This is a genomic window from Dyadobacter sp. 3J3 (assembly GCF_009801115.1).
Classification (GTDB): domain Bacteria; phylum Bacteroidota; class Bacteroidia; order Cytophagales; family Spirosomataceae; genus Dyadobacter.
On the sequence record NZ_VTOL01000001.1, the window covers coordinates 692,057 to 749,727 of the forward strand.

Consider the following 57,671-nt stretch of genomic DNA (forward strand, 5'->3'; position numbering starts at 1 on the left):
AGAGGAATTTGCTACTTATTTTGTAAAAACGGCGGAAGACTTTTTGAACTTTGTTCGTAATACACGCGGAGCTCAGCTGATGGAAACAGGAGAACCTGTATTGCAGGAGCTTTCATTTGGAAAGGATAGCTAGGCTGTTGGCTTTTAGGCGTTAGCTTTTAGCTGCGGCTCGAATTAAGATTATATATATTGAAAGAAGTCAACTTTTGAAAGTTGACTTCTTTCATCTCACTTCATTTCTATTTCAGCAGACTGAATTTTTATGCTGAAAATTCTCTTACAGCAACCCACTGACAGCTGATCGCCGAAAGCCGACAGCTATTTCCCTATGAAACTTACATTAATCGGTGCCGGTCCCGGCGATCCTGACCTGATCACTTTGAAAGGTATTAAAGCATTACAAACTGCCAAAGTTGTGCTTTATGACGCCCTTGTGCATCCTGCCATTTTAGATCATTGTCCCGAAGAATGTTTGAAAATTCATGTTGGAAAACGTTTTGGAAAAGTAAGCTGCGGACAGGATGAAATTAACAAACTGATTGTTGCCTCTGCCAGTGAGTATGGAGAAGTAGTACGTTTGAAGGGTGGCGATTCATTTATTTTCGGTCGCGGTTATGAAGAAATTGAATATGCTGCCCAACACGGTATTGAATCCGAAGTTATTCCTGGTATTTCCAGTACTTATGCAGTTCCGGCTTTGGCAGGAATTCCATTGACTTCCCGTGGTGTGAGCGAAAGCTTCTGGGTTGTAACCGGAACTACAAAATCACATGAATTATCGGCCGATCTTCCCTGGGCAGCACGTTCTTCTGCAACGGTTGTGATCCTTATGGGAACACACAAACTCGACGAAATAATTAATATCTACACCGATCTGGATAAATTTGACGAGCCAATTGCAATCATTCAAAACGGTTCACTTCCGGAACAAAAAATTGTTTTGGGAACGATTGGAAATATCTTACTACTGGCAAAAGAAGCAGACATAAAATCTCCCGCAGTCATCGTGATTGGAAAAGTTGCAGCGCTTCCGGGATTGACCTTCCAGAAAATTGAAGAAATGGTTAACAAACAGCTTTAGGGAATATGCTGATAACAGAAATGCTACTTTTAAAGAATAAAAAAGTAAATAATCCCTGCTAGTACAAGATAACTAACGAACAGCCACTTCTTTTTATATTCATAGGCTTCCCGATTGTGAACATAATCAAAAACCATGGAAGCAGAGAAACCTATAACCATCAGCACAACAGAAAATACTCCACAATCCATTCTGTAATGCTTGTAGGTATGAAGTGCAGGCGCACCCAATGCCAAATACATGAGCCACATACCGAATCCCATTCGATACAGATATACGCTGAGGCGACGATCATTCTTTATGTCAAATAAGCTTTCTAACACAGTTTGATACGTATTGATTTGATAGTGAAGCTAACCAAATTTAAAAAGAAATGCTAATTTTTTATACACATACGTTATATGTAATATTGTAAAAAAGTATTTATGAATAAAATCGTTGCCAAAATTTCAATTTTCTTTCTTAATTCTATTGCGCATCTCTCATGGAATAACATATTCAGAGTATCCACTGCGCTGAGCTGGTTGCTATTTGGTATCGTTGGATATCGCAAAAAGGTAATTTTCGAAAATTTACGCAATAGCTTTCCTGAAAAAACGGAGGGAGAAATTAAAGTTATTTCCCGCAATTTTTATATTCATTTCACCGATATTATTCTGGAAACTTTAAAGTTCAGGACCGCTTCTCCGGAAGTTATTCGTGAACGACTTGAAGGTGATCTTACGATTGTAAATAACTTATACAAACAAAATAAAAGTGCTGTTTTCCTCATGGGCCATCGCGGCAACTGGGAGCTGGCCAATTTATTTTCATCTCTTCAATTTTCGCACGACTGCATCGTAGTGTATCGCCCGTTGCAAAATAAAGTTTTTGATAAATGGTTTCTGGATTATAGGACTCGTTTTGGGGCGAAACTTGTCCCGATGGACAAAATATTTAAGGAGTTGCTGACACCAAGAACCAAACCTTTTGTAGTTGTTTTGGCCAATGACCAATCTGCAAATCCGAAGACTGCTTTCTGGACAAAATTCCTACATCAGGACACCGGTGTTTTCCGGGGCGTGGAAGCCATAGCACGAAAATTAAATCTTACTGTACTATACGCAGAATTCAGCAAAGTCGAGAACAAAAGGGGCTTTTATCATGTTGACATTACAACAATAACCGACACGCCTAAGGAAGTTCCGGTCAATGGAATTTTGGAAAAGCAGATTCAGATATTAGAGCAGGATATTCGCCTTCAGCCGCACAACTGGCTTTGGAGCCACCGACGCTGGAAACATGAAAAACCTGAATCTCTAAAACCAGAACAATTGCTGAGTTTAGTGCCACGATAATAGTTTCAGGCCATTTCCATATCCCTTCTGAAAACGGTACGGTTATTTTTCACCAGTACTCCCACTTTTAGAAAGTCTTGTATGGAAAATTTCCTTACCCGTATTGTCATAAAATTATTATCTACGATTTCGCATCTTTCATGGAAAACATTATACCGTTTTTCCGACCTGCTGCGGTTTATTATTTTTGATATTTTCCACTATCGACAGAAAGTAATTCTTACCAATCTTAAAAACAGTTTCCCGAGCCTTCCCAAGGCTACGATCCGAAAAATTGCCCGGAAATATTATCAGAATTTTACAGATATTATTTTTGAAACAATCAAATTAAGAAGCATTTCAAAGTCTGATTTATTAAAACGGTTTGAAGCAGAATCGGATATTCTGGATCTTTATTATGCTCAAAAGAAAAACCTGGTTGTCGTAGCCGGGCATCTTGGAAATTGGGAAATGCTTAATTTGTTTGCTTCGGTCAGATTCCGTTATCAGATGGTCGTAGTATATCACCAGCTCGCGAATCAAACCTTTGACAACTGGTTCAAAGATGTCAGAACCCAGTTCGGGACCGAAATGGTACCTATGCAGAAAGCTTTTCAGAGTGCTGTAAGTCCGCGTGACAAACCTTTTCTCTTTATCCTCATCAACGATCAATCTCCTTCACCCGAACGTGCTTACTGGACAACTTTCCTAAATCAGGATACGGGTGTTTTCAGAGGTGTTGAACTGATCGCCCGGAAGCTAAATGCTCCTGTACTTTATATGGGTGTGTTAAGAAATAATTTTAAGCGGGGATTCTACAAATTTTATTTTAAATTGATCACCGAAACGCCAAAACAAGAGCCGACGAATTATATTCTTCAGAAGCAAATTTCGTTTTTAGAAGAAGATATTATCCGGCAGCCAGACAATTGGTTATGGAGCCATAAACGCTGGAAACATAAACGTCCGCAAGTACTGCACCGGGATCAAACATTGGAAGTAAAAGAAAAATCGTGAACAAACCTGTTAAATTTTTAATCCTACGCTTTTCATCAATTGGTGATATTGTACTGACGACTCCCGTAATACGCTGCCTGAAACAGCAATATCCAGATGCGGAGGTTCATTATTTTACTAAAAGCAAATTTGGCTTCCTTCTTGAAGATAATCCCTACGTCGATAAAATCTGGTTGCTGGATGGAAGTCTGAGTAAAATGATCAAAGAACTGCGTGCGGAAAAGTTTGATTACATAATTGATCTGCATACCAATTTACGAACGCTTCATATCAAACTGGCGCTTTTCACACAGTCGTATAGTTTCCAAAAACTGAACGCCCAAAAATGGCTGCAAACCCAGTTTAAAATAAATTATCTTCCCGACATTCATATCGTTGACCGGTATCTGGAAACCCTGGTTCCCTTAGGTGTAATAAATGACGATTTGGGTCTGGATTATTTTATTCCCTATAAAGATAAAGTTGAACGGAACTGGATTCCGGAAACGCATCAGGATAATTTTGTGGCTTACGCTATTGGCGGACAGCATACTACCAAAAAGCTGCCCGTTCATCGCATGATCGAACTTTGCCGAAAAATAAATTATCCGATTATTCTCCTTGGCGGAAAAGAAGATTTCGAAGCGGGAGAAGAAATTGTAAAAGCACTGGGCGAAAAAATGATTTTCAACGGTTCCGGGAAATATAATTTTAATCAATCTGCTTCTCTCATTGAACAATCGCTGATTGTTTTTTCTCATGACACCGGATTGATGCATGTAGCAGCTGCATTCAAGAAAAAAGTATATTCGATATGGGGAAATACGGTTCCGGCGTTTGGCATGTATCCTTACAAAACGGCTTTTGAAGTCATTGAAAATAATGATCTGGATTGCAGGCCATGTTCTAAAATCGGATACAAGGAATGCCCGAAGAAACATTTCAAATGCATGAATGAAGTATCTTTCAATTTCGAAATTAAAGAACTTCCTCTTAGTAAATAACGTTACAAACTGGTGTTAAAACGCCCACCGAAATTTTAATTTAATTGTTGGATGAATAAGAAAGTAAATATCGGAATCGTTCAGATGAGCTGTTCCGCTGATGTTGATGCTAACTTCGAAAAAGCTAAAACTAAAATAAGAGAAGCCGCTGCCAAAGGTGCTCAGATCGTTTGTCTGCAGGAGCTTTTCAAATCCTTGTATTTCTGTGATGTTGAAGATCATAAAAACTTTGAACTGGCAGAACCAATTCCTGGTCCTTCAACGGAATCTTTAAGCAGTCTGGCAAAAGAATTAGGCGTTGTTATCATAGCTTCCTTGTTCGAAAAACGAGCACAAGGACTGTATCATAATACAACTGCGGTACTGGATGCAGACGGTACCTATTTAGGAAAATATCGTAAAATGCACATTCCGGATGACCCGGGATATTATGAGAAATTCTATTTTACACCTGGAGATGCATCTTTGGAGGAATCAAATTCGCACGGTTACAGGACTTTTGATACAAAATTTGCCAAAATCGGCGTATTAATATGTTGGGATCAGTGGTATCCGGAAGCAGCAAGAATTACCAGCTTAATGGGTGCCGAAATATTGTTTTATCCTACGGCAATTGGCTGGGATACGAATGAGACCGATCCTATCATCAATGATGAACAATACGGTGCGTGGCAAACCATTCAGCGGGGACATGCTGTTGCTAATGGCATTTACGTAGTTTCTGTGAACCGCGTTGGACGCGAGGCGGATCAGCAATTCTGGGGCGGTTCTTTTATAGCAAATCCTCAGGGACGCCTGCTATATCTGGCCCCACATATAGAAGAAATTGTACATGTCGAAGAAATCGATTTGCAAAAACTTGACCATTACAGAACAACCTGGCCGTTCCTGAGAGATAGAAGAGTGGATTCTTACAAACCAATTCTTAGTCGCTACATTGATTAACAACATTATCTTAAAAATATAACTATTCCAATAAAGCCAGAATTTCCATAAATTATGGTCATTCTGGCTTTATTGGAATTATCTATTGTCAAAATAAAATATGAAAGCTACTATAAAGATAAGTCACTGCTATTCAAATATATAAAAACAAAAAAAGTCAAAAAGTTTCTCCCCGGCATTTTTCAGCTTCTCAGGCATTTAAGAAATATCAAAGGAATTGTAAGTCTACATATTTTATAGATTGGATTAAAACTTGATAATTTTAATAAATTATCAATATAGTGCTATAATATTCTACCACTTTCGGGTTAAACCAATTTTTATTGCAAAAAGTAACAAGTATTAGATTTATTCTCTTGCATTTATCCACTTTGTCAGTATATTTGAAATGTCATTAAACGAATGACTAGACTTTCAAACTGCCAGATATATTCCAGCCGCACATGAATATATCTGAATGTAAGAAGTACGAACACGATCCTCTTTGATTGCTTATGCTCAGGCATAGCTACAAAGAAGTTCTGCTTTTTTACAATATAATTTTGTCAATTGTTAACCTGACTACGTGGACAAACATTGTCAGCACCTGAATTTTTTACGTTTATTCGGTGTCCGGCTAAACTGTTTGTCCTCGATTAAGAGGGTATTGCTTTCCGGAAAAGCAGTTTTACAAGATTATGGCTGTTGGAAATGTCTATGTGAACGTGTGTGCGGCGCACAGAAACGTGGACACCACAGCCATAACTTTTTTACTGTTGACCGATATAAATTTCTTACAATCGCTACATCAGCGTAACAGAAGTTTAAAGCTTGCCTGGATCTATATTATAAAAAATTAGTGCATGACCGAATTACTATAAACCTCTGTAACAGCAAAATAGGGAATTATAAAAAGTTTGTTTAAATTTATCTTATCAATCACTCCAATTACTATTACTTAACTTTTACAGGAAAATGAATCAGAAAATCGACCGTCGCAATTTGTTGAAGTCAGGCTTAATGGCCATTGGTGGTATGACGCTAGCCCCTCATTTGAGTTTCGGCGGCGCATTCTCAGATATGCCATTATCCCTTGACCCGGAAAACCGAATCTATCGCAGCCCAATGGTTCGCGAGCATTTTCTTGACAAAAAGCCAGATCTTTCTAAAATGGTACGTCTTGGCGCCAATGAAAACCCATATGGACCACCTAAAACAGCTCAGAAAGCAGTTTGTGACTCCGTAGTAGGAGGAAATCGTTACGCATGGAAAGAAATGTCTGACCTTGTTGAAAAAATCGCGAAAAAAGAAGGCGTTTCCACAGATTATATTATGATGGGACCTGGTTCTTCTGATCTTCTGGAAAAAGTAGCATTGGTACTTTTTATGAACGGCGGAAATATCGTTTCTGCTGATCCTTGCTATATGTCTCTAATTCAGGTTGCTAAATCTGTTGGCGCTACTTGGAAAGCTGTTCCTGTTACGGCAGACCATTCTCACGACTTGAAAGCGATGGAAGCAGCTGTTGACAAAGACACAAAACTTGTCTACATATGCAATCCAAACAATCCTACCGGTGCTATTACATCTGGTAAGGATCTGTTAGATTTCTGTTCACGCGTTTCTGAAAAAGTGCCTATTTTCGTTGATGAAGCTTATATTGAACTAGCTGTTGGCGCTGATACACAAAGTATGGTATCATTGCTTCAAAAAAATAAAAATGTAATCATCGCACGTACATTCTCAAAAATCATGGGAATGGCTGGAATCCGGGTTGGATACATGGCTGCGCAACCTGCATTTATCAAACAAATTGAAAAAATCACTCGTGGTGGAATGGGAATTTCTTACACGTCAATCGCTGCCGCTTCTGCTGCAATGGATGATAGTGAATTCCAGGGCATGACCCGTAAATTGAACCATGAAGCGAAAACATATCTTTACGCGAATCTGGATAAAATGGGTTACAAATACATCCCTTCTTATACCAACTTCGTAATCTTCCCTGTAAATATGTCGGGCAAAGATCTGTTGTCCAAAATGGCTGCCAAAAACATTTCAGTCCGTGCTTTTGACATCCAGAACAAACCATGGTGCCGCGTTAGTCTCGGTACAATGGACGAAATGAAAACTTTCGTTAGCGCACTTGGAACAATCAGCTAATTTGCTGTAATCTGACTGATGGCTGGTTTTTCGGTACATGTATCCAAACCGGATAAGACCCCGAATAACCAGCCTGTCTTTTTTTGATTTTTATTCATTTCACCGGACATATTCTTGTCGGGTAGCTAGTCAATAAAAAAGTATTTATTATGAGTGATGCCTTACAAAAAACCATCACCTTACTTTTATTAATCGGCCTCGGACTTCTATTAAGAGGGAAGTTTAAAAGTAAGGATCAAACCAACGGTATTAAAGAAATAATTCTTTCTGTTGCTTTGCCATCAACGATCTTTATCTCCTTAATGAAAATTGACATTGATTCGTCGATGATCATTATTCCTCTGGTGACTCTGGTTTTCAACTTTTTAATGTTCTTTTCGGCACCTCTTGCTTTTGCGATTTTTGGTATCGAAAAAAATAGTCCGACAGGCCGTACACTGATGATGTTAATTCCATCCTTAGCTCCGGGTTTATCCTGTTTTCCCTTTATTGCCGAATTTCTAGGCGAAAAAAGCTTGGCGATCGCGGCACTCGCAGATGTTGGAAATAAGTTTTTCGTGCTTATTTCGCTTTACATTCTGGCGATGAATATGTTCCTAAAAAACAGTCACGACACCGAAACCAAAATGGGCGGAAAGCTTAAAAGTCTTTTTGGTAATATGTTTCAGGAACCAATCAATGTTTTGATCATTCTGGCATTGGTGCTTCTGGGTTTGGGTATCAATTACAAAACATTACCCTTTTTTCTTACCGAGATTTTTGACAAAACCAGTGCAATGATGACGCCGCTTGTACTTCTTTTTATAGGTCTTGCGGTACAGTTGAAAGAAGGAAAAAAAGCAATTGTAGCAAGTATTCTGCTTTTCAGAGCAGGGAGCACCATGCTTATTAGTGCGGGTATGATCTACGTTTTAAATCTGACGGATCAATCCATGATTTTACTTGCCATTGTTATTCCTTTGAGCGCAGCGAGTTTCTGGCCGCTAGCCCATATTTCTGCGTTCAATTTGCGTGAAGATGCTATGGGACTCGCCAAAGAAAAGAGAACTTTCGATATGGAACTGGCTGTATTACTTCTTGCATTTTCACTACCATTTTCGACAATTCTTATCTTAGGTATTTTGTCAACCGGTGCTTTATTTACACATTTGACAACGCTGATAATCGCTGGTGTCGTCATGATTGCTTTGGGCGGATTACCTAATTTGTTCAGCAAAGTTTTTGTAAGAGTGTCAAAAGCTTGATTCGTCTCTTTTATGCGTAAAAAAATAATTATTCCGTTTCTTTCTTTATTGTCTTTTGCTGCATTAGCACATTCAGAAAAAAATAATAATAAACCCGAAAAAACAGAATTAGCGAACAGAACTGCTTCAAAAGAAAAGAAGCATGACAAATATTTTTGCCCGAATGCGAGTGTAACCATGGCAGACGGAACCCTCAAGCCTATACGTGACGTGAAAGTTGGAGAAAAAGTCAGGACATGCCATAAAGGAAAAAGTATTACAACAAAAGTGAAAGGCGTTGAGGTTTTTTATAATCCCGATGCAGCATTGACAGCCGTTTACCTTCGTCCGGCAAATGAAACACTGGCCCGGAACGAAAATTGGCCACTTGTTCCAGCTCTACTTTTGGAAGCCACGCCACACCATCAGGTACAAACTGACAAAGGAAATAAGGCAATGAAGCAGCTTTCAAAAAATGATATACTTTATCATTTTGAACCCAAAACCGGCGAAGTATCCAGCTGGAAAGTGGGTGTAGTGCAGGTAAACGCCAGAAAACTTGAAATGGCTTACAATCTTACCACTGAAGAAGGCTCCTATTTAATTGAAAATGTAATTGTATCCGACAAATAAAAGTTATTTCTTTACCAACGTTTTGAAGAAAGTCCAAAGCCCGCACCAAAGCGGCGTCTTTGGATTTTTCATTTTATCAACAAGGCTCATATCCTACTTTCTTTACTTCCCCAATCATTTTTCTGGAAAACCTTTCCGACCTTTACAAGGTCAATAAGATTTCTTTTAATTACATATCAATATTACCGTGTCAGAATTTCATTTGTCGTCCACACCCAAAGCATCAGGATTTACTTTTCCAGCCGAATGGCACCCGCATCGCGCTACCTGGTTAACATTTCCCCACAATGACGCTTCCTGGCAAGGCGACAGACTTTCGAAAATGTATCCGCAATATCTGGCTTTTATTAAAGCGATCAGCCAGGGCGAAAATGTTGGTATTATTGCCAATGATGAAAATCTTAAACACTTCATCATTGATGAACTGGAAAAAATCCAGGTTGATTTATCCAAAATTGAATTTGTTGTAAAACCTACCAACGACGCCTGGTGCCGGGATCATGGACCAGCGTTTCTGATCAATCCGGAAACAAAACAAAAAATGATTATTGACTGGGGACATAATGCCTGGGGAGGAAAATATCCGCCTTATGATGACGATAACCGGACGCCGCAAGCGATTGCTGATTATCTAAGTCTTCCATTTCTTACGCCAGGAATTATTATGGAAGGTGGTTCGGTAGAATTTAACGGAGCCGGAAGTTTGCTAACCAGCAAATCCTGTTTATTAAACCAAAACCGAAATTCTCACCTCAATCAAAGTCAGATCGAAGAATTTCTTTCCGATTATTATGGAATTGATCAGGTTTTATGGGTTGAAGCCGGAATTGCCGGAGACGACACAGACGGACATATTGACGATACTACCCGTTTTATCAGTGAGGATACTGTGATCGCTGCTGTCGAAAATGATCCAAACGATGAGAATTACGAGATTCTTCAAACAAACCTTAAAATGATGAAGGATATGCGTTTGCTGAATGGGAAGCAACTGAATATAATTGAAATTCCAATGCCGAAAGCTGTGATCATTGACGATTTCCGCACACCGGGTTCCTATGTAAATTTCCTGATGTGCAATGCAGGTGTTATCGTCCCGGTTTTCAATAATCCAAACGATCAGATTGCGATCGACATTTTAGAAAAAGCGATGCCTGACAGAAAAATTATCCCATTGGAGGCTACTGAAATAATCTGGGGACAAGGGAGTTTTCATTGTTTGAGTCAGCAGGAACCGGCTGTATAAATTTTAAATTAAAACTCCCGTCTTTAAAAGATACTTTAACATAAATAAAAACGGGAGTTTTATTGATTAAGGTTTTTTACGGCTGATGCTTACAGATTCAATTACATATTTCCTGTCGTCATAATTATTTTCATCAAATCGAAAACTAATTTGAGGGTGTGCAGGATTTGCATATGACAACGGGTTACCCAAAAGCAGAGGGTGATCTTTTACTAAAATATTGCCAACTGTTTTAAATATTGTCAGGTTGTAGGAGCTCTTATTCATGTCGAGTGTCAAGATAATCGTGTGAATTGTACCTGGCGGAATATTTCCTATCAATTCTGCTGGTGTTCCCGCCAAGCTCCTATCCAGTTCAACATTTCCGTTGTTCCTGAAATACATCCTGGCAATCAAACCAGCCGATCCGTCCGCAATATCTATCATAAGATCACTACCTGTACCAGATAATGTCCCTATGAAAGAAAACCATAATGGCTCCGTAAAATCCGAGGATACTCCCCGGAAAGACAGAAACTGATTGTGTGCATCAAGTCCTGGTGCAGGAGCCTGCGAAAAAGTCAGAGCTTTTTGTCCGGCACTGTTATTGGAAGTAGTAATACGAAGCCTTGGATTCAGTACCGCTTCATATACAACTTCGTCCCCCACGGGACTTCCCGGAATATTCTTAATGGGCATAGTGCCCATCACATCACTTTCAAAAGTGTCCGTTAAAATGGCACTTGTTTTACAAGAAGTTACCGTCAAGGCCAGCAATAAAAAAGCGTACAGGTGAGTGTTTTTCATTTTTGATTAAGTTTAATTTTAATCAAAGGTATTGTGGTTGCTTTCAGGTTTTAAGCGTAAAATTACCTAGATGAGTGAGCGGTAAGTTTATCTATTTTTGGGATTGAGCCAATCATCCGCTTTGTCATAAATCAGCTGATAAAGACTTCGTCTGGCTATGACAAATGCAGCGTGAAAGCTTAGTCCTTTGCTTAGAGAAACGGCATAGCCATTTTTTAACCTGACCTGTTTTTGTAATAAAACACATTTAACTTTAAATACCGGAAGATCATTTATAACGGTAAAATCATGCGCTATATCCGTGACTTCACCTTTTATCATTCCCCATTCATTATAATTAAACGCATCAATCCTTAACAAAACATTTTGTCCCTTTTTGATCAAACCTATATTTTGTGGTGAAACGTAACATTCGGCGATCAGTAATGAATCATCCGGTGAAATGATACCCAGTGTTTCTCCCGCCTGAATAAAACTTCCAATATATTTGCCAGAAATCTGCTGAACGGTGCCTGTAACCGGAGCTTTAATCGTAAAATTTTTCCGCTGCTCTTCCAGTTGTTTTGCTTCGGCTAATAATTGTTGCAGTGCTGTATGCTGGCTTGTCAAGTCTGATTGCCATTGACCCAATTGCTGACGAAATGTGGATTCATATTGAGCAACCAACTGCGTATGCTCAAACTCTTTTGCATCGAACTCCCGCATAGCAATTGCTTTTTCCTTAAAGAGCTTCCGATCAGCATCCAGCTCCTTTTTTATCTTTTGCTGGTGAAACAAGTTTTCCTGCATTTTGGATTGAAATGAAAAAAACTGCTGCGCGTAAAGCGATGTACCGAAGGTGTGATTGTAGTGTAGAGAAACTTTGTTCAGACGAATCAACTTTTCCAGATCATCAGTAAAAGAAATTCTTTCAGCTTGTTGGTCGGTATTTAACTGAGATTTAGCGGATAATTCCTGTGAGTTAATTTCATACAAAATCTCTCCTTTTTTTACCGACTGATTTTCATTTACAAAGGCATTTTGTATGACACCATTTACAAGAGACCGAAGCTCTGTCTTTTCATTTTTTGTCCTCAAATTACCAGTACTGGGTACAGAAATATCAATATAAAGAAATGGAAGAGAAAATATAGTGAGCACAACTGCCAGGATGGTAATTGTATAAATCCATTGACTTTTTACAGCAACCTGCGGTAAATAACCTTCTACACTATTTTCAAGAACCTCGGTTGGAAAGAGTTGCTGTTTCACAATATAAAAAATCAGACTAAATGATTAGAAGATTGCGGGACTCTTCCGCTTTGCTGTTGCCATAACATTTCGTATTGGCCTTTTTGGGTCAGTAATTCCAAATGTCTTCCACTTTCAATGACCTTTCCTTTGTGTACAACCATGATTTCATCCGCATCCCGAATGGTTGACAAACGATGCGCAATCAGTATAATCGTTTTTCCTTCGGCGCACAAGGTTCTGATTGTCTGCTGGACGTATTGCTCTGAAATAGTATCCAGAGACGAAGTGGCTTCATCAAATATGATGATTTCGGGTTCGCGATACAACGCTCTCAAAATGGCCAGCCGCTGCCGCTGACCGCCGGAAAGGTTATTACCATTTTCTGTCAATTCCGTGGCATACCCGTTGGGCAGTTCTTCTATAAACTCATGAATCCCCAACTGTTTTGCATAATACAGTATTTTCTTAATATCAGGCTCAAATTCACCTAAGGCCACATTTTCCAGAACCGTTGTTGCAAATAAGTGTATTTGCTGTGGTACTACACTGACCAACTGCCTCAAACTAGCATTATCGAGATGCTGAATATCATAATCACCAATTCGTACACGACCGGTTTTTAAAGGATACAGGTTTTGCAAAAGAGAAATTAAGGTAGATTTGCCCGAACCACTCTCTCCTACAATGGCTGTTATTTTTCCTTTTTTAATACTTAGATTTAAGTTCTCAAAAATAACAGCCCGGGTTCCATACCTGAAAGTGACGTTTTCCAAATGGATATCACCGATCATATCCGGCGTAAGTTCAATCTTGTTTTCCGTTTTTTCCCGTTCAAGATCCATAATTTCAAAGAGCCTGTCGGCAGCAATAAGGGCATCCTGAATCGTTCGGTTTGCGCTGATCAATTTCCCGGCAGGTCCGGTAAAATAGCCGATTAAAGCGTAGAAAGAAAATAGTTCTCCGGCAGTAAGCTCATTGGTAATCACAAAGGAAGTACCGACCCAAAGCAGAATAATTGTAAAAAGCTGTGACACCACCCCACTTGCCGTGCCAACGGACAAAGATGCCATGAAAGAACGGGAAACAGTCCGGATCAGCTTTATAAACCGGGTTTCCGTTTTATAATTGGCATAACTTTCCATACCAAAACGCTTGATGGTAGCTGCCGCATTAAGCGATTCAACAAGCTGGGCTTCCAGATCCGCAGAATTTTCCATCAGTTCTCTTTGCAACCGCTTGTTCATGCGATTGGACAGCCAATAGAACATTACATAAAACGGTATAACAGCGAGCATGATCAACGCCAGCTTCCAGTAATACGTAAACATCAGCGCAAAAGAGAAAAGCACGATAAATACATTTACGACCAGGTCGAGCACCGTTTCATTGATAAAAGAGCGGATTTTAACGGCATCATTCACTCTGGAAATAATCTCGCCGACCCGCATCGTATCAAAAAATTGCTGCGGAAGTTTCAGCAAATGTTTGTAATAACCCAGAATTAACTGCGCATCAATTTGCTGTCCGGTTTTGAATACAAACACGGTCTTAATTGTACCGACAACGGTTTGTAACAACAAAATAAACAACATACCGACACTCAATAAACGTAACAGGTTCATATTGCCGGATGGCAGCACATGGTCTGTTATTTTTTGAATATAAATGGAGGTGGATAAACCCAGCAAGGTGGCAACAGCCGCCCCAAAGAGCGCCTGGATCATCACACTTTTGTGTGGATTGACGAGTGCCCAGAAGCGGCGTGTCAAGGATATGCCTTGATCGCCAGCTTTGAATTCTTCGGAAGGAAGTAGAATCATCAGTACGCCTGACCACAATTGTTTGAATTCCTCAATGGTTTTGGAATGAAATTTACCATCTCCAGGATCCATGTAGGTGACTTTATTTTCGCTAATCTGATAAAGAACAACATAGTGCTGAAGGCCTCCTTTTAGAACGACATGAGCAATGGCAGGAATTGGAATTTTTGCAAGGCTTTCAACAGCACCTTTTACACCTTTGGCCTGAAATCCCATTTTTTGAGCCGCTTCAATTAGACCAAGCATGTTGGTACCCTTCTGATCTGTACCGGCATATTGGCGGATACGGGCAATGGGAATCCTTAATTTATAATGGGCTGCAATGGAGGCAAGACAGGCTGCGCCGCAGTCGGTGAAGTCGTGTTGTTTGATATGTGTGTGTGGTCAAGATTATATTACTTATTTTTACAGTCATTTTATACGTGATTATTTTAATTCAAGATACTTAATCATCGATCAGAGTAACCGAATTATAAGCAGCATGAAGTAAAACAGTAGACCAAAATGCGGACATATTTTGTTTATAAAATAACAAGTAAAAAGCGGCATATAAGGCTCCAGCTATAATGGCATTAAAAAGGTAACTGATATTATAATTATGTATTACTCCAAAGCTAGCTGCTGAAAAAATTATAAAAGTCAATATGAATGACATTGTTATATTTTTAAAACAAAAAAGTAAAAAAGTAAATGGCAAGTAGAAAAAAACAAATGTTTCAAATATTGGTGCAAAAAAAACAACTCCCAATACTTTATAGTAAATGTTTAAATCTTCCTGAACATTAGGATTTGTAAAATTTAATTTGACAAACTGCGATATTAAAATAGTTGTACTTTTTCTAAGCCCTATGAATACAAATATTGAAACTATCAATATTATTAATTTTCTTTGTATAAGCATATGAAAAATTAATAATGTTTATAAAAAATTAACTGTCAGATATTTAATTTAAACATTAGAATACTATCTAGCTGTATGACTCATTATTATGTATTAAGAGAACGGAATAATCAAAAAGATTACCCCGTTCTCTGTTTCATTTAACCTTGTGCAGCATGCATCGATTTAGATGCCGCACTTTGTTGATAATTAGGTAGATCATATAAAATCCAATTCATAAAATTGTAACCTACATCTTTAAACCAACTATCTCCCCCAATAATAAACATCGACTCATCGTCAGAAAGTAAACTAAAATCTAATTCGTTAAAGTCAGATAATTGCTTTTTGTTAATATCTTGTTAGTTAAAAATTTAAATTTATCTGGATTTTCTCCATTCGCCATTTTGATAATCTTTATATGCTTCTTGCATACCCGTTGTAAAGTCGTAAAGAGCAGCACCAAGATATCCCACCCCCAATGCAAGCCATAGATTACCTCCATCAATTAACACCATTTCCTCAGAACTCATTTCTACAAGTCCCAAGTTTTCAACTTGCGATTTTTTCATTGTTATCTATTTATTTAGGTGATAAACAAATTATAGCAATCATCAATCCACTACGTTGGCCAACAATATCCAGACGATGACACTGCAATAATAATTCCTCTCACTGAACTATTATTGCAGTGTCATATTTTTTGTAAAATATTTTCAAAAAATATTACTTTTTCATTAAAACCCTTCAAACAGTCGATTTTAAGACTTTTCTTTCTCTGCGCTATAAATTATACGACTGCATTTTCGGCAGGTATAAACGATACTTTCGGCCTAAGTTAGCTAAGTGATGATAGTCATTGTGCACTTACCCAAACCAAGAAATAATATAGTTTTTAATGACGGGATAAGTCTTTGATACAATGGGCCCTATCACCAATCCGAATATGAACCAGATAAGAATTTGAAGCTTTTTTTTTGATCTTATGTTCATGTTTTTGTTTAAAAAAGTGACTGGATTTAAGATATTTTGTCCATTTTTCTTAATTCCCTGCGGAAAGATGACAAATGTATGAACATAAAAATAACTGTGAATTTAAACATGTCATTGTCTTTCAGATACCCTAATGCTTTTTCTATACTGACTTTGCCATGTGTGACAAATAGATTGGAAAGGGAAAAAACAACGACAACGAGCAACGTAGCAAAAAACATCTGAAAAAAACAACGGTATCTTAGTCTTTCGATTTCATCAGTTTCATTTTTCTCCTTAGAAATAGTAACCAGTATCAAACCGCATAGGCCTAACCATTTTATGCCCCCGACCCAAATCTCCGTGAATGGTAGGAAGAAGACATAATTTAACATGATTAATAAAAACATGACCAACGACAGGATAACAATCCAGTATCCGATCTTTTTGAAATAAAATGATAGTATCATTAGTGATGTTTAAAAGTGGTAGTCAAAAATAAAATATCCTCCGATCATAAGGCTGTTGAACAAGGCATGCAACAATACATCATACCAAAAACCATAAATAATTCGGATATAACCCAGCATTAACCCTCCAAAAAGTTGGCCCGTAGTAATGAATGGAATAAAGAGATAATGTGTATCATTAAACTGATAATTAAAAATATGAATAAACCCAAAAAGTAGGGCTGAGATATAATACAACCATTTAAAAAGGTAACAGCGCACACTCAATCCTTTCCTGAAAGTATTTCCATTTATAATTTCTCTCATTAGAATCAACAGTTGACTCTATTAACAAAATTGCACCGCTCCATTTTTGTTCAAATTCGTAAAGTGTATCGTTTTGCCATCCCCTTTGTGTATGGTACCATTCTACGTTATCGCCGGAAACTTTACGAATTGGTGCAAAAAAACCTCCTTCAATACTAAGAAATACTAACGAAGGCAATGTCATAAAGGATAATTTTTCAATTGAGCCTCTGGCAGCAACTGTTTTTATTTTAAAAACAGTAAGTACGTCCTTAATAGAAGCCAGACTAGGAAAATTTGGGTGTTTTTGTAACTCCTCTGTCAAGGTTTTTTTTGTAATTTTTATATTTGCCAACTTAACCAATTGGGTTAATGCTTCTACGGCGTTGTGCTCAAATGGATTCATGCTCGCTTATCAATTCGGTGAGTGTGTGTAGTATGAAATCTGCCGGATATTTATCTGTCAAATCCCGATTGAACCTTTCAATATTATTCTTGAATGTCCTATCTTCAAGAAGCTTCATAATTTTATCCGCAATTGCATTGGGTTTATCCTGATTAAACACGCCCCGCAACCCCAAACCATGGTGTTCGACTTTAAGGCCATTTCCATTTTGATCATAAACAAGGTCCAAAGGGTATATAAGCATTGGTACTTCGTAATAAATGCTCTCCTTTATAGAACCTAAACCTCCATGGGTAATATGCAAATCAGTGTTTTCCAGCACTTGGAGTTGGGGTACTTTTGCAAAAAAGTGAACATTCGAAGCCAACTGTCTCTGATAAAGCAACGTTTGTTTAATCTGCGATTTTATCGAAAATATGAATTCAACAGGAAAGGCAAGGCTTGAAAATGCAATTAGCAAATTGTTCAGAAACTGTAAAACCATTGGGTTTGAGTCTTCATAAAACGTACCAAAACTACAATAGATAATTCTGGCACCTTCTCTCCTTCTATTCAAAATGTATCGGAATTTTTCATCAAAGGTTTTATCAATGCCTATGTCCTCCCGACTCTTATTTAAACAAAGCCCCAAATAATACTGTCCAGGCAATTTGACATCAGGAGACAATTCCAGTTCCTGAGGAGCAAGCAAAATTTCCGGTATGTTATCAAAAAGTATAGTATAGGTTGCGTTTTTAACAATTTTATTTTTTTCTCCTAATTTGGAGCGTCTTAAGAGCGTTTTTAACTGATTTGCATAAACCAATCTAAATAATGCGCCTATCCATGTATTCCATCCCTGAAAGACCTGGCCTCTTTGGTGTATTTTAAAGTCCTTTGTATTAGCAGTTGACCAGGATTTTTCGGAAACAGTTGGAATTCCATCGATCTTATACGTAGAAAGCATAGGATTAAAGCAGATCAGCTTTGTGCTTGGAAATACTTTGTTAAGCACTAGTAACTCAGTACTGTTAAAGATATCAACAATTATAGAAGAGGGTGATAGGCCACTAATTATTGGGCTCAGTTCAATAAGCTTATCGCGATACAATGCGTTACTAAGCATTGCCTTCAAAATATATAATAATGTAAATTCATTCCCCTTATCTCTTAGATAACCCACTTCATGACCAATGGCAACTTTGAAACGGCTAATTATAATAGGACGAAAACCATGGCTTAAGACAATATCAGCCATTTTTTGTTCTACTACCAATACGTAAATCTCGTAATCGTTTTTCAGCTGGCTCGCGAGGTTCATTACTGGGATCACATGGCTTTGAATATTGGCAGGATAAAAAAGTAATATTTTTTTCATTATTTTCTATTAGTGCAATGCGATTCCTTGACCGACAAAAAGACACTTGCTTTTGACAGTCAAAAAATAAACCTAAAAAATGTTACTGAACTATTTCTGCAGTGCGGATAAATCTGTAAAATAATTTGAAAACAAATTCACGTGCCCACCATCCACCCTATTTTTTTCCTCTTCGTTCAATTCCCGAAACCCCATATTAAACTGAACTTCCCTTTCATAGAAATATGTACGCCGGTTATGACAGAAAGAAATGGGTGCGCCCATCTCACGCATGGCCTTTATGTAATCGAATACGGCCCTTTCGGACAAATTCATTATATCCGCCAGTTCCACCGGAGAACCTGTGGCTTTTTTACCAATCAGACGATGCAGCCGCTCAAAGCGTTCGAAGTACTTTGTAAGATTCATGTTATTATAATAGTGGATGTAATCCGCTGCTCAATGTAGAAAATATCTTTGGGAGCAGATGCACTAATTCAACACTATTTTATTCGAATTTTGACTAAAACGAGCTATTATTCCTATGAGGAATATTTAAATAGAAATTGAACAATTTAAATCAAAAATATCCCCATTATCAGGGTCATCATATGCCCTATAATGGGATACGTTTTACACAAACAGCTATTTCTCCTGGTATTCCGTAATCCAAAAATTTGATTTCCCGGAATCGAAATGATCTGAGCGAATCGAAAAAATGGCAAATTGATTTTTCATGAATTGTCTAACAAAATTGTAAAACCAGCCTATAAATTTCCGCTGTGCAATTAATTGACGCATGCAATATAAAGGGCAGTAATATCGAATTATATCTGATAGCCAGATAACTGAATACTACGCCGTAGACAAACTGAGGGAGGACGAAAAATGGATAAAGGTAAATAAACGACCAGTTCAAAGGAGCAAAATTATTGATATGAGCGGCAGCGAAGGCCAACGTCAAAGCATAACACAAGTAGTTATAATTTTGAGAGCCTGTTGAGACTAGAACTTCCTGATTTGAAATACTGTTTGCAAGGATTATTATGACAAAAACAGAAATTAATATGCCATAATACCATATAAGCGGAAGTTCATTATAAAGGAGCCCTGCACTAAAATAGTCAGCAAGGATAACAAAAATTATAAGCCGAAAAAAAGGTGATTTCGTGATTAGTGCTAATCGAAAAAGACATTCTTCTATAAAGGGCCCTAGTATGCCAATTTTAAAAAAACCTACCCACGGCGTATTGGCCTCCCTAAAAGCCTTTCTATTGCCCGTCAAATTTTTTAGTATTGAAATGTCATAAATTTCATTTAACGGCATTTCGATAAAAATAACCAACAGGAATAGAATAGAGAAGCTTGATAACAAGCAGAAAATATAGCTTTTCTTTACTATCAAAAATCTTTCTGCCAGGGTATCCTCCTGGCCGGTATTGAAAAATATGTATGGATTTTTGTAGAAATGAAGTAGGATATTAATCATGAAGGAAGTTTTGAAATATGGCTTTTGACTGAGTAATTCTACTTTCGATCCGGATGTTTACCGAAATCCCAGGCGGAATCCAATTACGGTTGATATCGGCATTAAACCTTTATATAAATCCTCGGGTGTCAGCACAATATCGTTTACCGGATAATCAGTAACCATTGTTTTTTTGAATAAAAAATTTCGCCTTGTTTCAAATAACAGGATGTCCCTTTTACTGATATCTTGTGCATAACGTACCTCTGCAAAATAGGCAAATCGTTTTTTTCTATATTCCAGTCCCAACCCAAGCTGGCTCTTGAATACGCTTTCTCCGAGATATATTTTGGGATCTTTTCCAACATTTTCATCGCTAATTATAAGATCATGTCCTGAGAAAACTTCACCTAATGAAATCCCATTTTTACCCATCAGCAAACCAAGTGAGGCAGTAATAAACAGCGGATTACCTTTTTTCTTTATTAAAAAATAACGGGTAGCACCCACAACATGGTACTTGTATAGATTGCTCTTTGACAATCCGTTGATGAAATCCAATCTTAATTTCCAATAGTGATTTAACGAATAATCCATGCTCAGGCAAATGCCCGGAACGAATGAAGAAATTGAAATATATCTGGGATCCGTATTCGTTTGATCAGGATATTGAAGTAAAAAATAATTTACGTTTCTTGGTTTATAAAACGCGCCTGTGAAGCTATATGATGCCGAGAAATGCCTGGCTAGTTTATAAATTTTATCCAGGTAGCTTTTATTCTGGTTTTTGTTTTCAAACTGGATAGTAATCGCCTTTAAATGCTCTTTTGACAACTCTTTGTTTAAATTTTTCTGCAAAACTGAATCCATTTCAATGGTTGAATTTTCATTCATAAAATCCGTATCCGCGCTATTCTCTATTTCCGAAAACAGATCGCCATATTTTAACCTTTTGGCAAAAGGTATGGGATTGAAGCTTCCTTCCTGATTATACGAAGTCGTGACAAAATCAAGTAAATAACTGATCTCCTTTTTTGTTTTGGTATTGTAATTTTCACCCGTTACAGAAGCATATTTCAGAACAGTCGGGCCGCCCTGCGCTTGATAAAGTACCAAATGATTTCTAACAACCCTTCGCAGTGGAATTAGTGGATTTACACTTTTTGGATCACTGTCTTTCCATTCGATCTTTTTGTAGGTGCATGTCTTTTTATCAATCCAGATTTCGCCTTCTTTGCTTTCCTTTTTATCCTTTGACTTGAATTGAACCACATATACGGAATCCTGATCATACCTGATTACTTTTTCCAGATGATAAATAAACCGCCTATTAAACGAGGCAGGGTTAAGAAAAGACTCCCGCATTTTTACAGGATCATTCCAGTTTGCCATGAACGCTCCGCCATAATATCTTGTATTATCAATACTGTCACGTTCTGGAAGTCTTTGGTTGCGCACCTTAAGCACTTCAACCTGTGCATCCTCATGCGTATGTTGGTAACCTCCCTGCTGAACCCGAAGATTTGCTTCTGTAAAACTTAGATATCTGCCATCTAAAACAGATTTTTGATAGGACCTGTAAAAGCCCGTCAATTCAAGAGCATGCTGCGGGTAATTATTCTTTATACTTTGATAAGCCCTGCTAATCAATAACTTCAACGAGCTATCCGGAAAAATAATCACCTCATCCAATAGTCTTTCATCCGATTGCAATATAATTTTTAATGGCTTTGAATCAAGCAATAATTCCTGGCTGTACGTTTGATAACCAATCCCGGAAACTATCAAAGTCTGGCGAATGGATGCTTTGACTGTAATCTTAAAATTCCCATGCTCATCAGAAATAGTACCATTTTTATTCCCTTTGAGCTGTATAGAAACAAAGGGTACTGCCTGATCTTTTACGTCTAAAATTCTACCCCAGATAAATTTTGTTTGTGCATAAATAACACAATTAAATGAGCGCACCAGTATAAGCAGCGATGTTAAAATCAACTTCCATTTCATCATTAATAAATATAGTGTGAACAAATACTATTAAACTTTTTTCATCTCCTTCAACCGCCTCCTGAACAAAATCAGATGCATAATCAAGCAAATTACAATCAGTTTTGCGGCGTCATTTTCATTTAAATATTAAAATGCTCGTTGCTGCTCACAGGTCATATCCCAAAGCAAAACTCAAAGCAATCGCAGCGCAATTGAACAATGCATGCAGCAGCACACCATACCAAAAACCGTACATGATCCGAATATAACCCAGCATCAGCCCAGAGAAAGTTTGGGTCATCGTTATAAAAGGAAAGAAAAAATAATGCGATTCGTCGAACTGGTAATTGAAGAAATGTATCCAGCCGAAAAGCACAGAGGAAACATAATAAAGCCAGTTGAAATATGTTTTGTGACGGTGAAAACCCAGGAAAAGCCTGAAAATCCCTTCTTCTATTACAGGTGCCATGACAACGGCTGAAAAAACAATCATCGGAACGCTAAAATTCGAATTTATTTCTTCAAGCTTGTTGTAAAACCCCAACTTTTCGGCGATTTCAACCGGATACCAGAGAAGTATTGCACATATTCCAAACTGAATTACTAGATAATAACAGCCGACGTCAATTAACTTTTGTCTAATCGTTAAACTGAAATAATCCGGCTGGTTTGGTTTCTTAAAAAATGCTGTAAAATGCAGCAATAAAAACTTAAAATGAACGACCATATTCAGACTTAAAATTTAAAATTCTTATTGCTTTTTCGCCGATTAAAATCGGCTTTGCAATGTAGAAACTCTAAATAATAAGACATTAAGTAATTCTACGTTATTCTAATCGAATATTGAGTAAAAAATTCGTTTTAAGAATATTCAAGCTTTTCACATAAAATAGGGCCATAAATTTATTGAAATCGATCACCTAACTTCTCCCAATCCTTCCCAATTACCCGGCTCATGCAGGAAAACATTATAATCCACAAAACCATGAATACCGTCTGCCCAGCCCTTCTCGCTATGCTGCCAAAAAAGAACGTGCGCGTCGGAAGCCAGGTCGTCAATGTGATTTCTTGAATAACCGGCGAGCCATAGAGGATAATCATCAAAATTTCCCGCTATATATTTTTTGTAAAAATGTTCGTTCACATAAATGATCGGGCGTACGCCATAATGTTTTTCGATCAGGATGAGCCAGTTTCGGACGCCCTTGACAATGATATCGTTTGGTTTTCTGGCATCCGTTTCGAGATCAAGGACGGGAGGCAGATCTCCGGGAAGCAGTTCAACCTGCCCAATAAAATTATCAACCTGGCGGTCGGACATTACGCGGGGATTGTAGAAGTGATATGCACCTCGTTTCATTCCTACCCGTTTCGCCTCTTTCCAGTTGCGCTGGAATTCCCTATCCAAATGTGTGGCTCCTTCGGTAGCTTTTATGTATACAAAATCAATTCCTACCTCCTCAGTCCGTGAATTTTTTAATTTATCCCAATTGATACGGGCATTGTGATGTGATACATCAATGCCGTGCACAGCATATTTAAGAGGAAGTTTGATCCCGAATTTGGCAATATAAGTCCAGCGATTTTCGTCCTTACTATCGTTCCACCACACCAATCCGCCAATCAGCAATACTACACCGGCTATGATCAGCCAGCCTTTCATCGGCAATGGTTTCAGGTAGTCAGGCTTACCGGCCGGGATATTTCGCACTTTCTTTTTTGTCATACGTCAGCAAAAGTACGAAAAGATAGGAATGGTTGTCATTATTGCAGTTAGTGAAAAGAGATTACAACCACTTCATTACGACAAAACTTTGTAGAAGGTCACCTACTATTTAGCTATTTTTCAATCAAATTTTGAATATTATAATCGTATTCCGGTTACCAGAGCAAAACAGGCTAAAATAACGTCATTTCCTGATTTTCCTAAGTGACGCATTAAAATCAGATTAGTCTAATCAAATGTAGCATACATAATTCTTTATTAAGATGATACAGATGAAACGGGAAATGAAAGAAGAAAATCTGGAAACCATTGGAAGGAGAATTAGAAAACTCCGCCTTTTACACGGTTTCAAACAGGAGATCATTGCCCGTGAAATCGGTCTAAGCCAGACGGCATATAGCAAAATAGAAACTGGAGATACCAGCCTTACAATAGGAAGGGCCTCAGCGATAGCAAGATTTTTTGGCATGTCACTCACAGAATTACTATCCTGGGAAGAAAGCGTCTTAAAATAAATTCGATCTCTTGTGTGACGCTTTTATTCAAGTGACGTCTTAATAAGGAATTTAAGGAAACTGTTTTAAAACACATTATACACACACCATTAAAGTTAAGCATATAGTTTACACACACTTTTTAAACACTTCATCAACAAACTTTATTAACACTACCTACCATTTTACACACACTTAAAATCAATGAGTAAAAGCAACTATTGTTTTTATTCATTGATTTTTTGCATTATCGCCACCATTAATAAGAATTATGGTCCATTTCGCCATTCAATTTGGTATTTCGCCATTCATGTACTTTGTATTGCATAGTACCTAGCATAACCCTTACCTTTATCATGTTCTTTAAGAAAAACACATCATAAATCTTTAAATACTATTAGCCATGAAAACTTCATTCAATTCCGCAATCATCGCGTTTGTACTAACTGCAACTACAATTTTCTCTGCTAACGCAGAAGACAAAGAAGTAAAAAAAGTAACAGGTTTCGATTCCGGCATTTATGCTTCCAGGGATGGAAAACTTAAAATTAATATTGACAAGTATAACAATGAAGCTACTGCGATCCTGCTTCGCGATGCCAATGGTAATGTTATTTATAGAGAAACTGCCGGTAGAAGCGACAAAAAACTCAGACGTGAAATTGATGTAAACCAATTAAAAAGTGGAAATTACATCATTGAAATTTCCAGCAAAGGAGAAAAACAAACAAAAGTTTTACAATTAACCGAAAAAACAACTCAACGTGCTGTTACTGTTAACTAAAAATCTGATTAAACATGAAAGCAGGAATTAACTGACCCGATGGCCATAATTCCTGCTTTCTTATTTTTTACATAACTACATTCACTATACGTTTAGGAACTACGATCACTTTTTTAGGCGTATTTCCGTCCAGCCATTTGATTACAATTTCATTAGCAAGCACTTCTTTTTCAATTTCGGTTGCCGCGGTATCCAGCGCAAATGGCAACGTTACCCGCACTTTCCCGTTGATCTGGATCGGATATTCAAAAATCGCATCCACAACATATTGCTGTTCCCATTTTGGAAAAGCCGCTTTTGAAACAGTTCCTTTTTCATTACCCAATGCATCCCAAAGCTCTTCACTCAAATGCGGCGCATAAGGAGAGATCAAAATCACAAGTTCCTGCAAAATCGCTCTTTTGTTACATTTCAAACTTCCCAGCTCATTCACACACATCATGAATGCACTTACGCCCGTATTGAAAGAGAAATGTTCAATATCTTCTTCAATTTTCTTGATCGTTTTGTGCAAAACACGCAACTCTTCCGGTTTCGCAGGCTCGTCTTTTACCAACCATTGTCCCTGATCGTTGTAAAATAAACGCCAGAATTTGCGGATAAAACGGTAAGTTCCGTCAATTCCGTTTGTGTTCCACGGTTTAGCCTGTTCCAATGGCCCAAGGAACATTTCGTAAAGACGTAAAGTATCTGCTCCGTATTTGGTAACGATATCGTCCGGATTGACAACATTGAACTTGGATTTTGACATTTTCTCAACCTCCACACCGCAATGATACTTCCCGTCTTCCAAAATAAATTCAGCATTTTCACCGGCTATATCAAGTCGTGAGGCTTTGAATTTTTCAATATCCAGAATATCATTTTCAACAATATTTACATCAACATGTAAAGCCGAAACTTCATACTGAGATTTCAATCCGGCGCTTACAAAAACAGGCTTGCTATACTCATCGCTTTTAACACGATAAACAAAACTGCTTCTTCCCTGAATCATTCCCTGATTAATCAGCTTTTTGAACGGCTCTTCCTCCGGCACAAAACCTCTGTCTTTCAAAAATTTATTCCAAAAACGACTATACAACAAATGTCCCGTTGCATGTTCCGTTCCACCGATATACAGATCTACACTTCTCCAATAGTCGATTGCTTCTTTGGATGCAAATTCATTTTCATTTTTCGCATCCATATAGCGGTACCAGTACCAGCTGCTTCCCGCCCATCCCGGCATGGTGCTCAACTCATATCCGTTCCCACTTCCGTGTGCCCAACCCGCTGCACGGCCTAATGGCGGCTCACCCATTTCTGTTGGTAAATATTTATCAACTGCCGGCAAATTCAGCGGCAATTCTTCTTCTTTCAACAAATACGGTAACGGCTCTCCTTTGCTGTCATTTTTATAAAAAACAGGTACAGGTTCTCCCCAATAGCGCTGGCGACTGAAAACCGCATCACGCAAACGGTAATTTATTTTTCCTTTTCCAACACCTTTTTCTTCAAGCCACTGAACCAGGATTTTATTGGCTTCATGGAATGTCAGTCCGTTGATCATACCGGAATTGATATATTTCCCTTCCTTGGTATTATCAGCCTGCACTTCCATATCCTTTTGTGAATCAAGAATTGGAATAATTGGCAGATCAAAATGTTTTGCAAAATTCCAGTCACGCTGATCTCCCGACGGAACCGCCATAACTGCACCCGTTCCATAACCTGCCAAAACGTAATCCGCGATATAAACAGGAATTTTTTCGTCGTTAAAAGGATTGATTGCATACGCACCTGTGAAAGCACCCGAAACCGTTTTTACATCACTGGTCCGATCGCGCTCCGACCGTTTTTTGGTCACATCAATGTAAGCATCAATATCTGCCCTTTGCTCAGGCGTCGTGATCACGTCCACAAGTTCATGCTCCGGCGCGATAACCATAAAGGAAACTCCGTAAATGGTATCAACACGCGTTGTGAAAACTGTGATCGTTTCTTCGCCCGCAAGTCCGTCTTTTGAAGTGGCCACAGGAAACTTAACCAAAGCCCCAACCGAACGGCCTATCCAGTTTCTTTGCTGCTCTTTCAAAGATTCCGTCCAATCCACCTGATCAAGACCATCCAAAAGTCTTTGTGAATACGCTGTGATCCGCATCATCCACTGACGCATCAGTTTCTGGATTACCGGAAATCCTCCACGTTCCGAAACACCGTCTTTTACTTCGTCATTTGACAAAACAGAACCTAAACCCGGGCACCAGTTAACGGTTGCATCCGCAACATAGGTAATTCTGTATTTCAGCGTAATTTTATATTGTTCTTCTTCCGACAAGGAATTCCACTCCTCAGCTGTAAAAGAAGGAATATCTTCATCACAAGCAGCATTTACATTATGATTGCCCTCTTTTTCAAAAATCGCAATAAGGGTTTCAATTCTTTCCGCTTTTTGCGCGTCGTTATTATACCAGCTTTCAAAAAGCTCGGTAAAAATCCATTGTGTCCATTTATAATATGACGGATCAGAAGTACGCACTTCACGACTCCAATCATAGCTAAAACCCAGATTTTTTAATTGTTCAATATATCTGGTAATATTTTGTTCCGTTGTAATCGCAGGATGCTGACCTGTCTGGATAGCATATTGTTCAGCCGGAAGACCAAAACTATCGAACCCCATCGGGTGCAAAACGTTGAATCCTTTCAGGCGTTTGTAGCGGGAATATATATCTGAAGCGATATATCCAAGCGGGTGGCCTACATGCAAACCAGCACCGGAAGGATATGGAAACATATCCAAAACATAATATTTGGGAAGATTTGACGTATTTTGAACGCGATAAACCTCATTAGATTCCCAAAAATTCTGCCATTTCTTTTCGATTTCCCGATGACTATATTCACTCATTCTTTCTCAACAATTTAGTCTAAAATTAACTTTGGTCTTTACAGCCCGCAAAAATAGCGTTTTTGATTGTATTCGTCCCCCTTTTGCCCCAACTGATCTCAATTTTAAGTTTGAAAAACACTGTCGATTTTCATGATTACTAATGATTTACAACTTATTCATCTTGTTTTGATCCTATTTTAAGATGTGACCAAATTCTTATTTCGTTGTATACTAACTGATTTCTAAAAAAACCAAATATTTAAATCTCAAAAAATCTTTGTAGAAACAAATGCACACTTTTAAAGTCGTTTAGGCCGAAAAGGCAAGGGCATAGGTTTTTTAAGCTAAATATTAAAAATCCACTTATTCTTCATTAACAAATTAAAACAGACTATGAAAAAGGTATTATTAATAGCACTCTGCGCGATTGGAATCAACTTTTCAGCTTCGGCACAATATGATCCGGCATTTCGTTTTGGCGTAAAGGCAGGTGCTAATTTATCCAACATTAATGGTAATGACCTGGCTTTGGGTTCAGGTAGTAACGCTTTTGATTTCAAAGATAATTCAGATCGGACACTTGGTTTCACTGGTGGTGTATTCTTCCGTTTTGGACGTAATTTTTACATTCAGCCAGAAGTTTCACTTTCTCAGAAAGGTGCAAAATTCAACTTTGACAATTCAGTAAATGATGGTAAAGTTGATGTAAGATTTTCCAATTTAGATGTACCGGTACTTTTCGGTGTACGTATTGCAAAATTCTTCCGTATCAATGCGGGTCCGATGGCTTCTTACAGATTGTCTAGCAACGGAAAACTTAATGATTCATTCAATGACGCGACCAAATCGGATTCAAAAGCTGATTTTAACAACAAGCTTGCTTTTGGCTATCAGGCTGGTGTAGGTTTTGATTTTGGACGTTTAAGTCTGGATGTTCGTTATGAAGGAAATTTCAACGACATTGTTAAAGTAAATTATAACAACGCAACAACAGCATCTCAGTTTGGTAAAAAAAGCAATTTGTTCCAGGCTACTTTGGGTTTTGCAATTTTCTGATCTGACTCTGAGTTAAATAAAAATAATCAGAAGGGCTATTCAATAGAATGGCCCTTTTTCTTTTGTCTGAAAGGGGGAATTTTGAATTTCATGCTTTATTTATTTTGTTGATTAGGGAATTGATGCAGATAAAGTAATTTTGCCGTTTAATTATATCAGAATTATGCTGAATGACATAATTTGACGATATTGAAATCAACTGATTAAACAAACGTGGCTTTAAATACTGACAACGTACGACTGGTTTTTGGACTAAAATTAAAACAGCTTCGCCTTGACAAAGGGTTGTCGCTGAATGAGCTTTCCCAAAAATCGGGGTTGTCTATTTCTTATATTAACGAAATTGAGAAAGGAAAAAAGTATCCAAAATCTGATAAAATCATTGCCCTTGCCGGTGCTATGGATGTTGATTATGATACGCTTGTTTCTTTGAAACTGAGCAAAAGGCTTGAACCTATTTCTGAATTATTAAGCTCCAATATTCTCACCGAACTTCCCCTCGAACTTTTTGGCATTGACCCGGCCAGCTTACTCGAACTATTGTCAGATGCGCCGACCAAGATCAGCGCATTCGTAGGCACACTCATTGAAATTGCAAGGAATTACAATATGTCGGTTGAGAAATTCTATTTTTCTGCCTTGCGGACTTATCAGGAAATGCACGACAATTGTTTCGAAGACATAGAGTTGGAAGCGGAAAGATTTATGGAAGAAAGGGGAATTCCGGCAGAAAAATTGTTGGATGAAACCTATCTGGCGGAAGTACTTAAAACGGAGTATAATTATAAAATTGAGGATATTAACGAAAAATTAAATCCCGAATTTGCCAGTGTAAGATCGTTGACTATTACGCGTCCGCAAGGAAACCGGCTGCTGGTCAATGTACATCTTTCGTCTGTTCAGCGTGCCTTTATTTATGGACGTGAAATAGGATATGTTTATCTAAAACTAAAAAACAGGCTACATACTACGGCTCTCGTGGAAGCCGAATCCTTTGAACAGTTATTGAACAATTTCAAAGCTTCCTATTTCGCCAGCGCGATCATTATAAAACGCAGTTTACTGATTCCAAAGCTCAAAGATTTTTTCGCATTAACTACCTGGCAACCTGAGAAATTGGTTGCACTAGTCGAAGAATTTAATACTACACCAGAATCTTTCTGTTATAGGTTAAGTAATGTATTACCTACCCATTTTGGAATAAAACAGATTTTCTTTTCCCGCTTCAACAATTTTGCAGGACAGAATCTTTTTGAAATGACAAAGGAAATGCACATTTCCCGGAAGCATAATCCGCATACAGTCAAAGACGAACATTATTGCAGAAGATGGATTGCACTGACGGTTTTGAATGATCTTGCGGAATCGATTAAAAACAAAACGTATTTCAGTACAATTTGTAAAGCTCAGAAATCCAGATATATAGATACGAAGGATAATTATCTGATCATCAGTTTTGCGCAGCCAACAGCCACCACGCCCAATCTGAACGTCAGTGTGTCGATGGGAGTTTATCTGGACGACCAAACAAGTAATACCATAAAGTTCCTGGATGATCCTGCCATTCCTTCCCGGGATGTGAACGAGACATGTGAAAGATGCTCACTTTTTGATTGCAAGGAACGAATCGCCGCGCCTGTCATTTTGCAGAAAAAACACAAAAATGAAGAATTACGTAAAGCATTGCGACGATTGATTAATTAGGCCGGAAAAATAAAATAAATCTGATTTTTACAGTATCAGTTTTTGCAATTATATTTAATTAAATCGTCATAAACGTATTAGAGAACTAAATTCCTAAAATTAAACTTATCATTGTTTGAAAGGATCTGGTAACTGATTAACCGGTAATTTTCTCACCGTCGTAATAAAACGATTTATTAGAATATTCTTAAAAAAGAGTGATTGCCATGTTCCGTCAACCTTCCGTCCTATCTTTGTAAAATATTTGCAGACATTATGCCCGGTACTTACGCATTTGAAGATCTTCTTTTAAAACTCTCTACGCCGTTTTATATTTCCCTGATCTGTCTGGAAATATTCATAACGTACCGTTCACATAGAGTTTCTTACACTTTAAAAGATACTTTCACCAATGCCGCTTTAATGCTGATCAATGGCAGCATAGATCTTCTTTTCCGTGCAGTTTATGTTGGTATTTTGATATGGTTCTACAACGTTCGAATTATAGAACCCATAGCTAATCCATACATTTACTGGTTTGCTTTATTCCTTTTTGAAGATCTCACTTTTTATACATTACATTATGTAGATCATCATAGCCGCCTTTTCTGGGCCGTTCATGTGACGCATCACTCATCTGAACATTTCAATCTGACAACGGGTTTCCGTTCCTCGGTTTTCCAGCCCTTATACCGTTTTGTCTATTTTATTCCGTTGGTACTGATCGGTTTCAGCCCGGCAGATATTGTTATTATGTATTCTCTTACGCAGATTTATGGCATTATTGTCCATACGGAATACGTGGATAAACTGGGCTGTTTGGAATATATTTTTGTTACACCTTCGCACCATCGCGTTCATCACGCGAGTAACATTCAATATCTGGACAAAAATATGGGCATGTGTCTCATTATCTGGGATAGAATGTTTGGTACTTTTCAAGAAGAAATCCCAACTATTCCACCACATTATGGATTAACGAAAAGTACGAAAACAGACGGATTATCTGAAACTGTTTTTCATGAATGGAAAGAAATCAAGAAAGATTTTGATCAGCCAATTGATTTTAAAACCAAATTGAAATATTTGATTAAAGCCCCGGGCTGGTCGCCTGATGGTTCCAGACAAACCAGCAAAGAGCTTCAAAAAGAAATTCTTGATCACGATTCTACCCAGTAAATCATTATTTAAAAGCAGGATTTCCGGTAATTTCCGCACCTAAAATCAGGAGGTGAATATCGTGTGTTCCTTCGTAGGTCATTACAGATTCCAGATTCATCATGTGACGCATAATCGGGAAAGAATCTGTGATTCCTATGGCTCCTAAAATCTGACGAGCGTCTCGTGCAACAGCCAGAGCCATTTCTACATTATTTCTCTTGGCCATTGAAATTTGTGCCGTCGTTGCTCTTCCATCATTCATCAGAATTCCCAGGCGCCAGGCGAGCAATTGTGCTTTTGTAATTTCCGTCAGCATTTCAGCCAGTTTTTTCTGCACTAACTGAAAAGAACTGATCGGTTTATTGAACTGGAATCTTTCTCCTGAATAATGCAAAGCCGTTTCATAACAATCCAACGCAACACCAATCGCACCCCACGCCACGCCAAAACGGGCATGATCAAGACATTGTAAAGCGGCCTTCAACCCTAACGCATTAGGCAAAATATTCTCTTTTGGAATAAGTACCTTATCAAAAACCAATTCTCCGGTAGCACTTGCACGCAATGACCATTTTCCATGAATTGTTGGTGTAGTAAAACCCTCCATTCCTCTTTCCACAATCACGCCTTGTACACGACCATCTTCATTTCTGGCCCAGACGATGGCTATATCCGCAAATGGCGCATTGGAAATCCACATTTTGGAGCCATTTAAATTGTAACCGCCCTGGGTTTTGGAAATATAAGTTTTCAGTCCTCCCGGATCAGAACCATGATCAGGCTCTGTAAGTCCAAAACAACCCAGGATATCTCCTGAACCCAAGCCTGGCAAATATTTTTGTTTTTGTTCTTCCGAACCAAACTGATAAATAGGCCACATCACCAGCGAACTTTGTACAGAAACGGTTGAACGCATAGAAGAATCTCCCCGCTCAATTTCCTGACACATCAATCCATAACTCACATAATCCAGTCCCCCACCACCAAATTCCCTTGGGATTGTTGGACCAAAAACGCCAAGTTCTCCAAACTTTTTTACGAATTGCAAAGGAAACTCTGCCCTCTGCGCATATCCTTCGATGACAGGTTTTATTTCAATATCTGTAAATTCTTTAACAACCTGGGTAATCAAACGCTGTTCCGGCGTGAGTAATTCTTCTATTTGAAAAAAGTCGGTAGTCAGCATAAGCAATTCATTTAGGTAAAGAAGAATTTGAAACTTACTTATTTTCAACTGAAAAAACCTTACCAACGCAGTACAGATTTTGCTATGATTACTTATTATTCATAATTTGATTACAAAAGACTAGCAAACATTTCACTAACCTTCTTTAAATCAACCTTATGCGCTTCACCAGCAGTCATTATTTTCGGTGATGTCTTTTCCAGACATTGCTCTATAACTAAATGCGGTTTCAGGTTCATTTCTTTCAAACGGCTTATCAAAAGTTTATAATCAATATCGCCTTCACCAAAAGTTTCCTGCCAAATTCCTCCCTTGGATTGTCTCAAATGAAGTTCGACAATTCTTTTTCCATACAATTTCACAATATCAAACAATGCAATCTGTGAATCACCAGAACCACGATAAACCCAGTGCACATCCAGACAAAGTGAAACATTTTGCGGGTTGGTAGCTAAAAGCATATGGTGAAATTCCCGGCCAGCGGCTCTTAGTTCGATATCATGGGTATGATAAGCCAAAGTCATCGCGCGTTTTTTCAATTCCTCTCCCAATAAATCCAGATTTTTTGCCTGCTCTGTGAGTTGTGCATCAGACTTATTTTGTTGTCCGCCCCATTGGATTGGGCTGGGATTGGTAACCACAATTTTTGTATCGGCAGTTTTTAGTGCATCAGCAATAGACAATACAGTCTGTATTGATTTTTGTCCTTCATCATGTTCATGTAAAGAACTATTGACATAAACCGATGGCATTAAAAGTTTATGCTTTTGAAGTAAAGGAAGTAGTTTTTTTACGTCTTCAACCGTATTCAAACCGGGTTCATATGCTTTCAATCCGGTTGAAGCAAAATCCGCCAGAGATGCATCCAGATCCGAGAACCAGTCTTTTCCTTCTCTTTGATAAAAAGTTATCCAATCGTATTGATTACAGGAAATAGGAAACGACCTTGTATTTTCCTTTGAAAAACCAACTTCTGAAAGCAGCGAAGAACCCGCAATCATTAAAGCTGAATTGATAAACTGACGGCGGTTTGGCTTCATTCTATTTACGATTTAAAACAGACAAAATGTTTTTAAACATAAAGCCAGATTTAAATCATACTTACCATCTTTTTGTTAGCTAATCGCTTACAGCTAATTACAAATCGCAAATCATTCACCAATCGATATCGCCAGCATATACCATGCTGCGTGTGGCAGCCACTGCTCTGCCCACCGCCAGTCGTTATCCATACCCGTTTTAGCATAAGACAAGTTGAAATCAATATCATCCTCATTATTCAACCCTGATGTAATTCCGTTTGCAATTCCACCCGGCGCGTTGGTATATTCAAAAGTGCCGAAAAAACCATACGCCGGGTTGTTGTGGCCTGAACCTTGCAGCATACTGGCATCATAAGGATTTAGCCCCAAAATCCAGTTTAACTGATCCAGTGCAAAACTTTCAAGACTGGCTTTGAAAATTTTGTCGTCAGCAAAAAGCGGAGCAGCAAGCCTCGCTGCCGCTGCAATGGAAGCCAGTCTCGCATTTTCTCCCTGCCACCAGGGTGAGGCATCACTCCCATGCGGGAAGAAAAATGTGGTGCGTTTATTTCCGATAGTATCCTGCACAAACTGGCGACTATAACCAAACGGATTATTTACCGCTTTGGTAATTTCCAATTCATGAACCAGCGATTTCCTGATTATTTCTTTAATATTTATTTGATCCGAGGTAGGTGCTATCGAATAATAATACGTCAAACTCGCAATAGGAAATCCGGCATCGGATGGATGGAAAAATGGCCTGTCCTTTTCATCCGCACGCCAGTAATTGGTTTCCTTGTTCCACGAGGTCAATCTTGCAGTCAATTGGTTAGCGCGTTTTGCAGCGGCTTTGGCATAAATATCTTTTCCGGTAGCCTTGAATAATTCCGTGGTTGCGGATAATGCACAGTAATCATCCACAATGTTTTCCTTGCCATCATTGGTCATTTCAACATTATGTTTTTCCAAAAATTCAAAGGCTTTTTCCGCTGCCAAAAGATAATCCTTATTTGTAAAATCACCCGAAGAGTCATATGCAGAAGCCATGGCCAAAGCAGCAATGCTTACACCTCCACCAGAACGATAACTTACCTGATATTTTTTCCAGTCATCCGATTTATCGCTCTCGCTAAACGCCTGGCCTTCTGTTTTTTTAATACGATAACTTTGATCTTCTGCACGAATAACCCGGTCTTTTGCAAATTTGCCAGCTCCGGGAGCAGAAACCGAGCGGTAAAAAGATCCATCCTTTGCCTGCATCCGAACCAGATAATCCGCACCATACATGGCTTCATCCAGTAATCGTCTGTTGTATTGACGAAAATCATTTCCTTTTCTCTTTACTGAAAGTGCATGGGTTTTGAACAAAGTCCAGGCCGTCAGTGATATTTGCTGTGGATTAAAATAAGAAGAAAAAGTAAGGTGGGATAAATGTTTTCCATAGTCGCCGGAAGCATCATACCAGCCACCATGCGCGTCAATTGTATCTTTTGGATGACCGGATAATATCAATGTCCGGTCCGCCTTATCCAGCAAACCAGAACTCCGCTGACCTTTAAAATAATAGACGACATTGGAAAGTGTGGATTGTTCAAGTACGTTTTTATCAATAATAAAAGGATAAGAGGCAATCGAATTTCCCGAACCAGCCGCCTTGATCAAATAACTTCCTTTTTTGGAAAAAGCACTAAAATCGATTGTCCAGAAAAGCCAGTTTTTCCATTTATTTACAGTACCACTAAACACAGGTTTTCCCGAAAAAGCAACTTTTCCGGTTTCCGTATCAATGAGTTGAAAGGCTGAAAAATCCAGTTTTTTCTCGCTTATGATAATTGCTTTTTTCGCTTTGGAATCTTCGTAACCAACATGATTGGTGAGGACTTTTGCGGTTTGTGCTTTTAAAAAGTAAGGAATAAAAATGAAGAAAAACAGAATTATCCATTTTTGTCGGGAAAAATTTATCATCAAGGTTCAGGCGTTATATTTTGATACAATATTGCTCTAAATTATAGTAACAGGCGTATAGGTCCTAAAAATCTTCATTTCACAAATTAAATTCCTGAAATCATAACAGCTTTCTAAGTACCTGATTTACAAAATAATTCGACTTTTATTGTGATTACTATTTTTTTAGTTACTTTCATTATACTAAAACACTACTCACGTAAACCTGACAGGCCATGAAAAAATTCTCCATTTTATTTTTCGCTACGTCTCTCTTATTTAGCACATTAAGTTGCAAAGATAAAAATGATGACGACACGCCAACAGTACCAACAGATGTAAATAATCCGTTAAAATCAGGAGAAATATCAGTACCCGTAAAAGCAGATCCTTCGTTTAGCTGGGCGCCCGCCACCGGCTCGGTCAATCTTGGTGATCTCAAAGGAAATTCTTCAACAGAGCCATTAATGATTTCTATTGGTGATGCTGTTGAAGCCGGTTATCGGGATGGTGGTTTGTACCGTCAGGGGCAACTTACATCATATCCAAACCTTGTTGCCCGACAAATGGGTCTTGCTGATTTTGACCAGGCACTATTTGAAAAAGAAAATGGCAATGGCACGGGTTATCTTGTCAAAAGCAATACAGGATATATTCCTGTTTTTGATGAAGTTACCAACAATTTGGCTTATACCGAAAAAGGATCACTGCTCATGAAACCGTATTCGGGCAAAGTTACTGACAACTTTTCTGCGCCTTATGGCGGCCGAAATATTTTTGGTTTAAATCCTTCCGCGCAACTATCGTACTCGATTGATTTCTATCTGAAAAATCCTCAGCCAGCATACTATACCAATACGAATTATTTATGGGTCAATAAAAATGTAAACACCTCGCTGTTTAGCAGGTACGTGAGCAATGGATACAATACTGCATGGGATTATGCCAAAACTATTACACCGGACGTAGCTTTGATTTCAACGGCATCTGATGTCTTTATTTTCAGCTATTTACATGGTGGACATAGAGGATTGTTCGGAGGAAGTGAATTTTACTGGGAACGTCAGGTTCTTGATTATCTAAAAGAAAAGGGAACAAAATCTGTTTTGGCAACGGTTCCTGACGTACTGGACTTCCCCTATTTCAAGTGGTATAACTATGCTAAAATAGCAGGGAAAATGGGTAATACGATTGGTATCCAATCCGGAGATGCATCTACTTTACCAGGCGCAGATGCCGAAACTATTTTTCTTCCAACGCGTGAAGTAGTCAATGTCTACAACGGAATTTTTAAACGCTTTTACCTTACTGATGCAGATGTCATCAGAAAAGAAGAAGTATCAAAACCTGAAATGTATAATGAGATTTTACTCAGATATGCAAAACAATACAATCAGCCGTTGGTTGATTTTAATGCAGTCTATAAAAAAATTATGGCTGGGAATTATGTCACAGATGATGGCTTCAAAATTGATCCATCATACACAAATGGAAATTTTTTCTCAATGGACGGCATATACCCTTCTGCTATCGGACAGGCCGTGTTGGCCAATGAGGTGATCAAGGTTTTGAACAGCAGTTATCGTGCCCAGATACCGCTGATCAATATTAGTATTTATGCAACTGAAATGTCAAAAGTTAAATAGAACTTCAAACCCGGTCAAAAGCTTGCCTGATTTTTGGCCGGGTTTAAATATTAAAATTCTTATATTTGCATGATTAAAGGATAAATCCCTTTCTAAAAATGCAGCACAATCTTACACTTACACTCTTGCCGGAGATCGCTCTGGATGATGATGCTTTTCGTCAGTATATCAATAAAAAACTCAATTTAAGGAGTACTGATCAACCTTTCATTCGAAAGACCCGCCAATCAATTGATGCGCGGAGCCGTCAGGTAAAGGTCAACGTGCAGGCAGAAGTTTATGTCAATGAACAACCGCCTTCACTAATTGAAACGCCTCTGGAATATCCGGATGTGAGCAATCGTCCGCAGGCATTAATTGTAGGTTGTGGCCCCGCCGGGATGTTTGCCGCTTTGCGACTTATAGAACTTGGTATCAAACCTATTCTTTTTGAACGTGGAAAAGATGTGCGTGCCAGAAGGCGGGATTTGGCTGCTATTAACAAAGAACATATCGTAAATCCTGAATCCAATTACTGTTTTGGAGAAGGCGGTGCGGGTACATATTCTGATGGAAAATTATATACCCGCTCCAATAAACGCGGTGATATTCGCCGGGTTTTGGAAATATTTGTAGGCCATGGTGCCAACGAACAAATCCTGATTGATACACATCCACATATTGGAACCAATAAACTTCCGATGGTTGTCGCCGAAATGCGCAAAAGTATTCTGGAAGCCGGTGGAGAAATTCATTTTGATACAAAGGTTACCGACTTTATTTTAGAAGGAAATACGTTAAAAGGCGTCATTACGGACGATAAAACGGAACATACCGGAATTGGCGTAATCCTCGCCACCGGACATTCTGCAAGAGATATTTATGAATTGCTGGATCAGCGAAATATCCTGATTGAAAGTAAATCCTTTGCCATGGGCGTTCGTATTGAACATCCGCAAAGTGTAATTGACCAGATTCAATACCACTGCCAGACTGACCGCGGACCTTATCTGCCGGCCGCTTCATATAGCCTTGTTACACAGACACGATATCAGGGTGTTCAGCGCGGTGTTTTCTCTTTTTGCATGTGTCCCGGCGGATTTATCGTTCCTGCTGCAACTGCGTCTGGAGAAGTCGTCGTGAATGGTATGTCTCCATCTCGACGAGATTCTGCTTATGCCAATTCAGGAATTGTTGTTTCGGTGGAAGATATAGATTTACTTCCTTACAAAGAATTTGGTGCCTTGGCCGGTTTACAATACCAAAAAGAAGTTGAACAAGCGGCCTGCAAGCTTGCGGGAGAAACTCAAACTGCACCTGCACAACTTGTTACCGATTTTATCAACAAAAAAATATCAAGTGAGCTTCGTGAAACTTCTTACCAGCCAGGCATAATTCCTGTTGATTTATATGAAGTTTTACCACCCAATATTGCTTTTCCGCTACGAGATGCTTTTTCTGATTTTGGAAGAAAAATGAAAGGATATTTGTCCGGCGATGCACAGTTAATTGGCGTAGAAAGCCGCACTTCTTCCCCTGTCAGAATTCCAAGAGAACGTGATACCTGCGAACATCCGGTTGTAAAAGGACTTTTTCCTTGCGGCGAAGGAGCAGGTTATGCAGGCGGAATTATGTCTGCTGCAATGGATGGACAACGATGTGCAGAACAACTTGTGGGGCTATATGCTTCGGCATAAGCTGTCATTTGTCTTACATCAAAATATTTAGTATCATTGTTCAAACACCAGAATCTTTCGTGGAACGTTATAATAATGAGTGAAGCGCCATGTTGCTGCTGTTACAAAATACCGACACCAATTAAAATTAATTATATTCGCCTCTATGGCTCAGGGATCTTTCTCGGTTTTCACGAATGAATTATTTCAAAAATTAAAAGATCCGCTTCCCGGTGAATCTGCACATCAGGTTATGCAGTCCTCTTCCAAGCTGAGATTTACTGTTAAGCCGAACGAAAGAACCCGAAAAAGTGCCGTATTGATCTTATTTTATCCTTACGCCAATGAAATTCATTTTCCCCTGATTTTACGTCCGGCTTACGATGGCGTACATTCCGGCCAGGTCGCTTTTCCAGGTGGACGTTATGAAAAAACAGATGAAAATTTGATCAGGACTGCATTGAGAGAGGCTCAGGAAGAAATCGGGTTGAGGCTCAATGATGTGAAAGTGTTGGGTATATTGACCGAGCTTTTTATTCCAGCCAGCAATTTTTATGTTCTGCCCGTAGTCGCTACAATCCCATATCGTCCTGATTTTTATCCGGATCCAAGAGAAGTTGAAGATATTTTCCAGATAAAATTAAAAGAAATCTCTGATGTATCCATAATCGGTACCAGCGAGATCCAGATACGCGGGGTGCAAATTGTTGCACCACATTATGAAGTAAACGGGTATAAGATCTGGGGAGCAACGGCGATGATGATCAGCGAGCTTCTTTCTGTCATTGGCACCGTAGATTTGGAAGTCTGAAACTGGGAAATAATCCCTTTTATTCCTATATTAGCGAGTATTTTCATCCATGCCTCCCGGCGTTCTGCGTACATTTTAATCCTGAAAAAATCGATTATCCATGTGCGGAAATCCGATAAGAGGCTGATCTTACTGAAATTTTTAAAGCATATAAACCCTTAGTTTCCGCCTCAATTTATGGACGAAAACGGAGCTACGCCTAACGTAGAAGATAGCGAATTACACAGTCAGTTACCCGTCTCGGGCCTTTACGAAAGTTGGTTTCTTGATTATGCATCCTATGTAATTCTGGAACGTGCAGTACCTGCCATTGAAGACGGTCTAAAGCCGGTTCAACGAAGGATTTTGCATGCATTGAACGAAATGGACGACGGCCGCTTCAACAAAGTTGCCAACGTGATAGGGTCCACAATGCAGTATCACCCGCACGGTGATGCTTCTATTAATGATGCCATTGTTAACCTTGGGCAAAAAGAACTTCTTTTCGATACACAGGGAAACTGGGGCGATCTGCGCACCGGCGACCGTGCCGCAGCAGCGCGTTATATTGAAGTACGTCTTTCAAGATTTTCCAAAGAAATTGTTTTCAATAGTGATACTACGGAATGGCAGTTGTCCTATGACGGACGGAAACGTGAGCCGGTTACGCTCCCGGTAAAATTCCCTCTTTTGTTATCATTAGGAGTTGAAGGAATTGCAGTTGGACTTTCAACCAAAATATTACCACACAACTTTTGTGAGCTGATAGAAGCTTCTGTAGATATATTACAGGGCAAGGAGGTAGTTATTTACCCTGATTTCCTTACAGGTGGACATATAGATGTTTCCAATTATGGAGATGGACATCGCAGTGGGAAAGTTCGGGTAAGGGCCAAAATTGAAGAGGAAGACAAGAAAATGCTTGTCATCCGTGATATTCCTTTTGGCACTACAACTTCATCATTGATTGATTCTATCATCAAAGCGAATGACGGCGGAAAGATCAAGATTAAAAAAGTTGTCGATAATACCGCAGCCGATGTGGAGATCCAGGTACATCTTGCGCCAGGCGTTTCGCCGGATATTACCATTGATGCGCTTTATGCGTTTACTGAATGCGAAGTTTCCATTTCTCCGAACGCCTGTGTCATTATTGAAGACAAACCTCATTTTGTCGGAGTTACTGATATTTTGCGGTATAATACACAGCAAACGGTTCATCTTTTAAAACGTGAACTGGAAATCCGAAGACTTGCTTTACTGGAAAAAATCCTGTATGGTTCTCTGGAAAAAATATTTATTGAAAACCGTATTTACCGTGACATTGAAGAATGTGAAACGTTTGAGGATGTAATCAGGACCATAGATAAAGGTCTTGAACCATTCAAACCGCAGTTTTACAGGGAAATAACAGACGAGGATATCGTTGAGTTAACAGAAATCCGTATCAAACGTATTTCAAAATACGATGGATATAAGGCGGACGAACTGATGAAAAAATGGCAGGATGAACTTGCGGAAACGGAAGATAACCTGGCCAACATTACCCGTTTTGCAATCGATTTTTTCAAGGATCTTTTAAAGAAATACGGAAAAGGCAGAGAAAGAAGGACAGAAATCAGAGCCTTCAACCAGATTTCTGCCAATGTCGTGGCGGCGAATAACCAGAAACTTTATGTTAACCGGGCCGAAGGTTTTATAGGCTACGGTTTAAAAAAAGATGAGTACGTCATGGACTGCTCTGATATTGATGATGTTATCATTTTCAGAAGTGATGGGAAATGTCTGGTTACCAAAGTTCAGGACAAAGTTTTTGTAGGAAAAGACATTATTTACTGTGCCGTTTTCCTTAAAAACGATGAACGGAAAGTGTATAACCTGACTTACATCGACGGAAAAACCGGCGTTTCATATATTAAAAGATTCCAGGTTACGGCCGTTACTCGTGATCGTGAATATGACCTGACGCAGGGAACTCCAAAATCAAAAATCACTTATTTCACTTCCAATGAAAATGGAGAAGCTGAAATAATTACGGTCAGTCTTACGGCTCAGAGTAAAGCAAAAGTGAAACAATTCGATTTCAATTTTGCGGATCTACTGATCAAAAACCGGAGTGCGATGGGAAATATCCTGACGAAATATACGGTCCGTAAAATTGTAATGAAACAGGCGGGCCGCTCTACTTTGGGCGGTGTTGATATGTGGTTTGATCCGATTATAGGCCGCTTGAACCGTGATGAGCGTGGAGAATATCTGGGTAATTTCGGATCAACGGATAGCATTCTGGTTATTTACAAAGAAGGATCTTACGAGCTGACCAACTTTGACCTTACTAATCATTATGTTTCAAACGAAGTTTTACTGGTCAAAAAATTCGATCCGAAACTTCCAATTACGGCACTCTACTATGATGGTGGACAGAAACATTATTTCATCAAACGTTTTACGATAGAGACTTCATCGCTCGATAAGAAATTCCTGTTTATCAGTGATGCAAAAAACAGTAAATTAATTTTAGCCTCTGCCGACAAACGTCCACGTTTTGAGGTGGTTCATGCTAAAAATGAAAAACGTGATCAGCTGCACGAAGAATTTGTTGTGGAAGATCTCGTTGATGTAAGGGGATGGAAGGCAATGGGTTATAAATTATCCATCGACAAATACAAAGAAATCCGCTGGCTGGAATCTCTGGCTGTTTTGGTAGAAGATGAGTTGGTTATCGACATTCCGGATCTTCATCATGAAACGGAGGAAGGCGATAGCGAAGCAACCGAAAATAAAGAAATACAGGAATCTGAAAGCGGTGAATCCGAAATAAATCAGGAGGAAACTGAACCAGAAAATACGAAGGACAAGGATGCCCAGGATGATTCTAAACCAAAAAAGGAATCAAAAAAAGGCACTGACCCAAAGTCACAACTTGGTCTGTTTGAATAACATGTGTTTTAAACGCACATGTTATTCAAACGATTTTTCGAAAGCCAGCAACAAAATACCAGGTTGCAAGCGTATTGAAAATAAACGACAAAATGTGAAAGATTTGCAATACCCTCATAATGTATACATCAACTTAGAGGTTAACTTTAAGGATGCTAGTGAAAAAATTGATAAAAATAGTTATTGCCTTACTCTTTGCCAGCCTGGTATTTATCCTGCTGTGCAATTTCTGGGTGGTATATTGTACAAAGCAATATAACTATTTTTCAATAAATGATCTTCCCTCCAACGACGTCGCACTGGTGTTGGGAACGAGCAGAAATACCGAAAGAGGAAAAGAAAACCTGTTTTTCAAATACAGGATGGAGGCCACGGCACGACTTTTCAAGGAAGGTAAAATCAAGTATATAATTTTAAGCGGAAACAACGACTCCCCCTATTATAATGAGCCGCTGGATATGCAAAGAGCATTGCTCAATTTGGGAATTCCGGAAAATGTTATGACATTGGATTATGCCGGGTTCCGGACATTTGATTCGGTAGTTCGGTGCAAGGAAGTTTTTAACCAGGATAACTTTACGGTTATTTCACAAAACTTCCATAATGCCAGAGCATTGTACATTGCACATAACGAAGGAATTAATGCAATTTCATTTGCTGCCCAGGATGTTCCGGATGGTTATTCCGTTCGTACGCTGATCAGAGAATACCTTGCGAGACCAAAAGCAGTTCTTGACGTACATTTTTTGAGACCAAATGCAGATGTTACGTCTAATGTTGAGATAAAAAAGAAAAAAGGACCCTGAACAAAGCGAAGATTTTACTCACCGGAGACAAAAAGATATGAAAATAATTAGACTGCTCATCTTTTTTGTAATTATACTATTATCTGTCCGATCCTTCGCACAAACTAAGCATACTATTAAAGGAAGAATAACAGATGCAACTTCCGGAGACCCTGTTCCTTTTGCTAATATCGGCGTTAAAAATACACCGGCAGGAACTACAACAAATTTCGACGGATTTTACACGCTGACCTTCACTCCTCCGGCTGATTCCATTCTGGTAACTTACATTGGTTATTCAACCAAGAGCAAAGCTATTGCTGACACAGCCATTCAAACCATTGATATCCAGCTTACACCCGGTGCCTTGCAGCTTAGGGAAGTTAAAATATTTGCCGGAGAAAATCCCGCGTGGGCAATCATGCGCAAGATTGTTGCCAATCGGAAAAGTAATAATTCCGAAAATCTGGATGCTTATGAGTATGAAAGTTATAACAAGATCCAGATCGATATAGATAACCTTTCGGAGAAATTCCGAAACCGGCGGGCTGTGAAAAAGATGACACACATCGTTGATAAATATGACGAGGTGAAAGGTGATGACGGACAAACGATTATTCCGATTTTCATTTCTGAATCCGTATCCAACGTTTATTTCAGAAGAGATCCTAAAAAGAAAAAGGAGATTATCAACAAAACAAAAGTGTCCGGTGTAGGTTTGACGGATGGAAGTTTCGTTTCCCAGATCGTAGGATCGTCATTTCAGCAATACAATTTTTATAACAACTGGCTGAATGTCCTTGAAAAAGATTTCATTTCACCGATTTCAGATAGCTGGAAATTGTACTACGATTACTATCTGGCAGATAGTATTTCGAACGGAACGAATTATGATTATCAGATCGATTTTGAGCCGCGTCAGGAACAGGATCTGGCTTTTAGCGGATCTTTCTGGATTGATGGAAAAACATATGCACTAACCCAGATGGATGCAAATGTTGGAAAAAAAGCAAATTTAAATTTCATCGAAAGAATAAAAATCCAAACATCTTACGATCTTTTTGAAGATGACAGCACCTGGGTTCCGACCAAAACTAGGGTTCTTATTGATGTAGACGAACCGACAAAACAAACGGCTGGACTGCTTCTCAAATTTTATTCTTCCAATTCAAATTATAAATTGAATGTACCGAAGGGGCCAAAGTTTTTCGATACAGCCATAGAGCTGAAAGAAGATTATATGGTCCATGATTCTACGTTTTGGAATAAAAGTCGCCCGGAAACTCTTTCCAAATCTGAATTACTTAGTTTTCAGCTCGTTGATTCTTTGAAAGTATTACCTGTTGTAAAAACGTACACAGAGATTTTAAATATTTTTGTAAACGGCTACAAAAGAATTGACAAGTGGAACATCGACATTGGTCCATATCTGTTTTTATATGCCAAAAATAATATTGAAGGCAATCGCCTAAGACTAGGTTTTAAAACTGATCCTGGATTCAGTCGAAAATGGATTGTCAGTGGCTATGGTGCTTACGGTTTCAAAGACCAAAAATTCAAATATGGTGGCGGAATCGATCACATTTTCTCTCGAAAACCTTGGACAATGGCTGGAATTTCCTATTCCAAGGATCTGGAAAGGTTAGGACTTTCGGCTGAAACCATCGGAACCAATACGCTTTTTGGTGCATTTTCAAGATTTGGAACATTCCGTCGAGCTTATTATCAGGAAGACCTTTCAATGTATTTCAGGAGAGAGATTGTAAAAGGATTTACCGCAAACATTCAGCTTCGTCACAGGACTTTTGATCCATTATTTGATTTTGCCTTTCGTTCACAACCACAGCTGGGTGCAGATTCTCCCTTAAAAAGTAAATATGAAATTACCGAGCTGAATGTAGAAACCCGACTTGCCGGTAATGAAACATTTCTGCAAAATGATAACGAACGCATCAGTATGGGAACAGGAAATTCTCCTGCTTTCACATTTCGATACACGATGGGAATAAAGAATTTCCTGAGTGGTGATTTCAATTACCAAAAGTTTGCTGTCAATGTAAAACAAACTTTCCGGGCGGGTGTTTTTGGACGTACTTATTACAATCTTACGCTCGGTTATATTCCTTCAACAATTCCCTACACCTTGTTATACACACCTTTGGGAAATGAATCGTTGTTTTATGTGGATAATGCATTTAACCTGATGAAATATTTCGAATTCATCAGCGACCGTTATCTAACACTTCGTGTGGAACATAATGACGAAGGTTTTATATTGAACCGAATTCCTGCCGTAAGAAAACTAAAATGGCGATTATTGGCGACAGGACGGGTTTTTTATGGACAGGTAAGTAAGAAAAACCTGGCGCTTGCTTCGTCGGTGGATGCACAAGGGAATCCAATTCAGACATTTAATGAACTTGGAAATACACCATATCTGGAACTTGGATATGGTATTGACAACATTTTCAAGTTTGGCAGGATTGATGCCATTCACCGGCTTACTTATAAAAACAATCCTAATGTGACACCTTTTGCTTTGAAGATATCGTTCTGGTTCAGCTTGTAGGTTATTATCAAATCCTCCGTAAATCTTTATTTGAATAAGTCAGAAAAACTTCTTCGCCAATTTCTACGTCTTTTTTATTTCTATAAAAAACTAATAAGCCCTGTTCATTGGTACACCGGATTTCCCAGTGATTTCCATGAAAACGAATGGCTTCAACAATTCCTGTCCATTTACTTTTTTCAGGAAATTTAGTACGCTTTATTTTCTCGGGACGGATGAAAGACTTTTTCAGTCCCGGATTTCCCCCGATCCAGTTTATATCACCCGTTAATTCTGCCACATAACCATCAATAGGTTGATTGTAAACTTCTTGCGGCGTACCAACCTGAATTACTTTTCCATCTCTTAAAACCGCAATTTTGTCTGACCATGCCAGTGCATCAGACGCTTCATGCGTAACAAAAATGCAGGCCATTTGCTGCTCCTGTCGCATTTGTTCAATTGCCTCCGCCAAAATGCGACGATTTCTGTTGTCCAAATGAGCAAAAGGTTCGTCCAGCAATAGAACATCAGGCTGCTCGGCAAGCGATTTTGCTATGGCCGTACGTTGTTTCTCTCCACCGGATAGAAGTTTAGCCTTTTGTCCGCGAACATTTGATAAACCTGTAATCTTTAATAATTCCTCTACTTTCTGCTTACGATACTCCGGCTCATAAAACCGAAGTGAATAAGAAATATTTTCCTCAACCGTTTGATTTGGGAAAAGCTCAAATTCCTGGTGGATCAGTTTTATCGAATCATGACCTGGAATTAACTCTCCTTTAACAGAAGTCAGCTTTTCTTCCTGAAAAAATACATTTCCCCGATCAGCATCCATGAATCTGCCCAGGATTCTCAAAAATGTACTTTTCCCCGATCCGCTTTCGCCTAAAATCCCTAACCATTCCCCTGGATTTAATTCCAGTGAAACATCCGATAAAACCGTTTTTGAATTGAAATTTTTTGATACTGAATCAGCACGAAGAACAGACATGGAAGAATTTATTGGAGAGAAGAAATGATGATGTAAAACTGCTATCGGCCGTCGGCAATCGGCTGTCAGATTTTGGATTATTCAATATAGAAACTGATTCTAAAATCTGACAGCCGACGGCCGATTGCCGAAAGCTTGTTAGCTAATCCAGGTAACTTTATTTTCAATCGGTGTCCGACGAGCTGGAATTTCGCCCGAATTATGATATCCCATATAGAAAAATCCGATGCATTTTTGATTTTCCTTTAATTCCAAAAAGGCTTTCAAAGCATCCGTAACAGACGGGCTGCTCCAATAGGCTCCTATGTTATTCGCGGTAGCGGTAAGCCACATATTTTGAACTGCGCAGGCAACCGCCGCCACTTCCTCCCACTCCGGAATTTTTTCGGTATGAGTTTCCATAATAATCGCAATCACTGCTGCTGATTTCAAAGATTTTGATCGGGTTCCTTCATACTTTGCCTGCGAAAATGTTTCCGCTGTTGTATTGGCTTTATAAGCTTCACCCATGTGATCAGCTAATTTTTCAAGCCCTGAACCACTAAAAACCCGAAATCTCCAAGGTTCTGTTAGTTTATGCGTAGGTGCAAAATTGGCGTTTTCCAGAATGGTTTCGATCAACTCCTTTGGAATTTCCTTTTCTATATAACTTGGTGGAAAAATACTGCGTCGGTTTCGAATGACGTGGTTTATTGAATCTATGAGGTTAATCATCAAAATTTCTTTAATTTAATTTATCCATTTAAAATGCCTGAAAGCTACATAAAAGCTCAGTTAACCGTTGAAATAGTAATTATTATATGACTACGTCAAAAAACTGTAAATTGTGCCCGTTATCTGAATAATTTCAAACCTTTAACCAACTGATATCTCCATGCTTGTTACTACCACCCCCAATATTGAAGGTAAAAAAATCATTAAATATATCGGCCTTGTAAACGGCGAAGCCATCATAGGAGCCAATATTCTTAAAGATTTTATGGCAAACGTGCGCGATGTCGTTGGCGGAAGATCCTCTGCTTATGAACAAAGCCTTCGTGAAGCCAAAAGCATCGCTTTACGCGAAATGATGGATCAGGCGCAGCGCCTGGGTGCTCATGCAATCATTGGCGTAGATCTTGATTTTGAAACCATCGGCGGCAGCGGTTCCATGCTTATGGTGAGCTGCAACGGTACCGCCGTTTGTTTGGAATAACGCTTATGGATCAGAAAACTTTTGCTGCGATCTGAGCTACGTTATCCGATTTCCCCATGGTGTAAAAATGCAAAACCGGCACTCCGTATTCGATCAATTCCTTGCATTGCTGAATACCCCATTCAATACCCAGTTGGCGTACTTCTTTATCGGTGGCGCATTTTTCTGCCTCTTTTATAAGTTCCTGAGGGAATTCGAGATGGAAAATATCGGGCAATATGGTCAATTGTCTTTTGGTAGCCAAAGGTTTTAAACCCGGAATGATTGGTACAGTAATTCCTTCTGCGCGGCAACGATCTACAAAACGGAAATATTTCTGGTTATCAAAAAACATTTGTGTTACAATGTAATTTGCACCAAGTTCAATTTTTCTTTTTAAATGTTCAAAATCTGAATCCAGACTTTCCGCATCCAGATGTTTTTCAGGATACCCGGCAATACCGATACAAAAATTGGTGTGAGCGGCTTCTGTTTCTGCATGGAGCAAAACACCTTTATTCATGTTGTCAACCTGAACAACCAATTCCGAAGCGTAACTATGGCCTCCCAATTTGGCTTTAAAAACACCCGCTGATTTTTCAGGATCTCCGCGTAATACAAGGACATTGTCTATACCCAAATAGTGAAGATCAAACAAAACATCCTCCGTCTCATCTTTGGTAAAACCTCCGCAGATAACATGTGGCACGGCATCAACTTTGAATCGCTCCATTAATCTTGCGCAGATACCGACGGTTCCCGGGCGTTTGCGAATAGGAATTCTTTCGATCAGGCCATTTTGACCTTTTACATCTATAAGTTCTTCTCTGTGATAAGTAACGTCAACGAAGGGTGGTTTAAATTCCATAAGTGGTTCTATGGAATTTAACAAATCAGTTATATTCTGACCTTTTACAGGTGGGATGATCTCAATTGAAAATAGTGTTTTGCCCTGGGCCTGGCTGATGTATTCGGTAACTTTGGTCATGTACTGGTTTCTAAGTTTGCATAAGGGTATACAAAAGAACACCATTTATGTAAGCTAACCAACCGATAAAACAAAAAAATGGCCTACCGCATAACAGTAGGCCATTCCACGTAAACCCTCCTCTATCAGTGTTCGTCAAAACTGCAATGTAAAGCTGACAGGCGTCAGATACGAGTTGCAGTTTGCTTGACTGACTTCTATAAGTTAAATATTCGTGCCAACATTTTATAAAAACACCGTTAAATTTAAAAATATGCTTGCATTCACTAATTTCAGCAACTTAACAAAGAATAAGGGCTCAAATGGCGTTTGAATAAATTAAATGTCCTTCCTAAAATTATCAAACAAACCAAAAGGCTGACCTGACCTGACGAATTATTCTACATATTGACCTTAATTATTACCCATTATTCCACAAAATCAATTAATCTCGTCATTTCAATATGATCAATTCCGTCCTCCTCATAGATTTCGCCCGACTGCTCAAATCTAAAAGATTCATAAAACTTTTTCAGGTATAACTGCGCCCCTATTCTGATGGCCGATTTACCATAGATTTCTTCAAGACTGGCAATGGATTTTTCCATTAGTTCAATACCAAACATTTTCCCCCGACCCAGGGGCGAAACCAGCACACGCCCGATGGAAGGAAGTTCATATGCTATTCCCGGCGGAACAATCCTGGTATAAGCCATAAGTACTCCATTTTCTGTACCAAGCAAATGATGACATATCTTGTCCTTTCCATCCAGATCCAGAAATATGCAGTTTTGTTCTACAATAAAAACTTCGTTTCTCAAACGGAGTAATTCGTACAGTTCATGATTCGAAAGCGCATCGAAGGATTTAATATCCCATTGTAATTTTAAATTCATTTAAGTAAAAAGAGATTGAAAGGTTCTTATTTTTGCCTGAGTTTCATAGTCTTTTGTATTTTTGCAAATTATTCGGAGCGGATGCACTCCTGGCCAAAAGCCAAATACTATTTTATTTTTTTGTTTATCAAGTTGTTAGTACAAAAAGAACGCGAAATATGAAGTCTTTTTATATTCTTTATTTGACTAGAACTTATATTTTGAAATAGTGAAATTTCATATCAGTTTAAAATTATTAAAACTTAAGTACAATACGCATGGGAAGAGCCTATGAATATAGAAAAGCGCGGATGTTTAAGCGTTGGGACAAAATGGCAAAAACATTTACCCGAATTGGGAAAGACATCGTTCTTGCTGTAAAAAGCGGAACGGCCGACCCCGCCACGAACGCACGTCTGAGAGTTTTGCTTCAAAATGCAAGAGCTGCCAACATGCCTAAGGAAACGGTTGAACGTGCAATTAAACGGGCCACTTCGAAGGATCAGGAAGATTACAAAGAAATCGTTTATGAAGGATACGGACCACATGGCGTTGCTATTCTGGTAGAAAGTACAACCGATAACCCTGTTCGTACGGTTGCAAATGTTCGCAGTTATTTTAATAAACTGGGAGGCAGCCTTGGTACGATGGGGATGCTCGATTTCATATTTGACCGGAAATGCATTTTCAAGGTAAAAAATGATGGAAAGCGCGACATGGAAGAGTTGGAATTCGAACTTATTGATGTCGGTGGAGAAGAAGTTTTCCTGGACGAAGAAACAAACCAGATCAACATTTATGGTGAATTTTCTTCATTTGGTATGCTTCAGCATTACCTTGAAGAAAACGGATTTGAAATTGTGGAAGCAGATTTTGAACGTATCCCAAGCGATACAAAATCATTAAGCGAGGAAGAAATCGCAGACGTTGAAAAATTGATCGAGAAAATCGAAGACGACGATGACGTTCAGCGCGTCTATCACAATATGGCATAAAAGCTATCGGCTTTCGGCAGTCGGCTTTCAGTATTTTAATAATGAAATATTTATTCATTATTCATAAACTGACAACCGATTGCTGACGACCGAAAGCCACTTAGCTTATCGCTATAATCTTATGCTGCTTATTTAAAAACTGGAATTGGGCGCCTGTTTCCTTTCCCAGAAAAGAAAGTCCTACCGGCGAAGATGAAGATACGGCAATTACTGTTTTATTATCAAACTGTACCGTCCCCAGGCTAACGGAGATAAAAAACCATCCTGCGGAAGTTTCCAAAAGCGCACCAACGGCCCCGCGTGATAACGCTTCCGACTCACCGATTCTGTCAAGCACTACCCTTTCCTGCCTTACCTGCTCATATTGTCTTGCATGCATACTCCGGTCAAGCTGACCCATGGAGCGTGAGGTTTCATACTTGTCTCCTGCCGAACTTTTACTTTGGTCATTAGCCGAATCCTGCGCCGCTTCCATTGCTTTCCAGGCCACTTGCAAACGGTCGTCCAAAAGCCCTTTCATATATTCAATTAATTCTGTTTTATTCATCTCGGTGTCTCGCTGCGTATTTAATTTGTCTGCAAGGTCTAAACATCCACTGATTTAATTCCATCCAATAGCCAAATATTTTTGTCGGATGATAAATTTATATGTTATCATTTGCCATTAACTTAATCTGATAACCAGGCCCGAACGTCTTTGATAAGTTGTTCGCTTTAAAGTTTTACAGTCGTTACGTTTTCTCATTGCGGACTTCCTTATTATCTTTGCAAAACTTTCCCAAAAAGACGCAATGACAAAACTTTCAGTTCGGCACCTACTTGGCATTAAAAACCTGAACGAGAATGATATTCATACAATCCTGGATACCGCTACTCAATTTAAGGAAGTAATTAACCGTCCGATCAAGAAAGTACCTTCACTCCGGGATATTACAATTGCCAACGTTTTCTTCGAAAATTCAACCAGAACGAGGCTTTCTTTTGAACTTGCAGAGAAAAGACTTTCCGCTGATGTTGTCAACTTTTCAGCGTCCGGAAGTTCCGTTAAAAAAGGAGAAACTTTGCTGGATACTGTCAACAATATTCTTGCAATGAAGGTGGATATGATCGTGATGCGCCACAGCAGTCCCGGAGCTCCGCAGTATTTGGCAAGCCGGATTCCTGCCAACGTCATCAATGCCGGTGATGGAACACACGAGCACCCGACGCAGGCTTTGCTGGATGCGTTTTCCATGCGTGAGCAACTGGGAGATCTGGCTGGTAAAAAAATTGCGATCATTGGTGATATTCTGCACTCGCGTGTTGCACTATCAAATATTTTCTGTCTTCAAAAATTAGGCGCGGAAGTTATGGTTTGTGGACCGTCCACTTTGATACCAAAGTTCCTGGCAGATCTGGGTGTAAAAATTGGACATAACGTAAAAGAAGCGCTACAATGGTGTGACGTCGCCAATGTACTTCGTATTCAGCTGGAAAGACAACAGATCAAGTATTTCCCGTCGCTAAGAGAATATTCGCTTTATTTTGGTATCAACAAAGCGATGCTCGATGACCTGAATAAAAAGATTGTTCTGATGCACCCGGGACCGATAAACCGTGGTGTAGAACTTTCTTCCGACGCAGCCGATTCGGAACATTCGATTATTTTGAACCAGGTTGAAAACGGTGTGGCCGTAAGAATGGCAGCTTTATATTTGCTGGCTCAGCAATAAAGATTTTTAGTTTCTTTTTCTAAAAATATTAGTAATTCGAATTTTCGACAATTCGGTTGTATGCTTGCATTTACTTTTTACCGGACTCATAGTTCGGGCCACTTAATATCCTCTTTTAAATCACTTTGTTTGTAAATATTTTTTCTTTTAATAACGCAAATTATTGACATTAACGAATATCTTTGCAATAGTATGCATGCATAACAAATTGCTAAATTTTACATTATAATACTTCATCAATAATCCCAAAATGGCATACGAAACGATTTCCTTTACCGTTGAAAATAACATTGCACTCGTCAAATTAAACAGGCCGGAAAAAGCAAATGCGCTTAATGCATTAGCTTGGAAAGAGCTCAAATCCATTTTTGAAGAACTGGATCAAAATGATGAAGTAAGGGTAATTGTTTTAAGCGGCTCAGGAAAACATTTTTGTTCGGGAATTGACGTTTCGCTACTGGCTGATTTGATTAAGCCCGAAGAAAGTGATGTAAGACAACGTGAGAAAATACGAAAGCTTATTATCGAACTGCAATCGTCGGTAACAGCAATTGAGCTTTGCAGCAAACCCGTCATTGCTGCCATCAAAGGTGGTTGTATCGGTGCCGGGGTTGACATCATCTGTGCGTGTGATATGCGTTATGCAACACAGGATGCATTTTTTACCATCAAAGAAATTGATATGGGTATGGTGGCAGACCTGGGAACATTACAAAGATTGCCTAAATTAATTGCCGACGGTTTCGCCCGCGAAATGGCATTTACGGGAAGAGAAGTTTTCGGAGCAGAAGCAGAACGGATTGGGCTGGTCAACAAATGTTACGAAACGGTTGATATGCTTTTTAGCAGCGTAACTGAAATTGCCGCGACGATCGCTTCCAAATCACCTGTTTCTATTCGTGGAACAAAACATATTTTAAATCATAGCAGAGATCATTCCGTGGCCGACGGATTGCAATATATGGCAACCTGGAATGCAGCGATGCTGATTTCCGAAGATTTTAAAGAAGTTTTTAAGGCTAAATCAGAAAAAAGATTTCCTGATTTCCGAAATTAACAGAAGTAAAAAAGACTGGCATAAACTCATTTTCGTTACTTTCAATTTTCCACTCTCAACCGCGCGGCCACCGCTTTCAACTAAACCATGAGCTACAAAGAAGGAATGCTCCGCGACGGAGCTCTTGAAAATAAAACAATTATTGTGACTGGCGGTGGAACCGGGTTGGGGAAATCGATGGCTACTTACTTTTTGAAGCTGGGTGCCAATGTTGTGATTTGCAGTCGGCGGCTGGAAGTTCTTGAAAATACAGCCAAAGAACTTGAAGAACAAACCGGCGGGAAGGTTTTAGCCATCGCTTGTGACGTGCGAAAAACGGAAGAGATTGAAAATGTCATTACCAAAACCATTGAACAATTTGGGCAGGTTAATGGCTTGGTTAACAATTCAGCTGGTAATTTTATCAGTCCTACGGAACGGTTATCGTACAAAGCAGTGGATACGGTTGTTGATATTGTCTTAAGAGGAACCTATTATTTCACACTGGCACTGGGCAAATACTGGATTGAAAATAAAATTAAAGGAACGGTTCTAAATATTTCCACAACCTATGCCTGGACAGGATCCGGCTGGGTAGTACCTTCTGCCATGGCAAAAGCAGGCGTGTTGGCTATGACAAAGTCACTGGCCTTTGAATGGGCGGATCATGGCATTCGTCTGAACGCGATTGCTCCGGGCCCATTTCCTACAAAAGGTGCCTGGGACCGATTATTCCCGGAAGAACTGGCTAAAAAGTTCTCTTTTGAAAACCGGATTCCACTGCAACGTGTTGGTGATCATCAGGAATTGGCAAACCTGGCGGCATACCTGATTTCCGATTTTTCTGCCTATATTACTGGTGAGGTTATAACACTTGATGGCGGTGAAGTACTATCTGCCGGTCAGTTTAATTTCCTCAAAGAAGTCAGCGACGACCAATGGGATGCTATTGAAGATCAAATAAAAAATGCCAATCGGAACAGTAAGAAATCAGAATAATAATTTTCTTCCGTTTTTATTGGGTAAATTTGCTGCTTCGTTCGTTATTTGACAAATGAAGATATCTGGTATATGAAAACAACTTTTAGAATCGGCCTTTTTCTGCTGTCAGCGTTATTTATTGCAGGATGTGCATCCTCCGAAAAAACGGTGAAAAAGATCCCTGAGGCTCAGGTACGCATGTCAAATCCCGAAACAATTTCTGCACCCGAGGAATTGTCTCTTATTGCAATTCAAAGCAAATATTTGTTGAAGGATACAACGCAGGTTCGTGTATTCCTGTATGTGGATGCATTGAAAGGTAAAGTGCCGATGCAAACGGCCGATTTCGTTCGCCTTTATAATCTGAATTACGTAATTTATTCTGATTACGGAACGCGTGACCGGTTGGGTTATGGAAACGTAAAACTGGATTCGGGTAATGTTACAAAGGTAGGCGACAAAATTGTTATCGCTTTTGATATTAAAAGTCCAAATAAGGAAAATGGTGTTTTATTAAGTGAAATCAGCCAGACGGGAACTCTGAAAAAGGTACTGAATGATTTGACGCTTCATTTCAAAAAACAGTCAGCCAGTGAATTGTACGGTATATACACAGCTGCGAGCATAGAACCTTTACAGCGTCATTATATCAACGCTGGTAATCCTTTCACAATTAAAAGGTTAACTCAAGAACCGGGAATATTGCACGTATTTTATTACGGACATAGTTTTGAACCAGCAGGTTCGCCTATGAACACTAATGCTAAAAGTGTTTCCAAATCATTGACGATTGACAGTTCGTTCACAATCAATACCAACGAAACAATCCATTTTGAGAAAGAAGGATTGTACAATATTTTCTCAGATACCACACAATCTGAGGGTTTAGGCCTGTTGGTTGTTAACGAAAGATTTCCCAAAATTACCAAACCTGAATTACTGCTTGAACCGCTGGTTTATATGAGCACGAATACGGAAATTGGAGAAATCAAAAAAGCACAGGAATTCAAAAAAGCGCTTGACAAATACTGGCTGAATTTGATGAACGGAAACGCACCTTTGGCGCAGCAATCCATCCGTTCATTTTACAGTCGTGTAGAAGAAGCTAATCAATTGTTTACCAGCTACAAAGAAGGCTGGAAAACAGATAAAGGAATGATCTTTATTGTCCTTGGCCCACCGGATAAAGTGCAGAGAAGCAAAGACCGGGAAGTATGGACGTACGATCAGCGTGCAAACGCACAGAATGTTAATTTTACTTTTAATCGCAGAACAAATCAATTTGTAGATGACCATTACGAGCTCGTTCGCTACGCCGAATATCAGCCGATCTGGTACCCTATAGTAGAAGCATGGAGAAACGGAACTATACGCTAAGAAAGCCCGCCCCTCGTCCGTCACAAGCCGACATGGTTTTTGGTACACAATCTGTACTTGAAACTTTACGCTCCGGTAAAGAGATCGAACGTTTATTTATTCAGAGAGAATTAGGTCTCAATGAAATTGAAAAGACAGCTAAGGAGCTTGGAATTCCTTATCAGCGCGTTCCGGTAGAAAAACTAAACAGAGTTACCAGAAAAAATCACCAGGGTGTGATCGCATTTGTTTCACCTATTCAGTATATGCCTTTGCATAACGTACTGACGCAGGTATATGAAGAAGGAAAAACACCATTATTATTGCTACTGGATCGGGTAACGGATGTTCGTAATTTTGGAGCGATCGCCCGTACAGCAGAATGCGCTGGCGTTCAGGCGTTGATCGTACCGACAAAAGGTGGAGCACAAATCAATGCAGATGCGATGAAAACTTCATCCGGCGCGTTGAATTTCCTGCCCGTTTGCCGTGAACCGAATCTTTACGAAACTTTATTGTATCTGCGTAACAGCGGATTGCAAATCATAGCAAGTACTGAAAAAACAGATAAATCTTTGTATGATATCGATTTTTCTATTCCAACAGTAATTATCATGGGATCAGAAGAAGACGGGATTTCGAAAGAATTTCTTCTTTTGGCAGATAGTGGTGCAAAAATTCCTTTGAATGGACAGGTTGAATCATTAAATGTTTCTGTTGCCAGTTCTGTAATACTTTATGAAGCGGTGAGACAACGTGTTGTTGGAAAAGTTTCCTAAAAGAATTTTGAATTGAATAAAAAAGAAGTCAGCTATTAAAAAGCTGACTTCTTTTTTATTATAACAGGTGGATTACTAACCTAAAAAAGCTCCTTATCCTGACGGAAATTCTTCATAATCCAGCCACCTCCTACAACGTCATCTCCTTCATAAAAAACAGCAGCTTGGCCCGGCGCAATACCGTTTACGCCATCATGGAAATGCACTTTTATTTTTCCCGGTTCATCAGGAATCAATAAAGCGGGCGTTCCGTCGTGTTTATAACGCACTTTT

General features: G+C 39.0%; 53 protein-coding genes (2 of these 53 running past the window's edge). 28 read left to right on the forward strand and 25 right to left on the reverse strand.

Translation table 11 applies throughout. The features are described 5' to 3' along the window. Nucleotides 1-133: the end of a HEPN domain-containing protein gene (locus tag FZF08_RS02990; protein WP_159467115.1), read on the forward strand. The gene continues 2,090 nt to the left of window position 1, outside the view; only the last 133 of its 2,223 coding nucleotides appear in the window; the start codon falls outside the window, past its left edge; the stop codon is at nucleotides 131-133. A 195-nt stretch (nucleotides 134-328) separates the two neighbouring features. After that, nucleotides 329-1,081 carry a uroporphyrinogen-III C-methyltransferase gene (gene cobA, locus FZF08_RS02995; protein WP_159467116.1) on the forward strand — a complete coding sequence of 251 codons (753 nt, stop codon included), beginning with the start codon at nucleotides 329-331 and terminating at the stop codon, nucleotides 1,079-1,081. Between the two features lie 29 nt (nucleotides 1,082-1,110). Here cobA and FZF08_RS03000 read toward each other — a convergent pair whose 3' ends face one another. Beyond that, the gene (locus FZF08_RS03000; RefSeq protein ID WP_159467117.1) at nucleotides 1,111-1,404 is read right to left on the reverse strand and encodes a hypothetical protein; all 294 of its coding nucleotides are present in this window, start codon (nucleotides 1,402-1,404) and stop codon (nucleotides 1,111-1,113) included. Nucleotides 1,405-1,506: 102 nt separating this feature from the next. On the opposite strand from FZF08_RS03000, the gene FZF08_RS03005 reads away from it, so the two are divergent. The 8 genes from FZF08_RS03005 to FZF08_RS03040 all read left to right on the forward strand — a co-directional run bounded on the left by FZF08_RS03005 (nucleotide 1,507) and on the right by FZF08_RS03040 (nucleotide 10,586). Next, nucleotides 1,507-2,418 carry a lysophospholipid acyltransferase family protein gene (locus FZF08_RS03005; RefSeq protein WP_159467118.1) on the forward strand — a complete coding sequence of 304 codons (912 nt, stop codon included), beginning with the start codon at nucleotides 1,507-1,509 and terminating at the stop codon, nucleotides 2,416-2,418. A gap of 81 nt (nucleotides 2,419-2,499) precedes the next feature. After that, nucleotides 2,500-3,414, forward strand: a complete 915-nt coding sequence (locus FZF08_RS03010; protein WP_159467119.1) for a lysophospholipid acyltransferase family protein — start codon at nucleotides 2,500-2,502, stop codon at nucleotides 3,412-3,414. Then, entirely contained in the window at nucleotides 3,411-4,397 is a 987-nt protein-coding gene (locus tag FZF08_RS03015; protein ID WP_159467120.1) for a glycosyltransferase family 9 protein, read from the forward strand. Before FZF08_RS03010 ends, FZF08_RS03015 begins: the two co-directional genes overlap by 4 nt. Before the next feature lie 51 nt (nucleotides 4,398-4,448). Beyond that, complete coding sequence (locus FZF08_RS03020) at nucleotides 4,449-5,342, forward strand: carbon-nitrogen hydrolase (protein ID WP_159467121.1); 894 nt, start codon at nucleotides 4,449-4,451, stop codon at nucleotides 5,340-5,342. A gap of 954 nt (nucleotides 5,343-6,296) precedes the next feature. Continuing rightward, nucleotides 6,297-7,484: a histidinol-phosphate transaminase gene (locus tag FZF08_RS03025; RefSeq protein WP_159467122.1), complete on the forward strand. Its 1,188-nt coding sequence runs from the start codon at nucleotides 6,297-6,299 to the stop codon at nucleotides 7,482-7,484. A 149-nt stretch (nucleotides 7,485-7,633) separates the two neighbouring features. Next, nucleotides 7,634-8,728 carry a hypothetical protein gene (locus FZF08_RS03030; protein WP_159467123.1) on the forward strand — a complete coding sequence of 365 codons (1,095 nt, stop codon included), beginning with the start codon at nucleotides 7,634-7,636 and terminating at the stop codon, nucleotides 8,726-8,728. 12 nt (nucleotides 8,729-8,740) lie between these two features. Next, entirely contained in the window at nucleotides 8,741-9,340 is a 600-nt protein-coding gene (locus tag FZF08_RS03035) for a hypothetical protein (protein ID WP_159467124.1), read from the forward strand. A 187-nt stretch (nucleotides 9,341-9,527) separates the two neighbouring features. Next, nucleotides 9,528-10,586 carry an agmatine/peptidylarginine deiminase gene (locus FZF08_RS03040; RefSeq protein WP_159467125.1) on the forward strand — a complete coding sequence of 353 codons (1,059 nt, stop codon included), beginning with the start codon at nucleotides 9,528-9,530 and terminating at the stop codon, nucleotides 10,584-10,586. Between the two features lie 66 nt (nucleotides 10,587-10,652). Here FZF08_RS03040 and FZF08_RS03045 read toward each other — a convergent pair whose 3' ends face one another. The 14 genes from FZF08_RS03045 to FZF08_RS03105 all read right to left on the reverse strand — a co-directional run bounded on the left by FZF08_RS03045 (nucleotide 10,653) and on the right by FZF08_RS03105 (nucleotide 23,957). Continuing rightward, nucleotides 10,653-11,372, reverse strand: coding sequence for a hypothetical protein (locus FZF08_RS03045; RefSeq protein ID WP_159467126.1), 720 nt, complete (start codon nucleotides 11,370-11,372; stop codon nucleotides 10,653-10,655). An 87-nt stretch (nucleotides 11,373-11,459) separates the two neighbouring features. Beyond that, nucleotides 11,460-12,623: an HlyD family secretion protein gene (locus tag FZF08_RS03050; RefSeq protein ID WP_159467127.1), complete on the reverse strand. Its 1,164-nt coding sequence runs from the start codon at nucleotides 12,621-12,623 to the stop codon at nucleotides 11,460-11,462. Nucleotides 12,624-12,634: 11 nt separating this feature from the next. Then, entirely contained in the window at nucleotides 12,635-14,797 is a 2,163-nt protein-coding gene (locus FZF08_RS03055) for a peptidase domain-containing ABC transporter (RefSeq protein ID WP_159467323.1), read from the reverse strand. Nucleotides 14,798-14,870: 73 nt separating this feature from the next. After that, nucleotides 14,871-15,326 carry a type II CAAX prenyl endopeptidase Rce1 family protein gene (locus tag FZF08_RS32245; RefSeq protein WP_409012631.1) on the reverse strand — a complete coding sequence of 152 codons (456 nt, stop codon included), beginning with the start codon at nucleotides 15,324-15,326 and terminating at the stop codon, nucleotides 14,871-14,873. 359 nt (nucleotides 15,327-15,685) lie between these two features. Then, entirely contained in the window at nucleotides 15,686-15,877 is a 192-nt protein-coding gene (locus tag FZF08_RS03060) for a hypothetical protein (RefSeq protein ID WP_159467128.1), read from the reverse strand. Between the two features lie 447 nt (nucleotides 15,878-16,324). Further along, nucleotides 16,325-16,747, reverse strand: coding sequence for a hypothetical protein (locus tag FZF08_RS03065; RefSeq protein WP_159467129.1), 423 nt, complete (start codon nucleotides 16,745-16,747; stop codon nucleotides 16,325-16,327). A gap of 9 nt (nucleotides 16,748-16,756) precedes the next feature. After that, the gene (locus FZF08_RS32250) at nucleotides 16,757-17,053 is read right to left on the reverse strand and encodes a type II CAAX prenyl endopeptidase Rce1 family protein (protein ID WP_409012632.1); all 297 of its coding nucleotides are present in this window, start codon (nucleotides 17,051-17,053) and stop codon (nucleotides 16,757-16,759) included. After that, nucleotides 16,989-17,438 carry a cysteine peptidase family C39 domain-containing protein gene (locus FZF08_RS03075; RefSeq protein WP_255463375.1) on the reverse strand — a complete coding sequence of 150 codons (450 nt, stop codon included), beginning with the start codon at nucleotides 17,436-17,438 and terminating at the stop codon, nucleotides 16,989-16,991. Before FZF08_RS03075 ends, FZF08_RS32250 begins: the two co-directional genes overlap by 65 nt. Next, nucleotides 17,425-18,795, reverse strand: coding sequence for a glycosyltransferase (locus FZF08_RS03080; protein WP_229216393.1), 1,371 nt, complete (start codon nucleotides 18,793-18,795; stop codon nucleotides 17,425-17,427). The genes FZF08_RS03075 and FZF08_RS03080 overlap by 14 nt, the downstream gene beginning before the upstream one ends. 90 nt (nucleotides 18,796-18,885) lie before the next feature. Continuing rightward, nucleotides 18,886-19,203 carry an HTH domain-containing protein gene (locus tag FZF08_RS03085; protein ID WP_159467133.1) on the reverse strand — a complete coding sequence of 106 codons (318 nt, stop codon included), beginning with the start codon at nucleotides 19,201-19,203 and terminating at the stop codon, nucleotides 18,886-18,888. 316 nt (nucleotides 19,204-19,519) lie between these two features. Then, entirely contained in the window at nucleotides 19,520-20,263 is a 744-nt protein-coding gene (locus tag FZF08_RS32255; RefSeq protein WP_159467134.1) for a type II CAAX prenyl endopeptidase Rce1 family protein, read from the reverse strand. A gap of 57 nt (nucleotides 20,264-20,320) precedes the next feature. After that, nucleotides 20,321-22,252: a carboxypeptidase-like regulatory domain-containing protein gene (locus FZF08_RS03095; RefSeq protein ID WP_159467135.1), complete on the reverse strand. Its 1,932-nt coding sequence runs from the start codon at nucleotides 22,250-22,252 to the stop codon at nucleotides 20,321-20,323. A gap of 145 nt (nucleotides 22,253-22,397) precedes the next feature. Next, nucleotides 22,398-22,958 (reverse strand): CPBP family intramembrane glutamic endopeptidase, encoded by a 561-nt coding sequence (locus FZF08_RS03100; protein ID WP_159467136.1) that lies wholly within the window; start codon nucleotides 22,956-22,958, stop codon nucleotides 22,398-22,400. A 189-nt stretch (nucleotides 22,959-23,147) separates the two neighbouring features. Next, nucleotides 23,148-23,957 (reverse strand): glycoside hydrolase family 25 protein, encoded by an 810-nt coding sequence (locus FZF08_RS03105; protein WP_159467137.1) that lies wholly within the window; start codon nucleotides 23,955-23,957, stop codon nucleotides 23,148-23,150. A gap of 263 nt (nucleotides 23,958-24,220) precedes the next feature. Between FZF08_RS03105 and FZF08_RS03110 the strand changes: the two genes are divergently transcribed. Both FZF08_RS03110 and FZF08_RS03115 read left to right on the forward strand, forming a co-directional pair. Next, nucleotides 24,221-24,472, forward strand: a complete 252-nt coding sequence (locus tag FZF08_RS03110) for a helix-turn-helix domain-containing protein (protein WP_159467138.1) — start codon at nucleotides 24,221-24,223, stop codon at nucleotides 24,470-24,472. Nucleotides 24,473-24,854: 382 nt separating this feature from the next. Further along, nucleotides 24,855-25,235, forward strand: a complete 381-nt coding sequence (locus tag FZF08_RS03115; protein ID WP_159467139.1) for a T9SS type A sorting domain-containing protein — start codon at nucleotides 24,855-24,857, stop codon at nucleotides 25,233-25,235. Between the two features lie 67 nt (nucleotides 25,236-25,302). Here the strand turns inward: FZF08_RS03115 and leuS are convergent, their stop codons facing one another. Then, the gene (gene leuS, locus FZF08_RS03120) at nucleotides 25,303-28,128 is read right to left on the reverse strand and encodes a leucine--tRNA ligase (RefSeq protein ID WP_159467140.1); all 2,826 of its coding nucleotides are present in this window, start codon (nucleotides 28,126-28,128) and stop codon (nucleotides 25,303-25,305) included. A gap of 375 nt (nucleotides 28,129-28,503) precedes the next feature. On the opposite strand from leuS, the gene FZF08_RS03125 reads away from it, so the two are divergent. The 3 genes from FZF08_RS03125 to FZF08_RS03135 all read left to right on the forward strand — a co-directional run bounded on the left by FZF08_RS03125 (nucleotide 28,504) and on the right by FZF08_RS03135 (nucleotide 32,028). Continuing rightward, entirely contained in the window at nucleotides 28,504-29,166 is a 663-nt protein-coding gene (locus FZF08_RS03125) for a porin family protein (protein ID WP_159467141.1), read from the forward strand. Nucleotides 29,167-29,379: 213 nt separating this feature from the next. Beyond that, nucleotides 29,380-30,870, forward strand: coding sequence for a helix-turn-helix domain-containing protein (locus FZF08_RS03130; RefSeq protein ID WP_159467142.1), 1,491 nt, complete (start codon nucleotides 29,380-29,382; stop codon nucleotides 30,868-30,870). Between the two features lie 255 nt (nucleotides 30,871-31,125). Beyond that, the gene (locus tag FZF08_RS03135) at nucleotides 31,126-32,028 is read left to right on the forward strand and encodes a sterol desaturase family protein (protein WP_159467143.1); all 903 of its coding nucleotides are present in this window, start codon (nucleotides 31,126-31,128) and stop codon (nucleotides 32,026-32,028) included. A 4-nt stretch (nucleotides 32,029-32,032) separates the two neighbouring features. Here the strand turns inward: FZF08_RS03135 and FZF08_RS03140 are convergent, their stop codons facing one another. The 3 genes from FZF08_RS03140 to FZF08_RS03150 all read right to left on the reverse strand — a co-directional run bounded on the left by FZF08_RS03140 (nucleotide 32,033) and on the right by FZF08_RS03150 (nucleotide 36,186). Next, nucleotides 32,033-33,196 (reverse strand): acyl-CoA dehydrogenase family protein, encoded by a 1,164-nt coding sequence (locus FZF08_RS03140; RefSeq protein ID WP_159467144.1) that lies wholly within the window; start codon nucleotides 33,194-33,196, stop codon nucleotides 32,033-32,035. A 110-nt stretch (nucleotides 33,197-33,306) separates the two neighbouring features. Next, complete coding sequence (locus tag FZF08_RS03145; RefSeq protein WP_159467145.1) at nucleotides 33,307-34,236, reverse strand: sugar phosphate isomerase/epimerase; 930 nt, start codon at nucleotides 34,234-34,236, stop codon at nucleotides 33,307-33,309. 111 nt (nucleotides 34,237-34,347) lie between these two features. After that, nucleotides 34,348-36,186 (reverse strand): glycoside hydrolase family 9 protein, encoded by a 1,839-nt coding sequence (locus FZF08_RS03150; RefSeq protein WP_159467146.1) that lies wholly within the window; start codon nucleotides 36,184-36,186, stop codon nucleotides 34,348-34,350. A 215-nt stretch (nucleotides 36,187-36,401) separates the two neighbouring features. On the opposite strand from FZF08_RS03150, the gene FZF08_RS03155 reads away from it, so the two are divergent. The 6 genes from FZF08_RS03155 to FZF08_RS03180 all read left to right on the forward strand — a co-directional run bounded on the left by FZF08_RS03155 (nucleotide 36,402) and on the right by FZF08_RS03180 (nucleotide 46,550). Then, nucleotides 36,402-37,811: a hypothetical protein gene (locus tag FZF08_RS03155; protein WP_159467147.1), complete on the forward strand. Its 1,410-nt coding sequence runs from the start codon at nucleotides 36,402-36,404 to the stop codon at nucleotides 37,809-37,811. 98 nt (nucleotides 37,812-37,909) lie between these two features. After that, nucleotides 37,910-39,487: an NAD(P)/FAD-dependent oxidoreductase gene (locus tag FZF08_RS03160; protein ID WP_159467148.1), complete on the forward strand. Its 1,578-nt coding sequence runs from the start codon at nucleotides 37,910-37,912 to the stop codon at nucleotides 39,485-39,487. 145 nt (nucleotides 39,488-39,632) lie between these two features. Then, the gene (locus FZF08_RS03165) at nucleotides 39,633-40,277 is read left to right on the forward strand and encodes a CoA pyrophosphatase (protein WP_159467149.1); all 645 of its coding nucleotides are present in this window, start codon (nucleotides 39,633-39,635) and stop codon (nucleotides 40,275-40,277) included. Between the two features lie 177 nt (nucleotides 40,278-40,454). Then, nucleotides 40,455-43,196, forward strand: coding sequence for a DNA gyrase/topoisomerase IV subunit A (locus FZF08_RS03170; RefSeq protein ID WP_159467150.1), 2,742 nt, complete (start codon nucleotides 40,455-40,457; stop codon nucleotides 43,194-43,196). 152 nt (nucleotides 43,197-43,348) lie between these two features. Continuing rightward, on the forward strand, nucleotides 43,349-44,002 hold the full coding sequence (locus FZF08_RS03175; RefSeq protein WP_229216394.1) for a vancomycin high temperature exclusion protein: 654 nt from the start codon (nucleotides 43,349-43,351) through the stop codon (nucleotides 44,000-44,002). 37 nt (nucleotides 44,003-44,039) lie between these two features. Then, nucleotides 44,040-46,550: a DUF5686 and carboxypeptidase-like regulatory domain-containing protein gene (locus tag FZF08_RS03180; RefSeq protein WP_159467151.1), complete on the forward strand. Its 2,511-nt coding sequence runs from the start codon at nucleotides 44,040-44,042 to the stop codon at nucleotides 46,548-46,550. A 7-nt stretch (nucleotides 46,551-46,557) separates the two neighbouring features. Here the strand turns inward: FZF08_RS03180 and FZF08_RS03185 are convergent, their stop codons facing one another. Together FZF08_RS03185 and FZF08_RS03190 are read right to left on the reverse strand one after the other, a co-directional pair. Next, nucleotides 46,558-47,523: an ABC transporter ATP-binding protein gene (locus FZF08_RS03185; RefSeq protein ID WP_159467152.1), complete on the reverse strand. Its 966-nt coding sequence runs from the start codon at nucleotides 47,521-47,523 to the stop codon at nucleotides 46,558-46,560. A gap of 138 nt (nucleotides 47,524-47,661) precedes the next feature. Further along, nucleotides 47,662-48,237, reverse strand: coding sequence for a nitroreductase (locus tag FZF08_RS03190; protein WP_159467153.1), 576 nt, complete (start codon nucleotides 48,235-48,237; stop codon nucleotides 47,662-47,664). Nucleotides 48,238-48,397: 160 nt separating this feature from the next. Here FZF08_RS03190 and FZF08_RS03195 point away from each other — a divergent pair, with 160 nt between their 5' ends. Next, on the forward strand, nucleotides 48,398-48,718 hold the full coding sequence (locus FZF08_RS03195; RefSeq protein WP_159467154.1) for a heavy metal-binding domain-containing protein: 321 nt from the start codon (nucleotides 48,398-48,400) through the stop codon (nucleotides 48,716-48,718). Nucleotides 48,719-48,728: 10 nt separating this feature from the next. Here the strand turns inward: FZF08_RS03195 and FZF08_RS03200 are convergent, their stop codons facing one another. Together FZF08_RS03200 and FZF08_RS03205 are read right to left on the reverse strand one after the other, a co-directional pair. Continuing rightward, nucleotides 48,729-49,685, reverse strand: coding sequence for a methylenetetrahydrofolate reductase (locus FZF08_RS03200; RefSeq protein ID WP_159467155.1), 957 nt, complete (start codon nucleotides 49,683-49,685; stop codon nucleotides 48,729-48,731). Between the two features lie 407 nt (nucleotides 49,686-50,092). After that, on the reverse strand, nucleotides 50,093-50,560 hold the full coding sequence (locus FZF08_RS03205; protein ID WP_159467156.1) for a GNAT family N-acetyltransferase: 468 nt from the start codon (nucleotides 50,558-50,560) through the stop codon (nucleotides 50,093-50,095). 257 nt (nucleotides 50,561-50,817) lie between these two features. On the opposite strand from FZF08_RS03205, the gene FZF08_RS03210 reads away from it, so the two are divergent. Then, on the forward strand, nucleotides 50,818-51,534 hold the full coding sequence (locus tag FZF08_RS03210) for a YebC/PmpR family DNA-binding transcriptional regulator (RefSeq protein ID WP_159467157.1): 717 nt from the start codon (nucleotides 50,818-50,820) through the stop codon (nucleotides 51,532-51,534). A 100-nt stretch (nucleotides 51,535-51,634) separates the two neighbouring features. Here FZF08_RS03210 and FZF08_RS03215 read toward each other — a convergent pair whose 3' ends face one another. Continuing rightward, complete coding sequence (locus FZF08_RS03215; RefSeq protein ID WP_159467158.1) at nucleotides 51,635-52,081, reverse strand: transcription elongation factor; 447 nt, start codon at nucleotides 52,079-52,081, stop codon at nucleotides 51,635-51,637. A 244-nt stretch (nucleotides 52,082-52,325) separates the two neighbouring features. Here FZF08_RS03215 and FZF08_RS03220 point away from each other — a divergent pair, with 244 nt between their 5' ends. The 5 genes from FZF08_RS03220 (at nucleotide 52,326) to rlmB (ending at nucleotide 57,398) form a co-directional block, all read left to right on the forward strand. After that, a complete protein-coding gene (locus tag FZF08_RS03220; RefSeq protein WP_159467159.1) occupies nucleotides 52,326-53,246 on the forward strand; it encodes an aspartate carbamoyltransferase catalytic subunit in 921 nt (306 codons plus the stop codon). Nucleotides 53,247-53,496: 250 nt separating this feature from the next. Next, on the forward strand, nucleotides 53,497-54,303 hold the full coding sequence (locus tag FZF08_RS03225; protein ID WP_159467160.1) for a crotonase/enoyl-CoA hydratase family protein: 807 nt from the start codon (nucleotides 53,497-53,499) through the stop codon (nucleotides 54,301-54,303). An 87-nt stretch (nucleotides 54,304-54,390) separates the two neighbouring features. After that, nucleotides 54,391-55,281, forward strand: a complete 891-nt coding sequence (locus tag FZF08_RS03230) for an SDR family oxidoreductase (protein ID WP_159467161.1) — start codon at nucleotides 54,391-54,393, stop codon at nucleotides 55,279-55,281. Between the two features lie 150 nt (nucleotides 55,282-55,431). Further along, the gene (locus tag FZF08_RS03235) at nucleotides 55,432-56,640 is read left to right on the forward strand and encodes a GWxTD domain-containing protein (protein WP_200837023.1); all 1,209 of its coding nucleotides are present in this window, start codon (nucleotides 55,432-55,434) and stop codon (nucleotides 56,638-56,640) included. Then, nucleotides 56,616-57,398 (forward strand): 23S rRNA (guanosine(2251)-2'-O)-methyltransferase RlmB, encoded by a 783-nt coding sequence (gene rlmB / locus FZF08_RS03240; protein ID WP_137338805.1) that lies wholly within the window; start codon nucleotides 56,616-56,618, stop codon nucleotides 57,396-57,398. Before FZF08_RS03235 ends, rlmB begins: the two co-directional genes overlap by 25 nt. 80 nt (nucleotides 57,399-57,478) lie before the next feature. On the opposite strand, the gene mnmA is transcribed toward rlmB, so the two are convergent. After that, nucleotides 57,479-57,671 carry the end of a tRNA 2-thiouridine(34) synthase MnmA gene (mnmA, locus tag FZF08_RS03245; protein ID WP_159467163.1) on the reverse strand. The gene runs 926 nt beyond the window's last position, so 193 of the gene's 1,119 nt are visible here — the last part of the coding sequence; its start codon lies beyond the right edge, outside the window; it ends in the stop codon at nucleotides 57,479-57,481.

Coding starts and splice junctions, on each gene's coding strand:
- FZF08_RS03185 (WP_159467152.1), bottom strand. CDS start 47,523: ATGTCTGTTCTTCGTGCTGATTCAGTATCAAAAAATTTCAATTCAAAA.
- FZF08_RS03005 (WP_159467118.1), top strand. CDS start 1,507: ATGAATAAAATCGTTGCCAAAATTTCAATTTTCTTTCTTAATTCTATT.
- FZF08_RS03025 (WP_159467122.1), top strand. CDS start 6,297: ATGAATCAGAAAATCGACCGTCGCAATTTGTTGAAGTCAGGCTTAATG.
- FZF08_RS03175 (WP_229216394.1), top strand. CDS start 43,349: ATGCTAGTGAAAAAATTGATAAAAATAGTTATTGCCTTACTCTTTGCC.
- FZF08_RS32250 (WP_409012632.1), bottom strand. CDS start 17,053: ATGAGAGAAATTATAAATGGAAATACTTTCAGGAAAGGATTGAGTGTG.
- FZF08_RS03030 (WP_159467123.1), top strand. CDS start 7,634: ATGAGTGATGCCTTACAAAAAACCATCACCTTACTTTTATTAATCGGC.
- FZF08_RS03165 (WP_159467149.1), top strand. CDS start 39,633: ATGGCTCAGGGATCTTTCTCGGTTTTCACGAATGAATTATTTCAAAAA.
- leuS (WP_159467140.1), bottom strand. CDS start 28,128: ATGAGTGAATATAGTCATCGGGAAATCGAAAAGAAATGGCAGAATTTT.
- FZF08_RS03180 (WP_159467151.1), top strand. CDS start 44,040: ATGAAAATAATTAGACTGCTCATCTTTTTTGTAATTATACTATTATCT.
- FZF08_RS03160 (WP_159467148.1), top strand. CDS start 37,910: ATGCAGCACAATCTTACACTTACACTCTTGCCGGAGATCGCTCTGGAT.
- FZF08_RS03110 (WP_159467138.1), top strand. CDS start 24,221: ATGATACAGATGAAACGGGAAATGAAAGAAGAAAATCTGGAAACCATT.
- FZF08_RS32255 (WP_159467134.1), bottom strand. CDS start 20,263: ATGATTAATATCCTACTTCATTTCTACAAAAATCCATACATATTTTTC.
- FZF08_RS03065 (WP_159467129.1), bottom strand. CDS start 16,747: ATGATACTATCATTTTATTTCAAAAAGATCGGATACTGGATTGTTATC.
- FZF08_RS03190 (WP_159467153.1), bottom strand. CDS start 48,237: ATGATTAACCTCATAGATTCAATAAACCACGTCATTCGAAACCGACGC.
- FZF08_RS03105 (WP_159467137.1), bottom strand. CDS start 23,957: ATGACAAAAAAGAAAGTGCGAAATATCCCGGCCGGTAAGCCTGACTAC.
- FZF08_RS03045 (WP_159467126.1), bottom strand. CDS start 11,372: ATGAAAAACACTCACCTGTACGCTTTTTTATTGCTGGCCTTGACGGTA.
- FZF08_RS03135 (WP_159467143.1), top strand. CDS start 31,126: ATGCCCGGTACTTACGCATTTGAAGATCTTCTTTTAAAACTCTCTACG.
- FZF08_RS03115 (WP_159467139.1), top strand. CDS start 24,855: ATGAAAACTTCATTCAATTCCGCAATCATCGCGTTTGTACTAACTGCA.
- FZF08_RS03035 (WP_159467124.1), top strand. CDS start 8,741: ATGCGTAAAAAAATAATTATTCCGTTTCTTTCTTTATTGTCTTTTGCT.
- FZF08_RS03225 (WP_159467160.1), top strand. CDS start 53,497: ATGGCATACGAAACGATTTCCTTTACCGTTGAAAATAACATTGCACTC.
- FZF08_RS03200 (WP_159467155.1), bottom strand. CDS start 49,685: ATGACCAAAGTTACCGAATACATCAGCCAGGCCCAGGGCAAAACACTA.
- FZF08_RS03230 (WP_159467161.1), top strand. CDS start 54,391: ATGAGCTACAAAGAAGGAATGCTCCGCGACGGAGCTCTTGAAAATAAA.
- FZF08_RS03170 (WP_159467150.1), top strand. CDS start 40,455: ATGGACGAAAACGGAGCTACGCCTAACGTAGAAGATAGCGAATTACAC.
- FZF08_RS03220 (WP_159467159.1), top strand. CDS start 52,326: ATGACAAAACTTTCAGTTCGGCACCTACTTGGCATTAAAAACCTGAAC.
- FZF08_RS03085 (WP_159467133.1), bottom strand. CDS start 19,203: ATGAATCTTACAAAGTACTTCGAACGCTTTGAGCGGCTGCATCGTCTG.
- FZF08_RS03195 (WP_159467154.1), top strand. CDS start 48,398: ATGCTTGTTACTACCACCCCCAATATTGAAGGTAAAAAAATCATTAAA.
- FZF08_RS03080 (WP_229216393.1), bottom strand. CDS start 18,795: ATGAAAAAAATATTACTTTTTTATCCTGCCAATATTCAAAGCCATGTG.
- rlmB (WP_137338805.1), top strand. CDS start 56,616: ATGGAGAAACGGAACTATACGCTAAGAAAGCCCGCCCCTCGTCCGTCA.
- cobA (WP_159467116.1), top strand. CDS start 329: ATGAAACTTACATTAATCGGTGCCGGTCCCGGCGATCCTGACCTGATC.
- FZF08_RS32245 (WP_409012631.1), bottom strand. CDS start 15,326: ATGCTTATACAAAGAAAATTAATAATATTGATAGTTTCAATATTTGTA.
- FZF08_RS03010 (WP_159467119.1), top strand. CDS start 2,500: ATGGAAAATTTCCTTACCCGTATTGTCATAAAATTATTATCTACGATT.
- FZF08_RS03060 (WP_159467128.1), bottom strand. CDS start 15,877: ATGAAAAAATCGCAAGTTGAAAACTTGGGACTTGTAGAAATGAGTTCT.
- FZF08_RS03140 (WP_159467144.1), bottom strand. CDS start 33,196: ATGCTGACTACCGACTTTTTTCAAATAGAAGAATTACTCACGCCGGAA.
- FZF08_RS03215 (WP_159467158.1), bottom strand. CDS start 52,081: ATGAATAAAACAGAATTAATTGAATATATGAAAGGGCTTTTGGACGAC.
- FZF08_RS03145 (WP_159467145.1), bottom strand. CDS start 34,236: ATGAAGCCAAACCGCCGTCAGTTTATCAATTCAGCTTTAATGATTGCG.
- FZF08_RS03020 (WP_159467121.1), top strand. CDS start 4,449: ATGAATAAGAAAGTAAATATCGGAATCGTTCAGATGAGCTGTTCCGCT.
- FZF08_RS03125 (WP_159467141.1), top strand. CDS start 28,504: ATGAAAAAGGTATTATTAATAGCACTCTGCGCGATTGGAATCAACTTT.
- FZF08_RS03150 (WP_159467146.1), bottom strand. CDS start 36,186: ATGATAAATTTTTCCCGACAAAAATGGATAATTCTGTTTTTCTTCATT.
- FZF08_RS03095 (WP_159467135.1), bottom strand. CDS start 22,252: ATGATGAAATGGAAGTTGATTTTAACATCGCTGCTTATACTGGTGCGC.
- FZF08_RS03075 (WP_255463375.1), bottom strand. CDS start 17,438: ATGAATCCATTTGAGCACAACGCCGTAGAAGCATTAACCCAATTGGTT.
- FZF08_RS03155 (WP_159467147.1), top strand. CDS start 36,402: ATGAAAAAATTCTCCATTTTATTTTTCGCTACGTCTCTCTTATTTAGC.
- FZF08_RS03205 (WP_159467156.1), bottom strand. CDS start 50,560: ATGAATTTAAAATTACAATGGGATATTAAATCCTTCGATGCGCTTTCG.
- FZF08_RS03100 (WP_159467136.1), bottom strand. CDS start 22,958: ATGGTCGTTCATTTTAAGTTTTTATTGCTGCATTTTACAGCATTTTTT.
- FZF08_RS03210 (WP_159467157.1), top strand. CDS start 50,818: ATGGGAAGAGCCTATGAATATAGAAAAGCGCGGATGTTTAAGCGTTGG.